This is a genomic window from Pseudomonas sp. HMSC08G10, assembly GCF_001808425.1.
GTDB lineage: Bacteria > Pseudomonadota > Gammaproteobacteria > Pseudomonadales > Pseudomonadaceae > Aquipseudomonas > Aquipseudomonas guariconensis.
Window position 1 is genome coordinate 199,348 of sequence record NZ_KV793331.1, and the last position, 47,089, is coordinate 246,436.

Here is a 47,089-nt window from a genome sequence, read left to right on the forward strand (position 1 = left end):
ACCTGTCCGAATACCACTTCGCCCGCATGTTCCGTACAAGCTTCGGCCTGCCGCCGCACCAGTACCTGCTAGCCCGCCGCCTCAACCGCGCCTGCCAGCTGTTGCGCCTGGGCCAGTTGCCGCTGGGCCAGGTGGCCCTGCTATGTGGATTCGCCAGCGCCAGCCACTTCAGCAACCGCTTCCGCCAGGCCCTGGGCGCGACGCCCGGGGACTACCGGGCGGCCTTCTCCGGCTGAGCAACGAGCGCACGTTCGCCGGGCGCATCAGCACCGGAAGCATGTTTCGGCGGTTTGCCAAGGCCGATTTGCAACAGAAAATTTATTTTCAAAAGGGGCTTGATTTCGTTTCGCCGTTGGCTGACTTTAGGGTCAAGAGGCGAAGAAATTCCAAGGGCCTCAAAGGCCTAGGCGCGTCTCTTGCGAGCAAGCTGAATAAGGATTGAATCATGCAAATCCAGGTCAACAGCAGCAATCACATCGAAGGCAACATCCGGCTCAACGAGTGGGTTCGCAGCACGCTTGAAACCACGCTCGAACGCTACGAGGACGACCTCACCCGCATCGAGGTCCACCTGCGTGACGAGAACGGCGCCAAGCCCGGCCCACAGGACAAACGCTGCCAGATGGAGGCTCGCCCGAAAGGCCATCAACCGATTTCCGTGACCCACACCGCCACGTCCCTGGACCAGGCTGTGGATGGCGCCGCCAGCAAGCTGAACAACGCGCTGGAGCACTTCTACGGCAAGTTGCGCAGCAAACGTGGGGTACTTCAGATGAGCGATCCTGAAGCCTGAACCCCGCGATCGACAAGAACGCCCGGCATTGCCGGGCGTTTTCATGTCCACCGATCAATGGCCCTGAACCAACCGCGCGCTCAGTCGGTCAACCTCTGCAGTCATTCATTGCAGACAGCCCGACCATGCACAATCCATTCGACCAGATCAGCGACGCCTTCGCCCCCGAGTACCGGGTCAACCTGAGCATCGAACGCCTGGACGGCAGCATCATGCTCACCCTCTCCGACGACAGCGGTGTGGTCGCCAAACGCCTGATCACCGCCGCCCAGCGCAATGACCCGCAGCGTCTGCAGCGGGTGATCGACAGCATCCGCCTGGGGCTGGCCATCGAACTGGGCCAGAACCCGCTGGAGGTCCTGGCCGCCCTCACCCAAGCCCCCCACCAGACACCACGCCGCTTCCCCGCCGCCGGCCTGGCCAACTGACCCCTACTTGCCGTCCTCGACCTCTTTGCCATTGGCATCGAGCACCTTGGTGGACGGATAGCGGTACGAGGCGTAGCGCACCACAAGAATCGAAAACGCCAGCAGCAGGATGCCGCCGCACAGGTACAGCAGCCCGACGTCTGGCGCTTTGTGGTGCGAGACATCGCCGATCAGCAGACGGGTCAGCGCGGTGATCGCCACATACAGCAGGAAGCGGATCGGCATGTGGTTGGTCTTGAAGTAAATCCCCACCATCGCCCCCAGCTCCAGGTAGATGAACAGCAGCAGGATGTCATCGACGCTGACCCCACCTTTGCCCAGCATGTCCAGGAACGTCACCACCGCCGCATAGGCAGTGATGGCGCCGATGCCGAACAACGCCAGGTAGTGGAACGCCTCGACGCACAGGTTGCCCAGCGAGTCCGCCGAGCCATGCAGGCCCTTGCGTAGTTTTTCTGCCCATTTGATGTTCACGATGTTCGTTTTCCCCGATACGAGCTGAAGGATGATGCGTCACCTCTGTGACGCTTGTGCATGCAGTAAAAAGGCCAAGCCCTTGCCTTGGAAGGCGACCGATTGCCGCAAGACACCTGTGGGCTAGGCTCTGAAGGGAAAAGGCCATCACTTGAGTTGCATCACGGTGGCTGAAGCGAGTACTGTATATAAATACAGTTAAACCATAACCCCAACAGCAAAAGGCACAGAGGTGATGAATGGCCGTCGAAGTGGTGTACCGCAGCAGCCGCGACCCGGAGCGCTTGTTCATGGATAAGGCCGAAGCAGACCGTCACGACAAGATGCTCGAACTGGCCGAGCGCCTGGCCGAGGTGCTGCAAAAGGCCGTGCCATCGTTGAGCGAACAGCAAGTCGAGGAAGCCGGCATCTACATGGCCAAGAACCGCGACGTGTTCGCCCGGGCCTTCAAGAACCAGCCGGATGCCTTGGCCGAGCTACTTGAGAATCAGGCTGAATGACCCAGGCTCATCCGTAGAGCAACCGCTCCGCCAGCATCTGCGCCACCCGCGCTGGCGAACGCTTCTCCGCCTGGGCATGGGCAAACACTTCGGTCAGCCGCGTGGGAATGCGCGCCAGGTGTGCGGTGATGGTGCCTAGGTCCTCGCCCCGGTGGGTCAGGGCCACATAGATCAGGCCACCGGCATTGATCACGTAGTCCGGCGCATAGAGGATGCCGCGATTTTCCAGCTGATCCGCCACCTGCAGCGTAGTGAGCTGGTTGTTCGCCGCGCCTGCCACGGCTGCGCAGCGCAACTGCATCACGCTCTGGCCATTGAGCACCGGCCCGACACCACAGGGTGCAAAGATGTCGCACGGGGTGCTGATCAGCGCGTCATTGGTCACAGGATGCGCACCCAGTTGCTCCACGGCCAGGCGCACGCGTCCAGGATCCAGGTCGCTGACCAATAATTCCGCGCCCGCCGCGTGCAACTGCTCGGCCAAGGCATAGCCGACATTGCCCAAGCCTTGCACAGCGATGCGCAGCCCCTCCAGGTTATCGCTGCCCAGACGCGCCATGGACGTGGCGCGAATGCCCGCGAACACACCCATTGCGGCATGCGGCGACGGGTCGCCTGAAGCTGTGGTGCTGGTGACATGGGGTGTGGTCTGGGCGATGCAGTCCATATCCAGGGTGGAGGTGCCGCTGTCCACGGCAGTGATGAATCGCCCCTGCAGAGTGTCGACGAACCGGCCGAATGCCTCGAACAGCGCGGCGCGGTTTTCCACATGCGGATTGCGCACGATCACCGCTTTGCCGCCCCCCAAAGGCAGGCCCGCCAATGCCGCCTTGTAGCTCATGCCCTGGGCCAGACGGATGGCGTCGGTCATGGCACTTTCATCATCGGCGTAGGGTAGATAGCGACAGCCGCCCATGGCCGGGCCCAACTGCTCGCTATGAATGACCACGACGGCCTTGAGGCCCGTTGGCGGGTCGATGCACAGGTGCAAGGACTGGGTGCGGGTGCTTTGCATGAGCGCGAACATCAACGGGCTCCCCCGAGAGGTGCTCCTTCCAGTATAGGCAGGCCGCCAGGCTCCGAGCCTCTGGCGGACCACTGGACGAAAGCACGCGCCAAGGCTAAAAGATAAGCGTATGCGGAGAGTGCCCATGAACCCACGTCAAGCCTGCCTGGCCTGCCTGGATCGCGAGCCTGTCGCGCTGCTGGAAGCAACGCTGTGGATAGCGGCCGAGCACGACCGGACGGTAGAGCCGGCGGCGAGCCTCGCCCAAGTGCACGACTTGCAGCGAGAAATCAGCGCCAACCTGCCGATGCTGCCGCTCCACGAGCTGGCCCAGCCCCTGCTGCGTCAACTCAATGCCCTGGGTTTCGCGCAGGATGAGTACCATCCGTTGCGGCCCCAGGTGGCGTTGATGGACAAAGTCCTGCAGCGCCGCCGCGGCCAGCCGTTGACCCTGGCCATCCTCGCCCTGGAACTGGCGCGACGCCTGTCGATCCCGCTGGAGGGCGTGAACTTCCCCGGCCACTTCCTGCTACGTGTGCCCGGGGCCGACCATTTGCTCGATCCCTGTGGCGGGCGACGGTTGTACCCCGCCGACTGCCGCGAACTGCTGGCCCGCCAGTTCGGCCCCCATATGCCGTTGAGCGCCGAGCACATGCACAGCGCAGCCCCCATGCAGATGCTCCAACGCCTGTCGCGCAACCTGCGTCATCTGCACAGCAGCAACGAAAACGACCTGGCCGCCCTGATCGACGCCGAACGGGTGATGCAACTGGGACCGGTGCTGGCCAGCGACTACCTGGCCCGCGCCACGCTCTACCAGCACCTGGATTGCCCACAGGCCGAGCGCTATGACTTGGAGCACGCCTTGCTGCTGACCGACGACCCGATCCAGCGTCTGAAATTGAGCGAACGGCTTGGCCAACTCCCGTCGACCAAGCGTTCGATTCACTGAGCCGGGGTGTCCGGCTGGCAGGAGGGATGCGCCTTGGCGAAGGCCGGGTGTGCCTGTGCCAAAGCAGCCACGCGAGCGATGCGTGGATAGCCGCTGAGGTCGACGTTGAATCGCTCGGCGGCGTAGAGCTGAGGGATCAGGTAGACATCTGCCAACCCCGGCTCGTCACCGAAGCAAAAGCCTCGATCACCGATCAATTGTTCCACCGCCGCCAGGCCCTGTCCGATCCAGTGAGCGATCCACTGGTTGACCTGGGCATCGTCATGGCCCAACTGACGCAGTTGGTTGAGCACGCTGACGTTGTGCAACGGGTGGACGTCGCAGCCGATGATCGCCGCCACGCCCCGCACTTTGGCCCGAGCCTCGGCACTGGCCGGCAACAGCGCAGGCTGTGGATAAACCTCTTCGAGGTACTCGATGATCGCCGGTGACTGCACCAGCAACTCTCCACCATCGGTCCGCAGCGCGGGCACTCGCCCCTGGGGGTTGAGCGCCAGGTAGTTCGCGCCACGCTGCTCGCCCTTGAGCAGGTTGACCGGCAGGGCCTGGTAATCCAGGCCCTTGAGCGCCAGGGCGATGCGTACCCGATACGAGGAAGTGGAACGGTAATAGGTGAACAGCTCCATCGCCCTGACCTCTCAGTTGGCCGAGATGATCTTGCCGCGGCATTCGCCGAAGCCGATGCTCGCCACGCCGTCACGGACGCAGCGGGCACGCAGGATGATCTCGTCGCCGTCCTCCAGGAACTTGCGAACCTCGCCGCTGGCCAGCTCCACCGGGTGCTTGCCACCTTCGGTGATCTCCAGAAGGCTGCCGAACGAGCCGGGCGTGGCGCCGGACAGCGTGCCCGAACCGAACAGGTCACCCGGCTGCAACTGGCAACCGTTGACGCTGTGGTGGGCCACCATCTGCGCCACGGTCCAGTACATGCTGCGTGTGTTGCTCAGGGTCAGGCGATGGGCTGGCAGACCCTGCTCGCGCATCTTCTCGGTAACCAGCAGCACTTCCAGCTCGATATCGAAGGCACCCTCGGCCTGGTCACGCTTGTCCAGCAGGTAGGACAGGGGCTGCGGGTCGCCTTCAGGACGCGGCGCCTGGGCGCAACGGAACGGCTCGAGGGCTTCGGCGGTAACCACCCAGGGCGAGATAGTGGTGATGAAGCTCTTGGACAGGAACGGGCCCAGTGGCTGGTATTCCCAGGCCTGGATATCGCGCGCGGACCAGTCGTTGAGCAGGCAGTAGCCGGCCACATGCTCGGCGGCGTCGCTCACCGGGATGGACTGGCCCATGTCGTTGCCTTGGCCGATCCAGATGCCCAGTTCCAGCTCGTAGTCCAGGCGCGCACACGGGCCGAAGTTCGGTTCGGTCTGCCCGGCCGGCAGGGTCTGGCCCTTGGGACGGCGCACGTCGGTACCGGAGGGACGGATGGTGGAGGCACGGCCGTGGTAACCGATCGGCACGTATTTGTAGTTGGGCAGCAGCGGGTTGTCCGGGCGGAACAGCTTGCCCACGTTCTTGGCATGTTCAATGCCTACGTAGAAGTCGGTGTAGTCGCCGATTTTCGCAGGCAGGTGCAGCTGGCACTCGCTGGCCGGATACAGGGCAGCCTTCAAGGCCGCTTGATGCTCGCTGTGCTCGCCCAGCAGCACCATCAAACGCTCGCGCAGGGCCACACGGGCTTCACGGCCCAGGGCGAAGAACGCGTTCAGCGCGCCGCCTCGGGTGGCTTCGGCAGCGACCTTGGCCTGGCCGTCGAACAGGCCGGCGGCCAGCACGGCTTCCAGATCGAGGATCGCGTCACCGATGGCTACGCCGCAACGCGGTGCCTGGCCTGGACGGCTGAAGATGCCCAGGGGCAGGTTCTGCAACGGGAAGTCGCTGTGCCCGTTGGCGTGCTCGACCCAGCTACGGGCGATGGCGGTCTGGTTCATGGGTTATCTCCGATTCGGGTTGAAGGTGCTCGGCAAGGTGGCCCAGCAACTATCGTAGTCGGCCTGCAGTTGCGGGCACTCGAGGGCATGACGGCTCGGACGCAGCACCTGGCTGGTCTCGAACATGAATGCCATGGTGTTGTCGATCTTGTGCGGCGCCAGGTCCGCGGCGATGGCCTTCTCGCAGGTTTCGGCGTCTGGCCCGTGGGCGCTCATCACACCGTGCAGCGAAGCACCGCCCGGCAGGAAGCCTTCAGCCTTGGCGTCGTAGGCCCCCTGGATCAGGCCCATGAATTCGTTCATCAGGTTGCGGTGGAACCAAGGTGGACGGAAGGTGTTCTCGGCCACCATCCAGCGTGGCGGGAAGATCACGAAGTCCATGTTGGCCATGCCGTGGACGCTGGTCGGCGAGGTCAGCACGGTGAAGATGGAAGGATCGGGATGGTCGAAGCTGACCGTGCCGATGGTATTGAAGCGGCGCAGGTCGTACTTGTACGGCACGTTGCTGCCGTGCCAGGCGACCACGTCCAGCGGCGAGTGCTGCAGTTCGCAGGCCCAGTGCTCGCCGAGGAACTTCTGCACCAGTTGCACTGGCCCGCTGACCTCTTCGTAGTGCGCCACCGGGGTCAGGAAGTCACGGGGGTTGGCCAGGCCATTGCTGCCGATCGGGCCCAAGTCCGGGATGCGCAGCGGGGCACCATGGTTTTCGGCAATGTAGCCACGGGCCTGGCCGTCGAGCAGCTCGACGCGGAACTTCATGCCCCGAGGGATCACGGCGATCTCCAGCGGCTCGACCTCCATCACCCCTAGTTCCGTGGCAATGCGCAGGCGGCCTTGCTCTGGGACCAGCAGCAGTTCGCCGTCGGCATTGAAGAACACACGCTCCATCGAGCGGTTGGCGCGATAGATGTAGATGCTCACGCCGGCCGGCTTCTCCGAGGCCGAGTTGGCCACCATCGGCAGCCAGCCTTCGATGAAATCGGTGGGCTCGGACGGGATCGGCTGGGGGCTCCAGCGCAGGCGATTGGGGGTGATCGCACCCAGCGGGCCGGTTAGCGGTTGACGCTCCAGACGCTCGAAGCGCGGGTGCAGCGCCGAGGGACGAATGCGGTACAGCCAGGTGCGACGCAGCTCGCTGCGGGCCATGGTGAACGCGGTACCCGAGAGCAGTTCGGCGTACAGGCCGTAGGGGGCCTTTTGTGGGGAGTTCTGCCCGACCGGCAGGGCGCCGGGCAGCGCTTCACTGGCGAACTCGTTGCCGAAGCCGCTCAGGTACTGAAGATCAGGGGAAGAATCGAGATTCATCGGTGCCTCCGGGCTCGATGAGAGCCGTTGCTGGCAGCTGGCTGCTGGCCCTGTCCGGCGCGTTCCGGTGAGTACTCCAGGCGTTGCAGCGCGTCTGCATTGTTTTTATCGTAATCAGATTACGAATAACGTAATTTGATTGCCGAAAGGCGTCAAGCTATAAAGACGCCCACCTGTCTCCCCTGGATGCCCAAGCCCATGACCAAAGCCAGCCCCCCTGCCGACAACGGCAAGCAGAAGGTCCGCTCGGCGGAAGTCGGCACCGACATACTCAAGGCACTCGCCGAGCTCTCACCATCCACCTCGCTGTCGCGCCTGGCCGAGCACGTGGGCATGCCAGCGAGCAAGGTCCACCGCTATCTGCAAGCCCTGATCGCCAGCGGCTTCGCCGAGCAGGATCCTGCCACCAACCATTATGGGCTGGGCCGTGAGGCCCTGCGGGTGGGCATGGCTGCACTGGGCAGCATCGATGTACTGAAGGTGGCGGCGTTACCGCTGTCGCAATTGCGCGACGAGCTCAACGAGAGCTGCTTCATCGCCGTGTGGGGCAACCAGGGCGCGACAGTGGTGAGCATCGAGCCTGCGGTGCGCGCGGTGACGGTGGTCACACAGATCGGCTCGGTCCTGCCGCTGCTCAGTTCGTCCACAGGCCTGGTGTTCGCCGCCCACCTGCCCGAACGCGAGACAGTGGAACTGCGCGAGCAGGAGCTGGCCGCCATGGACCAGTCATTCAGCGACTACGAGCCTGTGCTGGCCCAGATCCGTGCACGCGGGCTGCATCACGTACACGGTTTGCTGATGCCCGGCGTGGACGCGCTGTCCGCGCCGGTGTTCAACGCCATGGGCCAGATTGCCGCGGTGATGACGGTGGTCGGCCCGACGTCGATCTTCCATGCCGACGAACAGGGACCGGCGGCGAAGCGCTTGCTGGCGGCGGCAGGCGCCGTCAGCAAGCGTATGGGGTATGAGCCAGAGGCCTAGCTCATGCGTTGAGGTGCCGTCCCTGACCCCGATGGCGGCCTCAGGTGAACTGACGAGGGGCTGATTGCTCTTGGGAAGCGACCAGTTGCGTATACCACGACAACTCTTCCTCGAATCGTTTATTCAACGGTTCGAAAGCACCCGAGCCAAGCTCCTTGAACACCTCATGCCGCTCATAGAACGCTTTGAGTGCCTCGACTTGGTTCTTCACCCACACACTCAGTGCGGATGACTCCCCAGGAAACAACGTCGACCAGAGTTTGCTGCCTCGATCAACCAGCTGGGTACCATAGAACTTCACCACATCCGTAATCCCAGGCAAGCTGGCGACGGCTCCGAGCAGGGATAACAGTGCTGCCGTCTTATCGCCATCACGCAACGCCGCGAGGCTGCGGTAGAACCCAGCACCAGCCTTGATGAAGCCCAGAACGATTCGCGCCGGCGGGAATGCCAAGGCGATGACATCCGCCACCAGACCGACCAGCCAGAACACCTCTTGGGTGATACGCCTCGCCGCGCTGTAGGCATCGCGTTTCGCATCGGCCAGCAAGCGCTGTATACGCTGGCGTAGAGCAACCGAAAGATCCCGGATGTTGTACAGCACCTGCAACGACCGGGCGATTCTCGCATTTCCCTTGCTTTCTGACGCATCGGCGAAGTCATCGTTTCGCACGCTCTCATTGAGTTCGCGGATCAACAGTTCATCGTCAATCGAGACATGCGCGTAGACCCAGTCCTGCAGAGCATCGCTTCGCCACTGCTCGACAAAATCCTCGACCGTATAAAGGTACCGCCCACCAGGCCCATCGCTGAGATAGACCAAAGTGCCCTTGGCCTGGGGCGACTGCAGCAGGTACCCACCGACTACAGCGGCCCCGTTGATCTTCAGCATTGCCAATTTGCAATCGTCGACGAAACTGCCCCGATGAAATGCCATGCAGACCGGTTTCAGCCAGTCGGCATGCGCATCGCTGAGGCGTCCGCTCTGCAGCTCCACCAAACAATCGCGTTGAATTTTCATGCCTGTGATGTGGCGATGCAGCTCCAGCGGCCTGGACTGGGCATCTGCGTCCGGGTCGAGATAACTCTTGCGGATCTCATCGCAGTACCCCTCACCCAGCCTGGCGGCCCGGATGTAGCCATCGATCGCCCGGTTGCTCAAATGAGACAGGTCCTGGCCTACGGTCGACGTCAGCCTGGCGAAGTCTCTGAAATTGAAATCCGCGGGGTATCCGCTGGCCACCACTTGGGTCAAGGACTGACGAACGCCATGCTCCAGCTCGACCAGAACGGTATCGGCATCGATCCATCCTTCCTTCTTGCCCGGGAAACGATTGATGCGCTCGCTCACGCGGTCACGGGCATAGGCCATGAACGTCGGCACTTGGGCAGCTGCCTGGTAATCCGTCATCAGCACGCGCAACTCATGGTCGATGTCGTCCACACGTCGTTGCAGCGTCCCGTCCGGCCTGGCAGGCACCACCGGTCGGATCTCTTCGAGATCGTCGAGAATCTTCATCACCCTCAACTCGGTCCAGTGCTGGATCACCTGCTGCCAGCCGTCAATGTCTTGCGGATGCACGGTGATCGTCTCGCGTGACCATTCCTGAGGCAGGCTGGCTATACGCGTCAGATATCGATTCAACGCAGGACGGTCGGCATGACGGACACGCTCGACGAGGTAGTCGCGCCCCGCAGGCATGGCGGTCAGTGCCCCCAGCGCGAAACTCATCTGCCCAGGTGAGTTGAACGCTTGCAAATCGCCCGCCGGCGACCCGGGCGCATAGAGCACATGGACATCATCGCTGTAGATGTACAGATGATCGGTCAGAAGCATTTCGCCATTGATGGACAACAGGGCCACTGTGATGGTGCTTGCTCCGGAGCGCTGCGCCCATGTGTCCTGTGTGGCCTGCTCGAGCAACCGCACCGCTCTGCGATCCAGGCCCTGGAAGTCCGCCGCCTGCCTGGCGAGTTGCAGCCTGGCATCCAGCGCTCTGCTGAGCAGATAGCGGTTTTCGTCGAGGGCATAGGTCTGCTCGACGTGCTCGACATAACCTCGATGCAGCTGTAATTCATTGGCGAGCGACCATACGCCTTGGTCGCCCAGAGCATTGCGCAAGCCCTCGTGCTGGATCGTCATTGCCAGGCGTTTGCCATGGTAAGCACCGCCACAGACCCATTCGAGCAGTGAAACCATTTGCGGCGGCGCATCCGCTGTGAAGTCATGTCTGACATGCAGTCGTACCTGTTCGGCAGACAATTGCGCAAACCCTTTAGCGGTCAACCAAGCGCCAAGTTGCTGGCTGGCATAGGTGTAGAAGTCACTGTGCTGAGTTTGCTCGGCCAGTTGGCGCTCGGTTTCGTTCACAACCTGATGCAGTTTTGCCAACCGCTCGCGCTCGGCAGGCGACAGGTGTCGCAACCACTGCGGCGCCAGGTCCTTGCGCAAAGCACCGACGGCATCGGCCACGCTTGCTTGGAGTTGTTCGAACAAGGGCACAAGGGCAACGGCGCCCTCACCGTTTTCAGACTCAGCAGCAAGCCCGTCGATGACCAGCCGGCGTTGCAGCAACTGCATATCTTCAAGCAGATACACCTCAGGTCGACTCGGCAGTGGCCTCAACACCAGCTCGACGGACGTGGTGTCCGTCAGGGCCGCACGCGCTCGGGCGGACAGCCCCTGTGTCCAGCAATTATCCGCCCGCAGGTAGCGGACCAGTGTCTCCACCATACGTTGATGGCGATCGAACCAGACACCGGCCCCCAAGCCGTAGAGGACGAAAGACAGCTCATCGTCATAGGGGTTATCGCACAGCGCCACAAAGCCAGGAATGCGCACCAGCTCACCCCCTTTCGTCTTCAGTGAGACGGTTGCAAAGATGGGATCAGCGTCTGGCAGCAGAGCTTCGATGTCCTGCCTGGGAGCGCCACGACGCAAGGCACGGGCTCGCACCTGCAGAGTCAGCAACGCCCGAAGCTGTTCATTCAGCAGCGGGGACTGCTCCATCCACCAGTGATCGCTTTTGACCTGCCAATGTTCGTCCAGCCACCGCTCGGGATCGTCGACAGGCGTAACACGAGGCGGCAAGCCGGGCGCAAGCGCAACTTCGGCCTGCATCATCATGGTCAACACGACCAAAGCGCTCAGGACATCCTGGCCGGCGACAGGCGAGACCGTGGAAGGAAAGGTCAAGGGAAAATTCATGACTTCTGTCTCAATGCAATGTAGGAAATCGCAATGTGCAGAAATCAGAAAGAAGAAAGCTGATGGAAATGCAGGTGTACGAATCTACGTTCAGACCTGAAGAACCTACTGAAAACGCCGCAATGAGCCTCGAGACGAGGGGAAGGATTATCACCGGCAATGTAAAGGTGAATGTCATAAGGAGGTGTTTTTCCCACATCGAGATACACCTATTCTTACGGCATTGGATCGGTACGAAGGCGCCCCCCAGCCTTTCGGGCCACCAAGGTTCACCGACGTTGATTTTGAAGCTCCTTGATCTAACGTCTCGATTGGCCGCTGCGATGCAGCGGCCTTTTTTATGCCTGCCACCCCTTAGGACCAGGCCACCTTGCGTGGCGCCTCGATCATCGGCTGTTCACGAAACGACAGGTAATGGCGCAGCACCTGTTGCGGAGCCTCGGTGTGGGGATAGTGCCCAATGCCCGGCAGCGCCACGGTGTCGGGGTCGGGTACCAACTGCCGGTAGCGCTCGAGCATCCGCGCGCCTGACAGCGGATCGGCCACGCCATTGATGAAACGCAGCGGTACACATCGTCGCAGCAAGGCGCCCACCCACCGCTCACGGTGCAGGCGTCGCTCGGGCAGGTAACCGATCAGCTTGTGCAGGATGCGCGTGCCGCGATTGGCAACGATCAGACTCCAATAATCATCCAGGGCACTTTCGCTCGGGTGCGTGCAAGGGCCATAAATATGGCTGACGTTGCGCACCAAGTCATCGCGCCCAAAGCTGCGGGACACCAGCCAGCCTAGGGGGCTGAGCAGCAGCTTTTGCACCAGCAAGACCTGGTAGCACTCTGGGAACAGCCCACTGTTGAGGAACGCGCAGCTGGCGATCTCGATGCGTTGTTCACAGTGGCGCGCCAGCAACTCCTGGGCAACGGTGCCGCCGTAGTCGTGGGCCAGCAAATGCACAGGCTGATCGATGTTCAGATGGGCGAGCAAGGCCTGTTGCAGGTCGGCTTGCTCCATCAGGCTGTAGTCATGGTCCAGCGGCTTGGCCGAGTCGCCAAAGCCGAGCATGTCGCAAGCGACCACACGAAAGCGCTGGGTCAAGGGTACCCACAGGTAGTGCCAATCCCAGCTGGCCGTGGGGAAACCGTGAAGTAGAAGCAGTGGCTCTCCCTGCCCTGCTGTCCAGTAGCGGATGGTCTGGCCCCGAAAGGCAAAACTCTGAGCTCGGGTACGCCAGACGCACAATGGTATTTCGGCCAGTGGCATCAGTGTTGTCCCGGTAGATAAGTGTTGGCGTCATAAGGCAGGGCTGCGTTCATTGCAAGTTACCTCGGCACTTACATGTGCTCTCTATGTCGAGGCTCAGTCTAGCCAGCACACCGGGCGACGAAACTTGCGTTGGCAGCCAGCTTGCTGGCTTTGCGGGTCAGGGGCACGAACGGTCACAGCAGTCTTGCTAACAGGGGGCCGGCGAACAGGTTGAGCAGGCCGGTGAGCACCATGACCAAGCCGGCCACCGAGCCTTCCTCACGGCCCACCTCCTGCGCCCGGCTGACCCCGGCGCCATGGGCACCGACGCCAAACAGCGCGCCACGGGCCAGGGGCGTACGCAAAGGCAGCACGCGCAGCAACACGCCCCCGAACATGGCGCCAAGTACGCCGGTGAACATGACGAACACCGCCGTCAGCTCCGGCACGCCGCCCAGGTCTTGGGCCAAGGGCATGGCAAAGGGCGTGGTGATCGAGCGCGGCAACAACGACCGGCTCACCGCATTGTCGAGTGCCAGCAGGTGCGCCAGGCCCCAGGAGCTGGCGATCGAAGCCATGCTACCGGCCAGCATGCCCACCAACAGCGCCGGCCAATGGCGCGCCAGCATCATCCGCTGCTGCCAGATCGGCACCGCGAAGGCCACGGTCACCGGCCCCAGCACGCCCATCAACCAGTGGGTGTCGCGCGCGTACTCGGCATAGGCGGTGTGCAGCGGCACGGCCACCGCCAACAGCAATGCCGGCACCAGAATCAGCGGCGACAGGACATAGCGCCCACTGCGCCGGTACAGCCAGCGGCTGCCCAAGTAAGCAACAAGGGTCAGGACAAGCCAGAACAACGGCATTGGCTCAAGGCTCATGGCGCAGCCTCCAGCGGCAGACCAGTTCCACCGTGACGGCGGTCACCACCATCACCATCAGGGTGCTCACTGCGATCACCAGCAGGATGCGCCAACCCTCGCTGCGCAGCAGGCCACCGTAGTCCAGCAGGCTCATCAGCGCCGGAATGAAAAACAGCAGCATTTCAGCCATCAACCAACCCGCGCCGGCCTGCAAGGTGGCAGGTTTGAGCACGCCGCAGGCGAACAACAGCAGGAGCAAGGCCAAGCCCATCACCCCACCCGGAATCGGCCATCCCAGCCAAGTGGAAAGCTGGCCGCCGAGCAGAAACAAGGCAAGCAGGATCGCCAGCTCGACGAGCAGGCGCAGGTATTTTTTCAGTAAGGCGGGTTTCATTGGGAAGGGTCCTCGGCTGGGGTCCATTCTAGATTTGCCCTGCCTAGGCCAGAAGCGAATTGTTAGACTGATCGCCATTCCAAAACGGAATTCGAACCATGGAATTCAAGCAGCTTCGCAGCTTCATCGAAGTCGTGCACCGCGGGGGCTTCACCCAGGCGGCGCAGACCCTGCACATCAGTCAGTCCGCCGTGAGCAAACAAGTCGCGCAACTCGAGCAGGCCCTAGGTCAGCCCTTGCTGGAGCGCCAAGGCTCGCAATTGCACCTGACCGCCGCCGGGCGCATCGTCCTGGCACGCGGCGAGGCATTGCTGCGCCAGCACCAGGAGCTGCACAACGAGCTGGACGATCTCAGCCAGATGGCCCGCGGCGAACTGCGCCTGGGTTTGCCGCTGCTGGGCAGCGATGCGCTGTTCGCCGGTTTGTTCGCCGAATACCGGCGGCGTCACCCGAACATTTCGATCCAGCTGATCGAAGGCGGCAGCCGCACGGTGGAACAGGCCGTCAGCAGTGGCGAACTGGAGCTGGGCGGTTGCATCACGCCCACGGACCCGGCGTTCGAGTACCAGCCATTCTGCGATGAGCCGCTCGATGCGCTGTTGCCCCAGGCGCATGTCTTGGCGAAGGAGCCCCAGATCGAGTTGCTGCAGTTGGCGGACACACCGTTTCTGCTGTATCAGCGCAGTTTCGTGCTCAATGACCGACTGCTCGGTGCCTGCCAGCAACTAGGCTTCACGCCCAAGGAAGGGGGACGCAGCGGGCAAGCGGACTTTCTGGCCGCGCTGGTGGCGGCCGGGCAAGGGGTGGTGCTGCTGCCGCGGGTCGTGGCGCGGGCGCTGGAGCGCCCGGGCGTGGTGCGGGTGCCATTGAACCCACCGGATCTGCGCTGGGACATCGCATTCATCTGGCGCCGTGGGGCCTACCTGTCGAAAGCAGCACAGGCGTGGTTGCAGTTGGTGCGCGAACGGCCTGCGTCGGGCCTGTAGCCGCGGCGACGTCCTGTTCGCGGGGTAAACCCGCGCCCACAAGGATAGCGTTGAGCTTGTAGGGGTCCACCCGCGAACGGGCCGTGCCTGTATCAAGCCTTGAGCGCCGCCGCCAGCTCAGCCAGCCACGGCTCGGCATCAGCCTCGGGGGTCACGGTCTCGCTGGCATCCAAGCGCAGCATCGGCAGTACTTCCCGCACGCCCAGTTCGGCAAACAGCTCGCGCATCTGCTCGCCACCACCGCAGTAGGTATCGCCATAGCTGGAATCGCCCAAGCCGATCACCGCGCCGGGCAATCCTCGCCAGGCAGCCGGCAGGGTGTCGCGGATCGTGCTGTACAGCGGCATCAGGTTGTCCGGCAGCTCGCCCATGCCAGTGGTGGAGGTCACGGCCAACAAGGCATCCGGGGCAAAGCCCTGCAGGTCCTGGAGGTTGGCACGGGCGGCATGCCAGGCGTCGAAACCGGCGGCTTTGAGCAAAGACTCGGCGTGACGGGCGACTTCTTCGGCGGTGCCATACACCGAGCCTGAAATAATGGCGACTTTCATCGGGCAGAGGATTCCGAAACTGAGTGAAAACGTAGGATACTAGCATTCACCCGTGGCAAAAGGCCGCACTCCCACCAAAGTCCCCCGCTTGCCCAAGGCTCGGACATGATCAACGCGCAACTGCTGCAATCGATGATCGATGCGTCGAACGACGGAATCGTGGTCGCCGAACAGGAAGGCGACGACACCATCCTGATCTACGTGAACGCAGCGTTCGAACGCCTGACTGGCTATGCCCGCAACGAGATTCTCTACCAGGACTGCCGCTTCTTGCAGGCCGATGATCGCGACCAACTCGGCCGCGCGCGGATCCGCAAGGCCCTGACCGAAGGCCGGCCGTGCCGGGAGGTGCTGCGCAACTACCGCAAAGATGGCAGCGCCTTCTGGAACGAACTCTCGATCACGCCGGTGCACAACCCGGCTGACCAGCGCACCTATTTCATCGGCATCCAAAAGGACGTCAGCCGTCAGGTGGAACTGGAGCGGGCACTGGCCCAAGCGCAGGCCCGGCTGCACGCGCTGGAATCCGACGAACGTAGCTGAACGAAGCGCTTTGCGCGCGGTCAATCCCCTTGAAGAAATCGCCACCTTCGAGCCCGATCATGCAAGCACATGCCCTCCTGACCCAGGACGAACTGGATTTTATCCAGGACATGCAGCATTCGCCCCAGTTCAATGTGTCCGACTCCATGTCGAGCCTGCTGGTCAATGGCGACCGCCATGTGCAGGAACTGCTCGCCCGCCTGGTGGCTAATGAACAAGTCACGCTTCAGGCCCAGTACAACAACCAGCAGATCAGCTTCCCGCTGCAGCTGGTCGAAGACGAGTTCCATGCCGTGCATCTGCAGGTGGGTTCGCCTGAAATCTTCGAAGAAGGCCCCACCCCGCGCCCTTGGCGTCTTTCGCTGGAGCAGCCGGCCCCGCTGCTGGATGCCCGTGGCAAGCAGAGCGGCCTGTGGATCCGGGACATTTCCTCCAAAGGCACCCTGGTGCAAGTGCAGGATCTACCCGAGGCGCCGGTGCGCTTCGCCCTGAACTTCGCCCCCGAGGGCATCGAACCCATCCGCCTCAAAGGCGTGCTGCGCCGGCGCATCGGCCCGGACCTGGCCGCCTACGACCTGTCCCGCAGCCCGGCCGACGACCTCGAGCGCCTGCGCGAGTACATCCTCCAGGCCCATCAGCAGATGCACGCCTAAGTATCCAACTGCCCGGCCAGGTACTGGCGCAAGCGCCTGCGCATCAGGCTGCCTTGCGCGCCAAGGCAGGCGACCGGGCTACCGCCCAGCTGTTCCTGGGCCAGCTCCGCCACCTCCCCCGCCAGCAACACCGGACACCCAACGCCGAGGGTCAGCCGCGCCAGGCGCTTGCCCAGCGCCTGAGTGGGGGGCTGATGGGAGAACATCACCAAGGCATCGGGCGCGAGGCGCTCGCACACCAGCGCCAGCTCCTCCATGGGCTGCCCGGTCGCCAGCACCGTGACGCCCACCTCGTCGCTGCCCAGCAACAGCCCCGCCACCAGCAACTCCAGCTCATGGCATTGGCCCGACAACGGCGCCAGCACCACGCGCTGGCTCCAGGGCCCGCGCGACAGCTGCAGTCTCAGCAGCACCTTGCCTCGCAAAAACTGGTCGAGGAACAACCACTCACTGACCCGGCCAAAACTGCCCTGCCCCGCTCGCAAGCCGCGCCAGACAGGCATGAAGACCTCATCGAACACCGCGTCCAGGGCGTGGCAGGCAAACACTTGGTCGAACAACCGTTCCAGTGCCAGGCCATCGAAACGCTGGGTCGCCTCCTGCACCTGGCCGCGCCAGCCGGCCAGCTCGTCGGCATTGCCAGCGCCTTGGCCATCCTGCGTCACGTCCTGATTGCGGGCCAGGATACTGCCCACCTTGCTCACCGCCACGCCACGCTCCAGCCAGCCGAGGATGCTGCGGATATCGTCGATATCGGCCTGGGAATAGAGACGATGGCCACTGTCGGTGCGGGTGGGCTGGATCAACCCGTAGCGGCGCTCCCAGGCGCGCAGGGTCACAGGGTTGACACCGGTCAGCCGGGCCACTTCGCGAATGGGGAACAGCTCTTGGTGTTCCAGGCCGGCCGAGGTGGCCACCTGATCATTGATGTGCACGGACAACGCCTCTTGTTTCAGATTCTGCATTCTACGCCGGGACACTCCGCCAGGTCAGTGCAACCATCCGCCGGCTGACACTGACCGGTCACGAATCCTGAGCGATAATCCGTGCCCGATTCTTGCAAGCCTGCTCGCATCGCCCACCACCCCGGGTGATGAAAGCCTAGGGGCCAGCTACCCGCCAGCCCCGTCGCCAGGAGATACACGATGTCTACCCCTCCCGTCACCCTGATGGTGTCGCGCCGCGCCGCCCATGGCCGTTACCAGGACCTGCTGGCCTGGCTCCATGAAGGCGAGCAGTTGGCCACCGACTTCCCCGGCTATTTGGGCTCGGGCATCCTCGCGCCACCGGCCGAGGGTGATGAGTTCCAGATCATCTTCCGCTTCACCAACGAATCCACCCTGCACGCGTGGGAGCATTCGGCCTCGCGCCGGGCCTGGCTGCAACGTGGCGACGGCCTGTTCGAACGCCCCAAAGAGAGGCGCGTCAGCGGCCTGGACGACTGGTTCGGCACCAATACAGTGCAAAAACCGCCACGCTGGAAGCAAGCAACCGCCATCTGGCTGGCATTCTTTCCGGTCTCGCTGCTGTTCAACGTGCTGTTCGGCCACTGGCTGGCGCCGCTGGATCTGCTGCCACGGGTACTGATCAGCACCCTGGCCCTGACGCCGGTGATGGTCTACCTGTTCATCCCGCTGTCCACCCGTCTGCTGGCCGGCTGGCTGAACCCAACAGTACCTGCCACCGGCCAGACGTCGCGCGGGCTGCGCAGCCGCTGAGGCACAGCCGCACAAGAGCGAAACAGTTCGGGTATGCTGGGGCATCAATGCAAGGACAGACAAGTTGACGCCCCGATCATGAACAGCCCAATCCTCGTCACCGGCGCCAGCCAGCGCGTCGGGCTGGCCCTGGCCCTTGAACTGGCACAGGCCGGCCATACGGTGATCAGCGCCAGCCGCAGCATTCACCCACAAACGCCCCACCCGAACATCGTGCAGGTTCGCGCCGACCTGTGCCAGGAGCCCGACCGGCAGGCGCTGATCGAGTACCTGCAAAGCCATTACGACGGCCTGCGAGCGATCATCCACAACGCCTCGCTGTGGCTGGACGATGGCCTGGACAACCTGCAGACCATGTTCCGCCTGCACGTCGAGGCGCCCTATCACCTCAACCTGGCCCTGGGCGATCTGCTGGGCAAGGTCGAGAAGGCCGACATCATCCACATCTGCGACGAAACCTCCTCTCGCGGCAGCAAGAGCCACATCGGCTACGCCGCGACCAAGGCCGCGCTGCAGAACATGGTGCTGTCGTTCGCCGAAAAATACGCGCCGAAGGTGCGCGTCAACGGTATCCTGCCGGGCCTGCTGATCCTCAAGGAAGGTGGCGACGACGCCTACCGCCAGCAGACCCTGAAAAAAGCCCTGCTGGAGTTCGAGCCCGGCGCCCGCCCGCTGATCGAGGCGGTGATGTTCCTGCTCGAAAGCCAGTACAGCACCGGCAGCCAGGTGGTCATCAACGGTGGCCGCCACCTGAAGAACCGCATGACCTGAGGGAAGCCCCATGACCCCGCAACAACAGCTCGAACTCGAGGCCGCCGCGTTCCGGCGCCTGGTCGAACACCTGCAAAAGCGCACCGACGTGCAGAACATCGACCTGATGAACCTCTCCGGCTTCTGCCGCAACTGCCTGTCCAAGTGGTACAAGGCCGCCGCCGACGAGCGCCAGATCGACGTCAGCCTGGACGATGCCCGGGAGAAGGTCTACGGCATGCCTTATGCCGATTGGAAAGCCCAGTACCAGAAAGAAGCCAGCGCCGACCAACAAGCGGCGTTCGAAAAAGGAAAGCCACGTGACTGATCTGTCCACCCTGCGTAACAGCCTCGCCAGCGGCGAGCATGCTTTCGCCGACACCCTGGCGTTCATCGCCGCGAACTACAGCTACCAGCCCCAGGCCTTCAGCAATGGTGGCGTCGAAAACGCCGCCGGCCAGAACGAAGGCTCGTGCAAGACCCTGGGTCTGGCCCTGCTCGAAGGCTTGAGCGACCAGGAAGCCCTGTTGGCATTCGGCGAGCACTACCGCAGCGTGCTGGCCACCCCCGAAGGCAGCGACCATGGCAACATCCGTGCACTGATCAAGCACGGGCTGGCCGGCGTCACCTTCGCCGAGCAGCCGCTCAAGCGTAACGCCTGATATCGCCGGGGCCGCTTTGCGGCCCAGGCCACCTCAGCTGATGATCCGTCCCGGTACCGCTTCAGGCAGCCTGCCCTGCTGCAACCAGGCCAGGGCAATCGGCCAGAGCGTCTCGCGGAAGCGGTCATGGAAGAACGCGAAATGCCCGATCTGCGCGACCGAGATATCTCCAGGCGCCAACCGCAGGTGCCGCCGCTCGGCGTGCTGCAGGTAGCCCAGTAACCGCTCGGTCGCCGCCACGGTCCCGAACGGGTCGTCCGTGAGGCTGATCGCCAAGGTCGCCGCCTGCACTTGGGCGAACGGCAACTGCGCCAGCGTTCGTCCACTGGGGCGGTGCTCGTAGCGCGGCGTGCGAGTGGTCCAGTCGTGCACCACACCCGCCGGCGTGTCCTCCATCCAGCCCAGGCGCTTGCCCGGGAAATACCCGCACAGTCGGGTCAGCAAGGGCATCACCACGTGCCATTTACCTACCAGCCGCCAGCGCTCGTTCGCCGCGTAGTCGCGCCAGTAAGCGAACTGCGCGCCGACCATCCCCCCCCGTCGCACCCGCCCGCCGGACGGCGCGAGCCCCACCGCGCAGCCGCCGAAACTGTGGGCCACCACATCCACCGGCTGGCCCGCGAAGCGCTCGGCGGCCAATTGCAGCATCGCCTCGAAGTCCAGCCGCCCCCAGTCGCTCCACGACGCCTTGAAGCCGCGCAACGAAGCCGGCCGCGACTCGCCGATGCCACGATAGTCGTAGGTCAGCACGTCGAAGCCCTGGGCGAACAGATAGTCGGCAAAGCGCGAGTAGTAGCGGCAGCGCACCGAGGTGGCGGCGTTGATGATCACCAGCGGGCGCTGGGGGTCGGGGGAAGCGTGGCGCCAGAGGAAGCCTCCGAGGCTGTAGCCGTCGGCGGTGGTATGGCGAAAGGCGGTGGCGGGCTGGGTCAGGCTGCTCATGACGCGCTCCCTGCAGTGGTGCGCCAACGCTAGCAAAAAAAGCGTCTTCAGCCATCCCCTAGCAGGAGCCGCTGCGCAGCCCGTCGCAGGCTACACCTGCTCCCACGGAGCCCGCGCAACACCTGGAAGGCGCTGCGCGTGTGGGCGCTGGCGAAGCCTGCGAGAGGGCTTGCAGGCTTCAGCGAGTATCGCCCCAACGATGGGGCGACAGGCTTACAGCTCGATGCAGTCGAACTTCACATCGGTGGCGACGTCTTCGTCGTAGTTGACGTCAGCGCGCTCGAAGCCGAACAGATTGAGGAACTGCTTCTTGTAACCGGCATAGTCGGTCAGCTGGAACAGGTTCTCGGTGGTCACTTGCGGCCACAGGGCCTTGCAGGCGTCCTGTACGTCGTCGCGCAGTTCCCAGTCGTCCAGACGCAGGCGGGCCTTCTCGTCCACCGGCATCGGTGCGCCGTCGGCGCGGTACATGCGGTCGCGGAACATGCGGTCCAGCTGGTCCTGGGTGCCTTCGTGAACGCCCTTCTCCTGCATGATCTTGAAGACCATCGACAGGTACAGCGGCATCACCGGAATAGCCGAGCTGGCCTGGGTGACCACCGACTTGAGCACTGCCACGTTGGCGCCGCCCTTGATTTCGCTGGCCAGCTTCTTGTCCAGACGCAGGGCGGTTTCGTCCAGGTCCTGCTTGGCCTGGCCCAGGGCGCCGTGCCAGTAGATCGGCCAAGTGATTTCAGTGCCGATGTAGCTGAAAGCCACGGTGCGTGCGCCTTCGGCCAGCACGTCGGCTTGGCTCAGGGCGTCGATCCACAATTGCCAGTCCTGGCCACCCATGACGGTGACGGTGTCGGCGATTTCCTGCTCGGTGGCCGGCTCGATGCTGGCCTCGATGATGGTGTCCTTGTTGGTGTCGATGGCGGTCGACTTGTACGGCTGGCCGATCGGCTTGAGCGCCGAGCGCACCAGTTCACCGGTCTGCGGCAGCTTGCGTACGGGCGAGGCCAGAGAGTAGACGACCAGGTCGACCTTGCCGCCCATTTCGTTCTTGATCAGCTCGATGACCTTGGCGCGGGCTTCGTCGGAGAAGGCATCGCCGTTGATCGACTTGCTGTACAGGCCGGCTTGCTTGGCGAACTTGTCGAAGGCAGCGGCGTTGTACCAACCCGCGGTACCGGCCTTGGTCTCGGTGCCCGGCTTTTCGAAGAACACGCCCAGGGTGTCGGCCTTGAAGCCGAAGGCTGCGGTGATGCGCGCCGCCAGGCCGTAGCCGCTGGATGCGCCGATGACCAAGACCTTCTTCGGACCATCCTCGCGCACGCCCAGCTTGCGGGTGGCTTCGATCTGGTCACGGACGTTGAGCTCGCAGCCCTTCGGGTGAGTCGTGGTGCAGATGAAACCGCGAACCTTAGGATGAATGATGGCCAATGTCTGTACCTCTTCAGGTTTGTGCCGAGGAAGCGCGCCGCAGGGGACGGTTCCGTTTGATCAGAGGGTGAGACTACCCCCGCAGGTTATCCGACACATATTACGGGGGTGATTGGCGCGATTCAAAAACAACCTGGCGCTCAGGCGTGCAGTCATCGCGGGTCGTGGGGCTGACGCCGACGCCCGGTGAGCATCGACAGGGGCAGGTTTTCCTTCAAGCGCAAGCTTTCGACCAGTGCCGCGAGCAGATGCACACAGACCAGCGCCAGCAGCGCGTTGGCCAGGAAGCTGTGCACGTCGTTGGGCCAATCGACGCCCCACAGGGCGTCTACCTCCTGGGACAGCCAGCCGGTCACTCCCAGCCCTACGACGCAGGCGAGCATCAGCACCATCACCAGTCCGCCGATTGGCGTATGACCCAGCCGATGGTAATGCTCACCCCGCCGCAAGGCCCGGGCATGCGCCGCAAGGCGCGTCGGGGTCGGCCAGAAGTCCGCCCAGCGCGCACTGCGCGGCCCGACGAAGCCCCACACCAGGCGCACGATCACCACACCGAGTGCGTAGTAGCCCAACCACTGGTGCCAGTCGTCACCTTCCTCGTTGAAGAACGAGTTGGCGAAGAACACGAACACCAGCGACCAGTGGCAGCACCTGAGCAAGGGGTCCCAGAGCCGCACGCTGGCCATCAGTCATGGATCTCGCTCTTGACCGCCTTGCCGCTCACCGGGTCGTGGTAGATCTCGACCTTGCGTCCGTCCTTGTCGAAGCCGTAGATCTCGTAGCAGTTGCCCTTGGTGATCTTGAACTTGTTGATGCGGTAGCCCTGCTCCTTGAGCTGGGCCTGGAACTGGTCGGCGTCCTGCCAGGTGCTGCGCTCGGCGGTGGTGCATTTGGGTTCGGCGAAGGCGCTGGCACTGGCGAGGACCAAGGCAGTGGCGATCAGGATATGGCGCATGACGGGAAGCTCCGTTTGTGATGGGAAGCCGCAGTGTGCGACGCGAAGCTGAAGCCAAGCTTAGTGCCAGCGGCCTACGGACGCCCTGAAACGACACCATTGATTTGAATTTCAGATCAATGCAAAAGAAAAACAAACTTAACAAATGAACCAAACCCGCCGATGCTGCCGGTAATACGCCGAGCCGGCGTCCACCCCTTGCACGGAGAACAACAAGATGAACGACGTGGTCATCGTCGCCGCCACCCGTACCGCCATCGGCAGCTTCCAGGGTGCCCTGGCCCATGTGCCCGCCGTGGACCTGGGCGCCGCCGTCATCAAGCGCCTGCTGGAGCAGACCCAACTGGACCCGGCCCAGGTCGACGAGGTGATCCTCGGCCAGGTGCTGACCGCCGGCGCCGGCCAGAACCCGGCGCGCCAGGCCGCGATCAAGGCCGGCCTGCCCTACAGCGTGCCCGCCCTGACCCTGAACAAGGTCTGCGGCTCGGGCCTCAAGGCCCTGCACCTGGCTGCCCAGGCCATCCGCTGCGGCGATGCCGAAGTGGTGATCGCCGGCGGCCAGGAGAACATGAGCCTTGCGCCCTACGTCCTGCCCTCGGCCCGAACCGGCCAGCGCATGGGCCACGGCCAACTGGTCGACACCATGATCACCGACGGCCTGTGGGATGCCTTCAACGACTACCACATGGGCATCACCGCCGAGAACCTGGTGGAAAAATACAGCCTCACCCGCGAGCAGCAGGACGCCTTTGCCGCCGAGTCCCAGCGCAAGGCGGTGGCCGCCATCGAGGCGGGCCGCTTCAAGGATGAGATCACCCCGATCGTCCTGCCGCAGAAAAAAGGCGAGCCGCTGGTGTTCGACACCGACGAGCAACCGCGCCCCGGCACCACCGCCGAATCCCTGGGCAAACTGCGCCCGGCCTTCAAGAAAGACGGCAGCGTCACCGCCGGCAACGCCTCCAGCCTCAACGACGGCGCCGCCGCCGTGCTGCTGATGAGCGCGAACAAGGCCAAGGCCCTGGGCCTGCCGGTGCTGGCGAAGATCAGCGCCTACGCCAGTGCAGGCGTGGACCCGGCGATCATGGGCATCGGCCCTGTCTCGGCCACCCAGCGCTGCCTGGACAAAGCCGGCTGGCAACTGGGTGAGCTGGACCTGATCGAGGCCAACGAAGCCTTCGCCGCCCAGGCCCTGGCCGTGGGCAAAGCGCTGGAATGGAACGCCGAGCGCGTCAATGTCAACGGCGGCGCCATCGCCCTGGGCCACCCCATCGGTGCTTCGGGCTGCCGCGTGCTGGTGACCCTGCTGCACGAAATGATCAAGCGTGACGCCAAGAAAGGCCTGGCGACGCTGTGCATCGGCGGCGGGCAAGGCGTGGCACTGGCGATCGAGCGCTGATCCATCGCCCTGGGGGCGCAGAGCGCCCCCTATGGCCTGGGCCTCACACCTTGCCCTTGGCCTGCTTCACATCGCCCGCCAGGCCACCCGAGGCCCCCGCGATGGTGGCGCCTGCACCCGGCAGCACCTGGGTCACGGTTTGCGTCACGGAGCTCTGCACGTGGCGGGTGTACTCGGCCACTTGAACGCCCGCGCGCATATGGGCCGAGACCGTCTGGGGCGTCAGTATCGTGCGGGTGAAGGTCGAGCTGACAGTGCGGAACAGATTGCCCAGCGCCGAGACGATGGACACGATAGTCAGCACCACGAACGGAATCGACAGCCACATGATGCTCATCTTGAACAGCGCCAGCTCCGTGCCCAGCCCCTGTAGGCGGCGGCAGTACTGCACGCACACGCACAGATAGATCATCGCCAAGACCGAGATGGCCAGCAGGTCACGCACATCGAACGCCACCCGTGCCGTCAGCAGCCCATAGATCAGCGCACTGACCAGCACGTCCGGCACCAGGACCTTGAGCCCCTCCACCGCCTTGGCGATGTTGTAGAGCACAAAGCCAATGAGCACGATCCAGCCCAACACCGGCACGAAGCTGAAAGCGATCACCAACAGCGACAGCAAGATGCCCTGCAGCATCCCGTGATAGAGCTTGTGGCGGATGAGGTAGAACACGAAGTAGCCAAACGAGAAGGCCGCAATCGCGAGCAATGAAGCCATCATCAGCTCACGATCGAGGAAAAAACTCGGGAAGCCGACGGCGATCATGAACGCCAGGCACAGGTATCCGCTCTTTTGCATCGAACAATCATCCATGGGGGGAGGCCGCGATCGGTGGGGTGCCTCCATCGCGGGCATGGATGCTACTAATGTGCCACTACCCTGTCGAGCGCGACTTCGTTCTCGTGCCAGCACAAAAAAACGCTACATCAATCACGATGTAGCGTCAGCTCAGGGCTCGAATCAGGCCAGTGCCGTACGACGCAACTCCCGCGCCGCGGCCACCATGTTGACCAGCGCCGCCTCGGTCTCCAGCCAGGCACGGGTCTTCAGGCCGCAGTCCGGGTTGACCCACAGGCGCTCAGCGGGGATACGCTGGGCCGCCTTGTTCAGCAGCCCGATGATGTCGTCCTTGCTCGGCACGCGCGGCGAGTGGATGTCGTACACGCCAGGGCCGATCTCGTTCGGGTAGTCGAAGCGCTCGAAGGCCTCCAGCAGCTCCATGTCCGAACGCGAGGTCTCGATGGTGATCACATCGGCGTCCATGGCCGCGATCGACTCGATCACATCGTTGAACTCGCTGTAGCACATGTGGGTGTGGATCTGCGTCTCGTCACGCACGCCCGAGGCGCACAGGCGGAAGGCTTCGGTGGCCCATTCCAGGTAGTGCGGCCAGGCGCCACGGCGCAGCGGCAGGCCTTCACGGAAGGCGGCTTCGTCGATCTGCACGATCTTGATGCCCGCCGCCTCCAAATCCACCACCTCGTCGCGGATCGCCAGCGCCAGCTGGCGGGCCTGGACTTCGCGGCTCACATCCTCCCGTGGGAAGGACCACATCAGCATGGTCACCGGGCCCGTCAGCATGCCCTTCATCACCTTGTCGGTCAGGCCCTGGGCGTACTGGATCCAGCCGACAGTCATGGCCTTCGGCCGGCTCAGGTCGCCGAAGATCACCGCCGGCTTCACGCAGCGCGAGCCATAGCTCTGCACCCAGCCAAAGCGGGTGAAAGCGTAGCCTTCGAGCTGCTCGGCGAAGTACTCGACCATGTCGTTGCGCTCGGCCTCGCCGTGCACCAGCACGTCCAGGCCGAGGTGTTCCTGGATCTGCACGGCATGGCGGATCTCGCTCTGCATGGCTTCGACATAATCGGCCTCAGTCAGCTTGCCCTGCTTGAACGCCTGGCGCGCCAGGCGGATCGCAGAGGTCTGTGGGAACGAGCCAATGGTCGTGGTGGGAAACGCCGGCAGATCGAGCCCCGCCCGCTGCTTGGCGATGCGCTGCGCGAAGGGCGACTGGCGCTGGCTGTCCTTGGGCTGGATCGCCGCCACGCGGGCCTGCACCGCCGGCTTGTGAATGCGCGGCGAGGTGGCGCGGCTGGCCTGCACGGCGCGGCTCTGGGCCAGCGCCGCGATCACCTCATCGGCCTCGGGCGTGTTGATCGCCTTGGCCAGCAGCGCCACTTCCTGGCACTTCTGCACAGCGAAGGCCAGCCAGCTCTTGAGCTCGGCATCGAGCTGATCTTCGCGGGCCAGGTCCACCGGGCTATGCAGCAGCGAGCACGACGGCGCCACCCACAGGCGATCGCCCAGGCGCTCGGCGGCGTAACGCAGCACGTCCAAGGCCTTGTCCAGGTCACAGCGCCACACATTGCGGCCGTTGACCACGCCCAGGGAGAGGATCTTGTAGGCCGGCAGGCGGTCGAGGATGGTCGGGAACTGCTCCGGCGCCCGCACCAGGTCGATGTGCAGGCCATCGACCGGCAGGTTAGCCGCCAGGCCCAGGTTGTCTTCCAGGCCGCCAAAGTAGGTGGCGACCAACTTTTTCAGCGGTGCGCGCTGCAGGATGTTGTAGACGCGCTCGTAGGCGTTCTTCCAATCCTGGGGCAGATCCAGCGCCAGGATCGGCTCGTCGATCTGCACCCACTCCACACCTTGGGCGGCCAGGCGGTTGAAGATCTGGTCGTACAGCGGCAGCAGGCGATCCACCAGCTCGAGCTTGTCGAAATCGGCGCCCTTGGTCTTGCCCAACCACAGGTAGGTCAGTGGGCCGATCACCACCGGCTTGACTGCGTGGCCCAGGGCCTTGGCCTCTTCCACTTCCTCGAACAACTGCTCCCAGCTCAGGGCGAACGCTTGGTCAGCGGTGAACTCCGGGACCAGATAGTGGTAGTTGGTGTCGAACCATTTGGTCATTTCCTGGGCGTGGCCACCGCCACAGCAGCTGTCGCTGACGCCTCGCGCCATGGCGAACAGGGTGTTCAGGGTTGGCTTGGCCCCCTCGTGGCCAGCAAAGCGGGCCGGAATCACGCCGAAAGTCAGCGAGTGGGTCAGCACCTGGTCGTACCAAGCGAAATCGCCGACCGGCAGCAGCTCGATCCCGGCGTCCTTCTGCACCTGCCAGTGGGCGGCCCGCAGCGCCTGGCCCACGGCGCGCAGGCCGGCTTCGTCCAGCTCGCCCTTCCAGAACGCCTCCTGGGCCTTCTTCAGTTCGCGGTCCCCACCGATACGCGGAAAGCCCAGGTTGTGCGCCAGTGCCATGTCTTATCCCTCAGAAATCTTGAAATTGAATGAGGGAATTTTCCCGGCTGAGGCATTGTGAGACAAACTCATTAAATTTGAGATCAACTCAAGATTTGCTCATGATCGTCGAACAGGTTCGAGCGCAACAAAGCACCCGCGAAAGGGCCAGCACAGCCACCCCAAATGTCTCTTTCAGCGCATTTCCCTACGCAACCGGACATGACCCAACCCTCGCCCTGCCCCACAATGCCACCGTGCCCCAACCCGATACCCGAGCGCCCATGAGCCAGCTGAAAACCGCGCTGCACGACAACACCTTCGTCTGCATCCTGGAGTTCGTGCCCAAGTCCTCCAGCGAGCGCTTCGCCAGCATCGAAGCCCTCATGGTGCGCCAGCACCTGTGCGGCTGGCCCATGACCATGGCCATCGCCGACCGGGTCGGCAGCCCCTTCGAAATGTCGCCGCTGGAGGCCTATTCAAGCTTCAGGCAACCCCTGCCGGCCCTGTTGCACTTCTCCGGCAAGGACCGCGAGCGCCACCACTTGCTGGAACAGTTGCAGCAGATGGACGCCGCCGGCCTCGACCAGCTGCTGTTGCTCACCGGCGACCGCCTGCCCGGCCACGTCCCTGGTCAGCGCCCGGTGCGCTACCTCGAATCCATCGCTGCCCTGCAGACCGTGCGCCAAGCCCGCCCCGACTGGCTGCTCGGCGCCGGCATGCACCCGTTCAAGTACCGCGAGGAAGAAGGCGGCGCCCAATACTTCAAGGCCGAAAAGAAGCTCGCCGCCGGCGCGGACTTTCTGGCCCTGCAACTGGGCTATGACGCCAGCAAGCACCTTGAAGCCATCCAGTGGATGCGCCGCCAGCCCCACCCCAAGCCGCTCACGGCCTGCGTGATGGGCCTCACCCTGGGGCGCGCGAAGATCTTCGAGCACGTCGCCGGCATCGTCGTCACCCCGTCCATGCACGATGTGCTCGCCGCCGAAGCCGCCGTCTCCAAGGCCCACGCCCAAGCCCGCAGCCTCGAACGCCTGGCCCTGCAGATCATCGGCCTGCGCCTGATGGGCTATGCAGGCATCCACCTCTCCGGCATCCACGACCTGGAGCAGCTGGACACCCTGGAGCGCAGCCTCGAGCACTGGCAGGCACGCCTGCACTCGCTGGAGCAATGGACCCCCGCCTGGCAAGCGTGCTGGCAGATGCCCGGCCTGCCCGACGTCACCTTCCACCCGCCCGGCGCCAACTGGCGACTGGGCGAGTCCCAGGTCAGCGCCTCGCCCAAGGAGACCGCGCGCTATCACCTGCTGCACGGCCTGCACTCACTGCTGTTCAGCCGCCGCCACCCACTGAGCCAGGCCTTCGGCTGGGCCGTGCAACGCCCGCTGTGGAACACCCCCACCGGCGCCCGCGTGCTCCATCGCCTGGAACGCAGTGCGAAAAGGCCTCTGGTCGGGTGCGACACCTGCGGTACCTGCCGCCTGGAAGACACCCTCTACATCTGCCCGGAAACCTGCCCCAAAGGCCTGGCCAACGGCCCCTGCGGCGGCACCACGCTCAACCGCTGCGAGTTCGGCGATCGCGAGTGCATCCACAGCGTGAAGTACCGCACCGCCAAGGCCGTCGGGCAAACCGCCGTGCTCACCGAACGCCTGATCCCCTGCATCGACGCCGACACCCGCCACCGCAGCTCCTGGCCCACCTGGTTCCAAGCCCCCGCCGCGACCACCACCATCGCCAAGCCCTGTGGCAGTGGCCTTGCGCCGCAGTCGGTCACCGAGCCCGAGCCCAAAGCGCCTGCCCTGCACGCCAGCAAAGTGCCCGAGCTGGACAACTGAGCCCACGGCGATTGGGCCCAAAGGTGGCCCTGCCCGCCCACCCCACTTACACTCACCGGCCATTAGGACAGCCAACGCAGTTCAAGGACCGGCATGAACGAAACGCTCTACGAAGCCAACAAACTCGCCGACCTGATCGCCCAACGCCAACTGATCACCTACGACGTGGTGGAGCAAACGGCCAAACACCCGGTCCACGCCAAACCCTTGTCGGTGTACGAGCAAGACTTTCGCCGCGTGCTGATGAGCGTCATGGCCAAGGACCGCCGCGCCGTGGAAATCGCCGCAAGCCCGGAGCAGTTCACCCATGAGCCTAAGGCGACCTGCAACAGCATGGTCCTGCTCTACGACACCATCCTCTCGCTGCCCGACACCGCCCTATCGGCCGGCCTGCTGCGCAGCATGGCCGCAGACGTGGCCAACCCGCAGTAAGGAGCAGCACGCGCAGTGGGAGAAGTGTGCGCAGCACGCCCCCTGTGGGAGCGGGTTTACCCGCGCAGAGAACACCACCGCTCCCCCCTCCCTCCCACTTATCCACAGCCCAAACAAAAGCCGCGTCCTGACAACAAGACGCGGCTTCAATCAAGCATCACGGGCTAACTGCCTACGCGCTCCTCATCGCCCAGCAACTTGCCACACTGCTCACTGGCCAACCGGCTGATGATCTTGATCGCCTGATGTATTCCCGCCGAGGCGCGAAAGCTCAGTTGGGGTTCGTGCTCGCACTCCAGTTGCTCGTCGCGCTGCACCAGCGATTCGCCGAGCAGTTCGAGGGTCCAGACGTAGCTTTGTAGGGTGGTGAGGCGTTCGTGGTCAGTCATGGGGCACCTGCCTTGTGGCCGGCGTTGGGTTGCCCTGGGTGTGGATGGGGTAGAAGCGGTGGGGAGGCGGGGTTGGGGTGGTTGGGCGGAGAGCGGATGCGAGGATCCTTAAGAGACTTCCAATGGTCATGCATGAGTTCCTTTCGTTGTGGAACTGCCACCGCTCGCGGCCAAGCAAGTTGAGGTGGCAGCAGTGCGCGGGTTGGCCGACCGGGACGAAAGGGGCCCGGCACACCCGAAGGTGTCCCGCGCACCACCGCCATGACGCAACATCGCGGGCACAAAAAAAGCGCCTGCGATGAAGACTGGGCGCTGATGCGCCTTTCGATTCCGACCGGCCAAGGTCGCGTCGCCGATGCGTCGGCGACGTGGGGAATCTATCTCTGTGGCTGCGTCAGCGCAAGGTCAAAGGCTCTGGCAGAAAGGTATTGCTACGATATCGCCCCGCCGCCCGTCCATAACCCGACGGATAGCCATACCGTTGGGTACAGAAACGTCATTGAAACGATGAGTGGTTAGGGCTGAAATCCAGCAAGACGGCATAATGGCATCGCATTTTTTACGCCCCCCCCACCACCCCGCCTTCGCGAGCCCCTTTGTAATGAATACCCAAACACGCTACTCGATCATCCTGGAACACAGCGCCGAGGTACTCCTCGAAAACGCCTCCATGGCCCAGGTGGAAGCGTTTTGGGATGACAACGATGAGCGGTATTTCGGGTTGCGGATTGAAGATGAGCGCAGCGCTCATGCGCGGGTGATCGTCACGGATGAAGTGCCGGATGAGGAAGAGGATGGGGTTGTGGTGCTCTGCGCCTGATAGGTGGCTCCAAAATCCTTCACTAGAATTCTCGAATGTGCCGCACCGGGGGCAGTTTCAGGCTCGATAGCCTTCAAACTCCCAAGCGTAAAATCGTACTAATTTACCTGCAAGCTCAGGCCAACTAGCCCCTTCATATTCGGATCGAAAGACTTTGCACGGCGATGACCAGTTTGAATTTTAAGTTGCCGTTCACGACCGGCCGCTTTCGACCCATTACGGATGTTCAAGCAACCCTCAAAAGCCGTGGCCAATCAAAGATCTCAACATCGGCCTAAGCTGATTTTGAATCGCCCCGAAGCAGAAACTTAGGAGCGACTCACGACTACATCCCTAGCCGGGCAGGCTCAGGTGTAGCAAGGGGAAGGGGCGTCCCTCGCCATCCAGCGGAGAACGACCTGTTTGAATGAACCCGTAATGTAGATAGAACCCTACCGCGTCAGGGTTTTGTTCATTCACATCAACACTCATCTGACTGCGCGATCTGCGGGCATGATCCAGCAGCGTGCGACCGATGCCTTTCCCTCGCAGACCGGGCTCGATGAAGAGCATCTCTACATGGTTTTCATCGAGCCCGACAAAACCTAGCGGGCAGTCCTCAGCATCTACCGCAACCCATAACTCAACAGCGGGTAGGTAGATATCGCGGAGCTGTGGAAGCAATTCCTCAATATCGGATTCTTTCAGGAAGTGATGAGTGGCGCGAACGGAGCGCAGCCAAATGTTGAGCAGATGCGGATGGTCGGCGTTAGTAGCCTGACGAATGATCATAGAATCATCCTTTACACTTGATATAGGAAATGAGGCGCGCTAGTAAATAGCGACCCTATTAAGTGTCGGCAGCTTGTATGACCGCTTCGCGAGTTAACGCCTGGGCGGTTCACGGCAGAGTTGGCCGGAAAGGAGGGAGGACGGACGATACTGAGAGGCTTTCGGGGCGTCAATAAAAAATAAGGATGGAACAGACGGTAGTCAGGCTGGCAGGGTCGAAAGCAGCCAGTGTTGACCAGCTAGCCACTCCCCCTACGGCCTCTTTTATGAAGGGACTCAGATGCAGCCCTGTTAGTGAGCAAAAGCGCCCTCCTATTAGCGACAGCACTCAATTGGGCGGCCCGAAGACTGTGGATAATCCAAAGAGGCAGAAAGTCATGAACCGTTATGGCTTCCCGCTAGTTATCCACAGGCGCATTCCAGATTCCCAAGCACGCGGCGTTGTCGGGAACTGTGCCAATTAGTGTTTAGAGTGCCGCAGCCCGCAGTAGGTAGTGAGAGCGATAGAAAACGATTAGCTCGTCAGCGGCCCGCGTTTATCGGAGTTGATGTATTGGATGGCACGGGCTGCGCCCGTGTTCGCGGGTGATCCCGCTCACACAGTGATCGTGCAGGCTCTGAGATGAGTAGGGCAGTCGCAGGTTGGGTGCGTGAAGTTTCGGCAGGGCCACACCTGTTTTCAGCATTCGCTTCAGCGGGCGACACGAACCCGCTCAGCGCCACACTTTTTCGAAGCACAAAAAAGGCCTGCATTGCTGCAAGCCTTGATGTTTGGTGCGGAGACAGGAATCGAATAACAGAGGATATGGCCTATTAACGCTAGCTTGTACCATCTAAAAAGCTAAAGCGTATCCCTAAACGTATCCCTAAATCGAAATTCACCCAAATGCCTAGTGCCCCTCAGACTTTCTGAGTGACGAGTGCGATCAACGGCATGAGGACGAAAAAGAGACCGGCCGAGATCCTGTACCTCGCCCCAATGCCGTTAAGCCAATTCTGAAAAGGCCCCTGCTGCTTTACTAACCATCCGATGTACCAAGCAAAGAGGTTCATTAGTACACACATAGACAGACCAACAGACAGGACGACGGTCCAAATCGACAACCATCCCCAACCATGATCAACGACCATAGCTGGGATCTGGACGAGAAGCCCTCCTAGAATTACACCGGCCATGCAAGCGCCCAGCGAATGAGTGCCTGACAAGAGTAAGTTTGCAAGATAGGCCGTCCCGGCCAGACCAGGGCGTATCAAAAAGGCGCCGAAGAAGACCAGCCCTACAGAACCAGCCACGTTCCAAAGACTAGGGCCTAACCCTTCGAGCGCCGCCATCGACAGATACTTGCCACTCGAGTGATCAGCCGCGACGTTGGCAAGCAGCGTAAGCAGAAGCCCAAAAGCGCCCCAAGAAACGGACTCCCTCACTGCTGCTTCAAAATCCCCCCTAGACCAGAAGCCGTTACGGCCAAACCAAGCACGGTCTACAGATCTAGCTCTCAACCCCATTGGTCTACTCCCTGTCATGCATTGATAGTTTGGCCATACGCACAAAATCGCCAGCGGACTACTTCAATTTAACTAGCTCAATCAGAAGATGCACGCGAAAAGCTGCTGTGCCTAGCGCAGGGGCCAACAGCAGTCACCGAGCCTGGCCAGTGCCCCGACCGCAATCCTCGCTGGGGACGGGGACCCTGGGAGTTTGGGCAACATACGGGGACGGAAACCCGCGCCATCGCGCTAGCGGGCAGGCCACCAGGTTACTGAAATTTCAGTCATTGAAATCTATCGAACGACTGCATGAAGAGCTGATTCTTGCCGGTGCGGTAAGGATAAGGCTCGGTGTTCAAGAAGCTGCACAATTCACCCCGGTTCACCTGATTCACCAGTTCACTAAGCTGGGCGCCCTGCCGCTAACAAAGAGCCGCGGGTTTCCAGCCCCGTATCTGGCCCCATCTCTCAGGGTCCCCCGGCGACTAGAAACGGGAGTGGCGAGGACCGATTTCACCGCTGAAGGCACAAGCGAATAGGGGAATGGGGGGTCGTAGTTAACCAGTTCTGCAAAGCGGTGTAACAGGTGTAAAATGTGTAACGTCATCAGCAACTAGTTGATTTTAAAGGACAATAATCAGTTACACCTCGACTTTGCCACCGTAATTTGGTGGTGTAACGATAAAACCGGTGTAACCGAGGTGATCGATTCTTGTGACTAACGGGCAGGCCTGAGGCACAGCAGGTGGGCTTTTACTGGCAGCCCTCGTGGACAAGGCGATACCTGCTGGGGGAATCACGGTTCTACGTGAGTGGTGCTGGATGAAACAGCTGACCTTTGCCCGTAGCTCCCCCGCTACCCGCAAGGCGTTATTGCGTGTTGACGGTGTGATCGCCTACCATAAGAGGTGTAAGCCCCATTGTGACGTCCCACACCAAGCTATTAGAGCTGAAATGTCGTGTCACTTGGGGCTTTGTTTTTTCAGCATTCCCACAGTAGCAGCCCCGCCGCTTTCCACTTAGCCTCCGGGTTAGGCCCTTCCTTCGCATACATGCTTGCCACTTCGTTGTAGAACCGTCCGCGTCCAATCTGCTTTCTTGCATGCACTGGCACTATCAGCGGATAGCCTCGATGGGTCTCAAATGTCATCAAAACGATGCTTCCGCCACCTTGCACGGCTTGATTGGCTGAGCGATAGATTGCTCGGGGCGCATTCAGTATCTGCGGGAGCCGTTCGATCACACCGCGCGGGATACCATGGTCAAAGTGCATTTTCCCCACGGTTTTGCCCTTTACGACGAGGTCCAGCCCGCTATAGATTTCTCCTCCAGATGCGATAATGGATTCTGGCGTTCCGCCAAGCTCCAAAAGCAGTTCGTTACGAGGCCGGCCTACTGCCTCCGCTTGCAGAACGACCCCCACCAAGGTCTTAAAATTTCGATCGCTGTCCACTAGCGGCACCCCTTCACTTGTCGTCATATTGGAAGCTTAAGGCGAGCCAGAGGCGCTATAGAAGGGCGTGAGTCGTTTGACTGGGGCGCTCTGATGCACCCCACTGGTGAGCAAGGGAAGCTCCCAGTGGAGCGCGCTGCTGAACACCGAATAACATTCAGCCGAGAAGACTCATCGTCGAACAACACGAGAACATATACTTGATAACGTGGGAGGTGCTGCTGCACCCCAGGGGCAGTCAGGAAACGATTGTTTCCCACCTCTGCCTCTCATAGCCTTAGGCCATCCAGATCCTTTGAGGCGTCTATGACTACACCACCTCCTCCCCCAGCAAACGCAAGCCATTCATCCGCTGTGTCTGAAGCTTCAAATACTCCGGCAGTTGTGGTGCCTACAAAGCGCTCGATTGAAGCCAAATGGGGGGCCCCAATCACGAAGGCAGGATGGACCGGCATTCCCAACATCTTGATCCGACGGCAAAGAACGTTGGGAATAGATGCCCTGGATCTGAACATCCTTTTGCATCTGCTGAGCTACTGGTGGGAGGACGAAAATCACCCGCACCCTTCGAAAGAAACCTTGGCACAAGCCATGGCTGTCTCAGCTTCAACGATCCAACGTCGTATCCGCGCTATGGAAGCGGGAGGGCTGTTGAGGCGCATCGAACGCCGGCGAGAAAAGGATCGCAGTGAAACCAATCTCTACGATCTGACACTCTTGCGGGACCTGCTCGAACCACATGCGGTTCAGGAGCTAGAAGAACGAAATGCTGGCCATGAGCGCCGCCGAAAACGCATGACCTCGGTCACGAAGGTAGAGCCTTAAACTCTAGGAGTGATCGTCTATGCATGCGATTGCGCAGCCGTATTAGCATCGTTGTTAGCGATCGTCCATTTGCAAGTAATCACGGCATGGTCTGCGGAATGTGGAAACGCATGAAATTTGAGTTTCTACACTACGTGAACAGAAGGTCATATCCGGTCGACCTGTCACATTCAGGACTGCGAATATGCTCAATTGCGCTTAAGAACGCTCCACTCACTGCTGGACCATGATTGACGGCAAATACTGCGCTCGCATTAGCCTTAAATTGCCCAGCGAAAAACAGGCGCTGACTAACGCAAACTCATCGAGAAGGCAGCTTCCAAAGGGATAGGCTACGCTTCGCTAAACTACAGCTTCGAGCTGGATGCCAGCACCAGCAAGCCCGCCAAAGTGCGGGCTAAGCCCGTAGTAAAGGCGCGTTTCCTGGCGCCTCAATACGAGGAATGGTGGAATGTCATTTGAAAATGTCGAAGAAGTCGTTGAGGAGCGTGATCCCGTCTCCGTTAATAAGCGCCTAGCCGAAGGCTGGAGTCTTCTAGCTATTGTCCCTGGATTCGATGCAACAAATAGCCAAGCCTTCACCTGCTATGTGTTAGGCAAAGTTATCAGCGATACCGAGAAGACTATGCGCATGATAAAAGAACGTTGTGAGACGCGCGAGGATAACGAGTTCTTATAGGAAACTAAAACCCAGCTGTGCGCTGGGCTAAATTTTCGAGCTTGCAATTTTCGACTCAAGCATGAGTAAGGACAAAACATGGCAAATTATCTGGGTTGGGAAACAGCTACTTCATTGCTACTCAGTTACGAAAGCATGGCACTTGCCCATCGATCGACTTTACGCAGGGCTAGTGCCGATGGTGTTGAGCCGCATGCTTATTACAGTTACATGCATGCTTTCGGCCTTCTCATCCTCAATGCTTCCTTTGTGGAGGGGACTGTCCGAACCATTCTCACAGAGAAGGTGAAGGCTGATTTGGACGAAGCTGTAGAAAGGGGAAAGCGCGCAGGCCGCACTGAACATGATTCGCCCACCCGACTTCTGCAAAAATTTCTAATTGAACTGGAGAGTTCCGGGGGATGGGACAATCTCGTTAAATCAGCTGGTATCTCGTACTTCGGAAGCGCGCTTGACTCCGATGTCGACAAGGACGTAAAGGAAGGAATTAACGTGTTATTTACTTTGAGAAACGTACTTGCTCATGGTACGGCCTTGATCCAGCCGACAGTAAAAATGACCGAAGACATGAAAGACGTTTATCCCTATTCATGGCAGTCCAAGCTACATGGAGTCGGGATGTACCTTGAACGCCATTTCAAGCGAGGTGGAATGTTCGAGAACCTGGCAGACCCTGATCTACCCGAGCACTTTATCAATATCACAAAAAAATATTTCGAGCAGCTGACACCGAAGTTCACCCCTATCCCTGAACGGGCTCAAAAAACCGTAGATATGATTCGCGATTATAGCTTCGGTTTCGTTAATAATACTAGATAGTTTTGCTGCAAATTTTCACATGCACCCTCAGCCCCTTGTTTAAAAACCTGGGCGAAGTCAGCAGATAGCGGGCGCTGTTTCGCGCCAAAATCAGAAACTCGGAGCCCACTGATATGACTGACGCCGAAGTAAGCGCCCACAATACCTATTTAGAATTCTACCTCTGCATCACTCGCTGTTATTCAAGCTTCAGAATGATGGGAGGGTTGCCAAGCAAGCGACAGGATCAACTTAGATGCACGGCTTCACTCTATATAGCCAAAGGCTCAATATCGCATCGGTTACTGACGATCAGATCGCCAATTTGGGACACTTGCTAGGCTATGAATATAGTGCCGGCCTGGGCCGAATCGTAACATCGCTAATCTACTCGACCCGATTCGCCGGACCATCAGTAAAAACCATATGACCATGCATACTTTGCTATTGGCTCGGGAACAACACTCAACTGAAGGCTCATAGGCTTTCGAAGAATTGAATCGCATAAAACCCTTCAATATCTGACGACAACCAAAATGACCAAGACTAGAGATAATCATTACGTAGCACAATGGTATCAAGAAGGTTTTATGGATGCGCGTGACAAACAACTCTGTTATCTCACGAAGCGAAACATACTCTTGAAAAACGGAGAGCAAAACACAATACATTCAAAAAAATGGCACACAACCGCTCAAAAGCTTTATGAAAAAGATTTATATTCGACTTTTTTTGGAACAGAAATTAACGATGACATAGAAAGAAAACTATTCGGCCCAATTGATGACAACGGCTCAAAATCTGTTAAAGCGTTCCTAACTGACGACCACGGAGAGTGGCATAAACACTTCCAGGATTTCTTCATCTATCTCGATGCACAAAAGCTACGAACACCAAAAGGATTGGCCTGGATCAGAAGCAAATATCCAGAGTTGAGCCAGATTCAGCTAATGATGGAAATGCAATCATTACGATCTATACACTGCACACTTTGGGCCGAGGGCGTTAGGGAGCTTGTATCCGCCGAAGACTCAGATACTAAATTTCTAATATCTGACCACCCTGTAACCATCTACAACTATGCGTGCCCTCCTAACTCAGAACTATGCAAATATCCAAACGACCCTGATATTGCACTAAAGGGATCACAAACAATATTCCCGCTAAGCAAAAATCGTTGCTTGATCTTAACAAACCTTGAGTACGCCAAAGACCCCGACAATGTCAACCCGCTTTCGCAGCGAACTAATGCGAAACGGGTACGCTATAGCATGGTAAATACGATTGATTTTATAAACTGCCGCAAGCTTACATCAGAAGAAGTGACTAAAATAAACTACATCATTAAAAGCAGATCACACTCTTGCGTTGCCGCTGGTAGAGAGGAATGGCTTTACCCTGAAAGCCACGCTGCTTTTGACTGGGCAGAGTTAAAGCACGTACTGCTACCACCCCCCAATCAAACTCTTGGATTCGGTGGAGAAATATACGCCCAATTTGACAATGGTTCCGTTCATTATCAGGATGCATTCGGCCGTGCAGATCCGCCGAACAAATTCTTACGTAAGAGCACTGACGAATCTCAAATAGGCCGCAATGATTACTGCGGCTGTGGCAGCGGAAAGAAATATAAAATCTGCTGCCGCAACATCCCTGCCGATATGCGAACAAGCTGGGATTCAGCAAGCATTCGAGAGCGAAACCTTGCTCTCTGCAACTGTATCCGGAGCGTACTCGGCCTAGACAATGGCAAAACCTGGACTGACGTCAGGCGCGAATTAGCAGACAATCAAGTTTCAGAAATTTATGGCTTTTATTCAGCCTTGTGGCCACGTGACACCGACATATACTCACTGCTACCCAAGCCAGACGGAAAGTTAAGAGCATTATACACTGGAATTATAGACCCTCGAACAATTAGCCTACGCGCCCTGCCTATGGCATCCTTATTTGACGACTACCTGATAGAATCACCAATACAGAACCCAAACAATGTCAAGCCAGAGTTCAGCCCTGTAAAGTCACCTTCCAAGTTCAAATACCAAGCTTTGAAAGACTTTTTATTCATGCTAGAAATAGAACCATTTATTGGACTTAACCTTGTAAACCTGATTCCCAGCTTGATGGAATTCGATGCTGACTTAATGGAGGCCGCCATGGGAATTGCTGCCGCGCGATCTCCAACAAGAAATATATGCAAACTAGATAGGAAGCGCTGTTTTGAATTGGCAACCGAGGACCTACTGAATACAATAGCAATGATGCCGCAAACCGTGAAAGTAAAAGCACTGACTCAACAATTTGGGCTAACCGAAGAAGATGCAAAACGAGCGCTTTCTGATTTAGAAAGCCAGACAGAATCCTCGCCACTCATGATGCTACAACGTTTCGAGTCCGGCCAGGAGGGTCAGTTCCTCCAATTCAAAATGGCTCCAAATTACGAACTTTCGTTATTAACAGCACAAGCTACCGGCTCAGTACTAATAACTGACAGTGGTTCGAGATGGCAAGAGTTATTAAAAGCGCAGCACACGAATCAGGGAATCGTTAACTATCCGTGGCATAGTGCCCTTCAGCAAATACATTCGACCCCACTTGACTACCAACTCCTCGAAAACCTTCAAAAGTCACAAGGACCATTCGCCACACTTAGGCAACTAATGAGAACGACCGACAGCATGATTTTGTCGAACGATCGAAATGCAGAAAAAATCAAGTCTATTTCCGACCAAACAACAGCTTTTTTGGATCAAATAAAAGACACAACCAACCATAACAATCATTGCGCACTGAATATATTAAGCCCTGAAGGCGGGCTCTATGACACTAACGTCCAAAGACTCCTAGCGAGATCCAATTGCCCACGGTACGACAATCAAGTGAGGTCTATCTATGGCATTGGCATACCAGACCAAACTTAGCTTCGCATTCAACTTTTTTACCATACATAGTTGATCTTTAGGGGGAAAGCATTAGTCACTCGCAGCAGAGACCTCTCGTCAGTCTTTTGACACCAAGCGCATCACGAAATGAAGTACACATGATGCGCTTTGGTTTAATCACGCAGCTTTGTTCACCTCATCTAAATCCGGAAGTTTAATATCAATAATCTGCTCAGCAGAATATTTATAGCTCATCGTTATCAAATCTCCTTCCCCCCAGTGCGTGAAGCTTTCGAGTTGGCTACTCACGTGGAACCGATGAAATGCCATTCCTTCACGCCCCATGTAACGCTTCGCCGCATACAGCTTGGATCCCAGATTTAGAAGTTCTTTTACCGACTCATCCCACTGTTCTTCCAAACGCTCAAGGGCCACTACAACCGCTGAGCGTTCTGCCTTTAGGCTCTGTCTGAAATTCGGAGAAACCCAACTCCCGTGCCACGAGCGCTGAGATTTTGTAAGGTTTCAGCCATCTATGGAAAGGAATCCTGTGATGGCTAAGCGCTACGAACTTTCGGATGAAGCATGGGATGTGGTTGCGGATCTCTTCACCCCAACCCACACCAGAGGCAGACCGCGAGCAAGTGATCGCCTGATGCTCGATGGCGTGCTGTGGTTGTTGCGCTCAGGCGCTGCCTGGCGTGACATGCCCGAGTGTTTTGGGCATTGGCGGACGGTGTATCACCGATTCCGAGTTTGGCGAAATCGGGGAACATTTGATCAGATGCTCAAGCGGTTACATCTCAAACTCAATGATCAAGGGCTCATTGACCTACAGACCTGGATGATCGATTCGACCGCTGTTCGTGCTACCCGCGCTTCATCAGGTGCAGGTAAAAAAGGGGCCCTGATGAACCCGCCGATCACGCTCTAGGCCGTAGCCGCGGAGGTCTCACCACCAAGATTCATATGCTCTGCGACGCCAACGGCGTACCACTGCGCTTTCTCCTTTCTGGCGGTCAAGCCAGCGATATTAGCTACGCGCAGCCATTGCTGGACGATGTCTGCATCCCGACGAGCAAACGTGGGCGACCTCGCAAGCGCTGCCGCTGGCTTTTGGCCGACAAGGGCTACGACGCTGATGCGCTGCGACGTTTTTGTGACCGGTATCGCATGCAACCGGTTATTCCGTTGCGTTCAATGAAGCGTAAACCCAAGCCTGGACTATCCCGACTGTTTGATCGTCCCAAGTACCGCCAGCGTAATGTGATCGAGCGCATGTTCGGTTGGCTGAAAGAGAACCGCCGAGTCGTGACTCGTTTCGACAAGCTCGCAAAAAGCTATAGTGCGATGGTGTCGCTGGCTTGTGTCATGCGGTGTCTACGACACCTTTTTTCAGACAGAGCCTAAGGTATCCCGCTTTTCTGCCGCTTTCAGCGGGACGAGCAGATCCCGTGTTTTCAGCTCCGCGACCGGAAGATTACCGAGGGTGGGCAACAGGTGTGATTCGATCCGTCGCCATACGGTGGCAGCATGACCAGGTGTCCACTTACGAGCGCAGGCCGCGTGCCATTCCTGTGCAAGCAAACGGAATGTATTCGCCCGGGCGTTAGCCGCTTCCTGTTTGTCCAAGCGCGCCTGCTCGATGGGGTCTTTCCCTGCAGCAAGGAGTTCAAGCGCCTGAGCGCGTCGCTCCCTAGCCGCTTTCAAGCCGAGCGCCGGATAGTTGCCAAACGTTGCTAAACCATCTCGGCCATCAGGTTTGGTGTACTTCATACGCCAGGTCTTGACCCCTGACGGCTTCACCAGCAGGTAGAGGCCTTTGCCATCGAACAGCTTGTAATCCTTCTCCCGAGGCTTGGCCGCATCACATTTGGGGTCGGTGAGAGGCACCACAGTGCGCGCCATAGGGATACGTTTCCTTGTCGAACCGAGATATCCCTAGCCATATCCCTAAATCGCGTAGATGCCCAGAGACAAAACGAGACAGACAGAAACAACAAAGCCCGCACAAGGCGGGCTTTGGGGGTGTTTCGTAGACAGTCATAGACTTCTGGAAACTGATTTTCTGGTGCCGGAGACAGGAATCGAACCTGCGACCTTCGCGTTACGAGTGCGCTGCTCTACCGACTGAGCTACACCGGCGTGAGCGCAACGCTACCACTGCCGTGGCGGTTACGCAAACGCTTGTTTCGCCTCGCTTATTCCCCCTCCCCCGGCGCCTGGGTCAGGAGGCCTTGCACCCGGTCGGGGCGAGGTCTGCTTCGACGTTGGTGGTGCACGTCCAGCCGGTGGCGGAGCGGGTGAGCGTGAGGGTTTTGCCGAGCACGTTGGCGGGGGCGTCGGCGAGGGTGCAGGTGATGCTGGCCGTGCCATCGGCGGCGGTGCCGCGGGCGGTGATGGCGCAGTGGGCGGTGCTGGGCTGGCCACCGAGGGCGGCGACGTCGGTGACGTCCTTGCCTTCGTTCAAGCGCAGTTCCATTGCGGTCTTGAGTGCGGAGATTTCCGCAAGGCCGGCGCCGGCTTTGGCGCGGGCTTGCTGGTTGGTGTACATGGGTATGGCGATGGTCGCCACGATGCCGATGATCGCCACGACAATCATCAGCTCGATCAGGGTGATGCCCCGTTGCCCTTTCATGAACGCTTTTCCTTGTTGATACGGCTATGCCTGGGTTGCAGTCTCGGCCCCCGGGCAGACAGGCGCGCAGTAGAGCCGAACCGACACCTTTTGTCACCCCTGCCCGTCGGGTGACCGGGCTCGCTGGACTACTCTAGTGATCAATAGGGAAACCCGCCCGGTCAGGGACGCGACAAGCTGTTACGGGGCTTGTCGGTCGGCAGTTAAGGACGTTTGCATGAGCCATTCGACACGCATGTACGCCTGGGAAGGCACCACCATCAACGGCAACAAGATCAATGGCCGCACCGAGGGGCGCAGCCAGGCGTTCGTGCGGGCCGAGTTGCTGCGCCAGGGCATCCGCGCTGCCCGCGTGCGGCCGGCGAGCCGGGTGCAGTGGCGCTGGCCCGCTGGGCGCGGCAAGGCGGATGCGGCGGGCTTCAGCCGGCAACTGGCGACCTTGCTCAGGGCCGGGGTGCCGCTGTTGCAGGCATTCGAGGTGATGGGGCGCAGCGGTGGGGATGAACACCTGGGGCGGCTGCTGATGCAATTGCAACAGGATGTGGGCGCAGGGCTGGGCCTGGCCGATGCGCTGCAGCGTCACCCGAGGTGGTTCGACCGGTTGTATTGCAACCTGGTGCGGGTGGGTGAGCAGTCCGGCACGCTGGATCGGCAGCTCGAGCAGCTCGCCAACCTGCTGGAGCGGCGCCGGGCGGTGCAGCGGCGGGTGCGCAAGGCGATGCTGTATCCGCTGCTGCTGTTGCTGACGGGCCTGGGCGTCTCGACGTTGTTGTTGCTGGAGGTCGTGCCGCGGTTCCAGGGGTTGTTCGCCAGTTTCGATTCGGCGCTGCCCCCGTTCACGCAATGGGTGATCGACTTATCCACAGCGCTGGGGCGGCATGCGCCGTGGTTGCTGGGCGCGCTTGTGATGTTGGGTGTGTCGTTGCGCCAGCTGTATCAGCGCCATGCCCCTGCCCGCCTGTGGATATCTCGCCAGGTGTTGCGCTTGCCTGTGCTCGGCACGTTGCTGGCCGAAGCGGCGTTGGCGCGATTTTCCCGCAGCCTGGGCACGGCCTATGGGGCTGGGGTGCCGCTGCTCGATGCGCTGGGCACGGTGGCGGCGGTGAGCGGTGAGCCGGTGCATGAACAGGCGATTGGGCGGCTGCGCCAGGCCATGGGCAACGGCCAGGGGCTGCATCAGGCGATGGAGGCGGATGGGTTGTTTCCGCCGATGCTGGTGCAGTTGGCGGCGATCGGTGAGTCCAGTGGCACGCTGGACCAGATGCTGAACAAGGCCGCGGCCCATTATGAGGAACAGGTCAACCAGGCACTCGACCAGTTGACCGGCCTGTTGGAGCCGACCATCGTGCTGGTCCTTGGGGTGGTGGTGGGTGGCCTGGTGGTCGCCATGTATCTGCCGATCTTCCAGCTGGGTAACTTGGTCTGACATGAATCTTTGGATTGTTTTCGCCAATCAGCCGGTGCTGTTTCTGACCTTCGTCGGGCTGCTGGGGCTGTTGCTCGGCAGCTTCATCAATGTGCTGGCGTATCGCTTGCCGATCATGCTCGAGCGTCAGTGGCAGCGCGAGGCGCAGGAGGTGCTGGGCCTGCCGGTGGTGACGCATGAGCGCTTCGACCTGTGCCTGCCGGCCTCGCGCTGCTCCCATTGCGGCCATCGCATTCGCGCCTGGGAGAACATCCCGGTACTGAGCTATCTGTGGCTGCGCGGGCGCTGCTCGGCGTGCAAGGTTGCCATTGGTGTGCGTTATCCGTTGGTGGAGCTGGGCTGCGCAGTGCTTTCGATAGTGGTGGCCTGGCAGCTTGGGCCGTCGCTGCAAGCGTTGTTCGCGCTGTTGTTGACCTGGTGCCTGCTGGGCCTGAGCTTGATCGATGCAGATCATCAACTGCTGCCCGACGTGCTGGTGATGCCCATGCTCTGGCTGGGCCTGTTGTGCAATGCCTTTGGCCTGTTCACGCCCTTGCCCGATGCGCTCTGGGGCGCGGCCATCGGCTATCTGAGCCTTTGGGGGGTGTATTGGCTATTCAAGCTGCTCACTGGCAAGGAAGGGCTGGGCTATGGCGACTTCAAATTGCTGGCCTTGATCGGCGCCTGGGGCGGTTGGCAGGTATTGCCGTTGACGCTGGTAATGTCATCGGTGGTGGGGGCGGTGATTGGCCTGTGCCTGTTGCGCTTGCGCCGAGCATCGATGGGGTCGGCCATGCCGTTTGGGCCGTATCTGGCCATTGCGGGCTGGATCGCAGTGCTCTGGGGTGATGAAATGTACGTCTCCTACCTGCAACTGTTTGGACACTGATGACCACTGCGGCATTTACCCCCTGGATTCTCGGGCTCACCGGCGGCATCGGCAGCGGCAAAAGCGCTGCGGCCGAGCGATTCGTCGAGCTGGGTGTACATCTGGTCGATGCCGACCAGGCGGCGCGTTGGGTCGTGGAGCCTGGCCGGCCGGCGCTGGCGAGCATCGTCGAGCGCTTCGGTGCGGGCGTATTGCAGGAAGACGGCCAGCTCGACCGCGCAGCCCTGCGCAAGCTGATCTTCGCTGACCCCGCCCAACGCCAATGGCTGGAGGCGCTGCTGCATCCGCTGATCGGCCAGGAAATCTTCAGCTACCTGGCCAAGGCGGAATCGCCTTATGCGATCTACGTGTCGCCGCTGCTGGTGGAGTCCGGCCAGATCGCGAAGACTCAGCGAGTGCTGGTGATCGATGCGCCACAGGAGCTGCAGATCCAACGCACCCTGGCCCGCGACAACACCAGCCCGGAACAGGTGCAGGCGATTCTCAAGGCCCAGGCCGCCCGCGAGGAGCGGTTGCGCCATGCCGATGACGTGGTGGTCAACGACCGGGACCTGGGCTGGTTGCATGAGCAGATCGATCGTCTGCATCACTTTTACCTGACTTTACGAGGAGGCCAGCCATGAGCCAGCCATTGACCGTTGACTGCCCGACTTGCGGGGCCCCTGTGGAATGGAGCGAGAAAAGCCCGTTTCGGCCGTTTTGTTCTGATCGTTGCAAGCTGATCGACTTGGGCGCGTGGGCGGCTGAGGAGCATAAGATTCCGGCTTCGGAAGAGTCGGAGGATGAGTTGTATTCCGGGGATTTGGAGCCGAGACATTGATCGGTGGCGTTTTGGGGCGCATTGCGCCCCTTTGCGGCTCTAACTCTCTTTGACACCAAAGACTCTAAAAATCTGCATAACACCATGCTGCATGGTTCCATGCGGAAACATAACCATGAAGCGCATTGGGCTACGAGTTTTATCAACACAGAATTTAAAGCAGTCTCTACACAGGGTCATCAAATGCGAAAGTTCATAAATTTCTGCCCAGCGCCTAAGCGAGCACAGCCTGTTCACTTCGGCCAGAAGTAACTCGAAGCTAGTATCAGTCCAAGCATAAAGTAAATTGAATAGAGAAGCGCGATTAGCCTTCGCTTTATCGTTATCGGAAAGATCCTGATATCCTCGGCATCAACCAACCCTCTTTTTATATAAGATTTAGAAGAGGCAAGCATCATACAAATGGAGACCAGACGTATCATCTTCCCCGGCATTCCTGCCTCAGTATAAGCCTGCCTAGCGGAAATCACCTCCAAGCTTCTCGGCATCAACGACTCGATGTAGCTCAAGTATCGCCAAGATACATAAACCAACAAAAGAATCGTCGTAACCATATACGACAAAATGAGCAAGCCTATTAATCCTGCAGTTGTCATCAACGATACCCTTCGTATAACGAAGTTCCTGCCAACGCCCCAAACTCCTCACCATAACTACCAAATACCGAGCCGCCTACTGCTCCACCTACAACGGTACAAACCAACCTTCCAACCGGCGATACCCCAAAAGTGACGCACATAAGTTGAGCACGGCTACCGCCGACAGCGCCACCTCCTATGCTCGCGAAAAGTCCACCTACCAACGCTCCGCCTTCCACAAATTTTGCTTCCTTGCATTCTTCCTCACGCCCCAAAGCGCAGGCTTTATGAATGGACAACGCCGTAGAACCCACCTCAATTGTCATTGCAATGTAAGCCCCCTTCTTGAGCAGTTTCGACGCCCGCACCACACCCGCGACCTTTTCGGCATACCCCGGTATTTCACCGGTGTGCAAAAAGCTCTTCGTGGAGATACCCAAGCGGCTTTTTATCGATCCGTCTCCCCGCAGCCCCGAGCCAAAGGAGGCGAAGAA

At 60.4% G+C, this 47,089-nt stretch carries 48 protein-coding genes, 1 tRNA gene and 2 pseudogenes (1 of these 51 cut by a window edge); 26 read left to right on the forward strand and 25 right to left on the reverse strand.

The window, feature by feature from the left end; genetic code table 11:
- The 3 genes from HMPREF3173_RS20875 to HMPREF3173_RS20885 all read left to right on the forward strand — a co-directional run.
- Positions 1 to 236: the end of a helix-turn-helix domain-containing protein gene (locus HMPREF3173_RS20875; RefSeq protein WP_070576300.1), read on the forward strand. The gene continues 640 nt to the left of window position 1, outside the view; only the last 236 of its 876 coding nucleotides appear in the window; its start codon lies off the left edge, out of view; its stop codon occupies positions 234 to 236.
- A gap of 209 nt (positions 237 to 445) precedes the next feature.
- Positions 446 to 793, forward strand: coding sequence for an HPF/RaiA family ribosome-associated protein (locus HMPREF3173_RS20880; RefSeq protein WP_070576303.1), 348 nt, complete (start codon positions 446 to 448; stop codon positions 791 to 793).
- Between the two features lie 125 nt (positions 794 to 918).
- Complete coding sequence (locus tag HMPREF3173_RS20885; protein WP_043207369.1) at positions 919 to 1,221, forward strand: DUF3509 domain-containing protein; 303 nt, start codon at positions 919 to 921, stop codon at positions 1,219 to 1,221.
- Positions 1,222 to 1,224: 3 nt separating this feature from the next.
- Here HMPREF3173_RS20885 and HMPREF3173_RS20890 read toward each other — a convergent pair whose 3' ends face one another.
- Positions 1,225 to 1,695 (reverse strand): phosphate-starvation-inducible protein PsiE, encoded by a 471-nt coding sequence (locus HMPREF3173_RS20890; protein ID WP_043207367.1) that lies wholly within the window; start codon positions 1,693 to 1,695, stop codon positions 1,225 to 1,227.
- A 239-nt stretch (positions 1,696 to 1,934) separates the two neighbouring features.
- Here HMPREF3173_RS20890 and HMPREF3173_RS20895 point away from each other — a divergent pair, with 239 nt between their 5' ends.
- The gene (locus HMPREF3173_RS20895; RefSeq protein WP_043207364.1) at positions 1,935 to 2,195 is read left to right on the forward strand and encodes a YebG family protein; all 261 of its coding nucleotides are present in this window, start codon (positions 1,935 to 1,937) and stop codon (positions 2,193 to 2,195) included.
- 7 nt (positions 2,196 to 2,202) lie between these two features.
- Here HMPREF3173_RS20895 and HMPREF3173_RS20900 read toward each other — a convergent pair whose 3' ends face one another.
- Positions 2,203 to 3,222: a Leu/Phe/Val dehydrogenase gene (locus HMPREF3173_RS20900; protein WP_070576307.1), complete on the reverse strand. Its 1,020-nt coding sequence runs from the start codon at positions 3,220 to 3,222 to the stop codon at positions 2,203 to 2,205.
- Positions 3,223 to 3,346: 124 nt separating this feature from the next.
- Between HMPREF3173_RS20900 and HMPREF3173_RS20905 the strand changes: the two genes are divergently transcribed.
- Complete coding sequence (locus tag HMPREF3173_RS20905) at positions 3,347 to 4,153, forward strand: SirB1 family protein (RefSeq protein WP_070576309.1); 807 nt, start codon at positions 3,347 to 3,349, stop codon at positions 4,151 to 4,153.
- Here the strand turns inward: HMPREF3173_RS20905 and maiA are convergent.
- From maiA to hmgA, 3 genes are read right to left on the reverse strand one after another with little or no spacing between them, the layout of a single operon-like run.
- Positions 4,147 to 4,779: a maleylacetoacetate isomerase gene (maiA, locus tag HMPREF3173_RS20910; RefSeq protein WP_070576311.1), complete on the reverse strand. Its 633-nt coding sequence runs from the start codon at positions 4,777 to 4,779 to the stop codon at positions 4,147 to 4,149. The two genes, HMPREF3173_RS20905 and maiA, sit on opposite strands and share 7 nt — an antisense overlap.
- 12 nt (positions 4,780 to 4,791) lie before the next feature.
- The gene (fahA, locus tag HMPREF3173_RS20915) at positions 4,792 to 6,084 is read right to left on the reverse strand and encodes a fumarylacetoacetase (protein ID WP_070576313.1); all 1,293 of its coding nucleotides are present in this window, start codon (positions 6,082 to 6,084) and stop codon (positions 4,792 to 4,794) included.
- Positions 6,085 to 6,087: 3 nt separating this feature from the next.
- Positions 6,088 to 7,389, reverse strand: a complete 1,302-nt coding sequence (gene hmgA, locus HMPREF3173_RS20920; RefSeq protein WP_070576316.1) for a homogentisate 1,2-dioxygenase — start codon at positions 7,387 to 7,389, stop codon at positions 6,088 to 6,090.
- Positions 7,390 to 7,587: 198 nt separating this feature from the next.
- On the opposite strand from hmgA, the gene HMPREF3173_RS20925 reads away from it, so the two are divergent.
- Positions 7,588 to 8,370, forward strand: a complete 783-nt coding sequence (locus tag HMPREF3173_RS20925) for an IclR family transcriptional regulator (protein WP_070576317.1) — start codon at positions 7,588 to 7,590, stop codon at positions 8,368 to 8,370.
- Between the two features lie 40 nt (positions 8,371 to 8,410).
- On the opposite strand, the gene HMPREF3173_RS20930 is transcribed toward HMPREF3173_RS20925, so the two are convergent.
- The 4 genes from HMPREF3173_RS20930 to HMPREF3173_RS20945 form a co-directional block, all read right to left on the reverse strand.
- Positions 8,411 to 11,578 carry a dermonecrotic toxin domain-containing protein gene (locus HMPREF3173_RS20930; RefSeq protein ID WP_070576320.1) on the reverse strand — a complete coding sequence of 1,056 codons (3,168 nt, stop codon included), beginning with the start codon at positions 11,576 to 11,578 and terminating at the stop codon, positions 8,411 to 8,413.
- A gap of 354 nt (positions 11,579 to 11,932) precedes the next feature.
- The gene (locus HMPREF3173_RS20935) at positions 11,933 to 12,838 is read right to left on the reverse strand and encodes an alpha/beta fold hydrolase (protein WP_043209585.1); all 906 of its coding nucleotides are present in this window, start codon (positions 12,836 to 12,838) and stop codon (positions 11,933 to 11,935) included.
- Between the two features lie 176 nt (positions 12,839 to 13,014).
- Entirely contained in the window at positions 13,015 to 13,701 is a 687-nt protein-coding gene (locus HMPREF3173_RS20940; RefSeq protein WP_070576323.1) for an LrgB family protein, read from the reverse strand.
- Positions 13,691 to 14,077, reverse strand: a complete 387-nt coding sequence (locus HMPREF3173_RS20945; RefSeq protein ID WP_070576328.1) for a CidA/LrgA family protein — start codon at positions 14,075 to 14,077, stop codon at positions 13,691 to 13,693. Before HMPREF3173_RS20945 ends, HMPREF3173_RS20940 begins: the two co-directional genes overlap by 11 nt.
- 98 nt (positions 14,078 to 14,175) lie before the next feature.
- Here HMPREF3173_RS20945 and HMPREF3173_RS20950 point away from each other — a divergent pair, with 98 nt between their 5' ends.
- The gene (locus HMPREF3173_RS20950) at positions 14,176 to 15,063 is read left to right on the forward strand and encodes a LysR family transcriptional regulator (RefSeq protein WP_070576331.1); all 888 of its coding nucleotides are present in this window, start codon (positions 14,176 to 14,178) and stop codon (positions 15,061 to 15,063) included.
- Between the two features lie 92 nt (positions 15,064 to 15,155).
- Here the strand turns inward: HMPREF3173_RS20950 and HMPREF3173_RS20955 are convergent, their stop codons facing one another.
- The gene (locus tag HMPREF3173_RS20955) at positions 15,156 to 15,611 is read right to left on the reverse strand and encodes a flavodoxin (protein WP_070576334.1); all 456 of its coding nucleotides are present in this window, start codon (positions 15,609 to 15,611) and stop codon (positions 15,156 to 15,158) included.
- Positions 15,612 to 15,716: 105 nt separating this feature from the next.
- Here HMPREF3173_RS20955 and HMPREF3173_RS20960 point away from each other — a divergent pair, with 105 nt between their 5' ends.
- A complete protein-coding gene (locus HMPREF3173_RS20960) occupies positions 15,717 to 16,154 on the forward strand; it encodes a PAS domain S-box protein (RefSeq protein WP_070576337.1) in 438 nt (145 codons plus the stop codon).
- A 59-nt stretch (positions 16,155 to 16,213) separates the two neighbouring features.
- A complete protein-coding gene (locus HMPREF3173_RS20965) occupies positions 16,214 to 16,807 on the forward strand; it encodes a hypothetical protein (protein WP_070576341.1) in 594 nt (197 codons plus the stop codon).
- On the opposite strand, the gene HMPREF3173_RS20970 is transcribed toward HMPREF3173_RS20965, so the two are convergent.
- The gene (locus tag HMPREF3173_RS20970; protein ID WP_083300111.1) at positions 16,804 to 17,772 is read right to left on the reverse strand and encodes a MerR family transcriptional regulator; all 969 of its coding nucleotides are present in this window, start codon (positions 17,770 to 17,772) and stop codon (positions 16,804 to 16,806) included. The two genes, HMPREF3173_RS20965 and HMPREF3173_RS20970, sit on opposite strands and share 4 nt — an antisense overlap.
- Before the next feature lie 180 nt (positions 17,773 to 17,952).
- On the opposite strand from HMPREF3173_RS20970, the gene HMPREF3173_RS20975 reads away from it, so the two are divergent.
- The 4 genes from HMPREF3173_RS20975 (at position 17,953) to HMPREF3173_RS20990 (ending at position 19,937) form a co-directional block, all read left to right on the forward strand.
- Positions 17,953 to 18,525 (forward strand): putative antibiotic biosynthesis monooxygenase, encoded by a 573-nt coding sequence (locus HMPREF3173_RS20975; RefSeq protein ID WP_070576344.1) that lies wholly within the window; start codon positions 17,953 to 17,955, stop codon positions 18,523 to 18,525.
- A gap of 78 nt (positions 18,526 to 18,603) precedes the next feature.
- Positions 18,604 to 19,296, forward strand: coding sequence for a dihydromonapterin reductase (gene folM / locus HMPREF3173_RS20980; RefSeq protein WP_070576347.1), 693 nt, complete (start codon positions 18,604 to 18,606; stop codon positions 19,294 to 19,296).
- Between the two features lie 10 nt (positions 19,297 to 19,306).
- Positions 19,307 to 19,603 carry a DUF1244 domain-containing protein gene (locus HMPREF3173_RS20985; protein ID WP_043209604.1) on the forward strand — a complete coding sequence of 99 codons (297 nt, stop codon included), beginning with the start codon at positions 19,307 to 19,309 and terminating at the stop codon, positions 19,601 to 19,603.
- Positions 19,596 to 19,937: a HopJ type III effector protein gene (locus HMPREF3173_RS20990; protein ID WP_070576350.1), complete on the forward strand. Its 342-nt coding sequence runs from the start codon at positions 19,596 to 19,598 to the stop codon at positions 19,935 to 19,937. Before HMPREF3173_RS20985 ends, HMPREF3173_RS20990 begins: the two co-directional genes overlap by 8 nt.
- A 33-nt stretch (positions 19,938 to 19,970) precedes the next feature.
- Here HMPREF3173_RS20990 and HMPREF3173_RS20995 read toward each other — a convergent pair whose 3' ends face one another.
- From HMPREF3173_RS20995 to HMPREF3173_RS21010, 4 genes are all read right to left on the reverse strand, one after another.
- Positions 19,971 to 20,879 (reverse strand): alpha/beta hydrolase family protein, encoded by a 909-nt coding sequence (locus HMPREF3173_RS20995; protein WP_070576353.1) that lies wholly within the window; start codon positions 20,877 to 20,879, stop codon positions 19,971 to 19,973.
- Between the two features lie 213 nt (positions 20,880 to 21,092).
- Positions 21,093 to 22,304 carry an enoyl-ACP reductase FabV gene (gene fabV, locus HMPREF3173_RS21000; protein ID WP_070576356.1) on the reverse strand — a complete coding sequence of 404 codons (1,212 nt, stop codon included), beginning with the start codon at positions 22,302 to 22,304 and terminating at the stop codon, positions 21,093 to 21,095.
- Positions 22,305 to 22,456: 152 nt separating this feature from the next.
- On the reverse strand, positions 22,457 to 22,990 hold the full coding sequence (locus HMPREF3173_RS21005; RefSeq protein ID WP_070576359.1) for a cytochrome b/b6 domain-containing protein: 534 nt from the start codon (positions 22,988 to 22,990) through the stop codon (positions 22,457 to 22,459).
- Positions 22,990 to 23,259, reverse strand: a complete 270-nt coding sequence (locus HMPREF3173_RS21010; RefSeq protein WP_070576361.1) for a PepSY domain-containing protein — start codon at positions 23,257 to 23,259, stop codon at positions 22,990 to 22,992. Before HMPREF3173_RS21010 ends, HMPREF3173_RS21005 begins: the two co-directional genes overlap by 1 nt.
- A 217-nt stretch (positions 23,260 to 23,476) precedes the next feature.
- Between HMPREF3173_RS21010 and HMPREF3173_RS21015 the strand changes: the two genes are divergently transcribed.
- The gene (locus HMPREF3173_RS21015; RefSeq protein ID WP_070576364.1) at positions 23,477 to 24,655 is read left to right on the forward strand and encodes an acetyl-CoA C-acetyltransferase; all 1,179 of its coding nucleotides are present in this window, start codon (positions 23,477 to 23,479) and stop codon (positions 24,653 to 24,655) included.
- Positions 24,656 to 24,698: 43 nt separating this feature from the next.
- Here the strand turns inward: HMPREF3173_RS21015 and HMPREF3173_RS21020 are convergent, their stop codons facing one another.
- Together HMPREF3173_RS21020 and metE are read right to left on the reverse strand one after the other, a co-directional pair.
- The gene (locus HMPREF3173_RS21020) at positions 24,699 to 25,454 is read right to left on the reverse strand and encodes a hypothetical protein (RefSeq protein ID WP_070576367.1); all 756 of its coding nucleotides are present in this window, start codon (positions 25,452 to 25,454) and stop codon (positions 24,699 to 24,701) included.
- Between the two features lie 162 nt (positions 25,455 to 25,616).
- A complete protein-coding gene (gene metE, locus HMPREF3173_RS21025; protein WP_070576368.1) occupies positions 25,617 to 27,911 on the reverse strand; it encodes a 5-methyltetrahydropteroyltriglutamate--homocysteine S-methyltransferase in 2,295 nt (764 codons plus the stop codon).
- 263 nt (positions 27,912 to 28,174) lie between these two features.
- Here metE and HMPREF3173_RS21030 point away from each other — a divergent pair, with 263 nt between their 5' ends.
- Together HMPREF3173_RS21030 and HMPREF3173_RS21035 are read left to right on the forward strand one after the other, a co-directional pair.
- Complete coding sequence (locus tag HMPREF3173_RS21030; RefSeq protein WP_070576371.1) at positions 28,175 to 29,728, forward strand: methylenetetrahydrofolate reductase C-terminal domain-containing protein; 1,554 nt, start codon at positions 28,175 to 28,177, stop codon at positions 29,726 to 29,728.
- 93 nt (positions 29,729 to 29,821) lie between these two features.
- Positions 29,822 to 30,160 (forward strand): hypothetical protein, encoded by a 339-nt coding sequence (locus HMPREF3173_RS21035; RefSeq protein ID WP_070576374.1) that lies wholly within the window; start codon positions 29,822 to 29,824, stop codon positions 30,158 to 30,160.
- A 164-nt stretch (positions 30,161 to 30,324) separates the two neighbouring features.
- Here the strand turns inward: HMPREF3173_RS21035 and HMPREF3173_RS21040 are convergent, their stop codons facing one another.
- On the reverse strand, positions 30,325 to 30,549 hold the full coding sequence (locus tag HMPREF3173_RS21040; RefSeq protein WP_070576377.1) for a hypothetical protein: 225 nt from the start codon (positions 30,547 to 30,549) through the stop codon (positions 30,325 to 30,327).
- A 601-nt stretch (positions 30,550 to 31,150) separates the two neighbouring features.
- Between HMPREF3173_RS21040 and HMPREF3173_RS21045 the strand changes: the two genes are divergently transcribed.
- A complete protein-coding gene (locus HMPREF3173_RS21045) occupies positions 31,151 to 31,369 on the forward strand; it encodes a hypothetical protein (protein WP_043209622.1) in 219 nt (72 codons plus the stop codon).
- 333 nt (positions 31,370 to 31,702) lie between these two features.
- Here HMPREF3173_RS21045 and HMPREF3173_RS21050 read toward each other — a convergent pair whose 3' ends face one another.
- Entirely contained in the window at positions 31,703 to 32,140 is a 438-nt protein-coding gene (locus tag HMPREF3173_RS21050) for an acetyltransferase (protein WP_070576380.1), read from the reverse strand.
- 2,470 nt (positions 32,141 to 34,610) lie between these two features.
- Positions 34,611 to 35,081: a MuF-C-terminal domain-containing protein gene (locus tag HMPREF3173_RS21060; RefSeq protein WP_070576388.1), complete on the reverse strand. Its 471-nt coding sequence runs from the start codon at positions 35,079 to 35,081 to the stop codon at positions 34,611 to 34,613.
- Positions 35,082 to 35,387: 306 nt separating this feature from the next.
- Here HMPREF3173_RS21060 and HMPREF3173_RS24465 point away from each other — a divergent pair, with 306 nt between their 5' ends.
- The 4 genes from HMPREF3173_RS24465 to HMPREF3173_RS24160 all read left to right on the forward strand — a co-directional run bounded on the left by HMPREF3173_RS24465 (position 35,388) and on the right by HMPREF3173_RS24160 (position 40,304).
- Positions 35,388 to 35,906, forward strand: coding sequence for a helix-turn-helix domain-containing protein (locus HMPREF3173_RS24465; protein WP_139146879.1), 519 nt, complete (start codon positions 35,388 to 35,390; stop codon positions 35,904 to 35,906).
- A gap of 451 nt (positions 35,907 to 36,357) precedes the next feature.
- Positions 36,358 to 36,585: a hypothetical protein gene (locus HMPREF3173_RS21065; protein ID WP_070576391.1), complete on the forward strand. Its 228-nt coding sequence runs from the start codon at positions 36,358 to 36,360 to the stop codon at positions 36,583 to 36,585.
- A 78-nt stretch (positions 36,586 to 36,663) separates the two neighbouring features.
- Entirely contained in the window at positions 36,664 to 37,404 is a 741-nt protein-coding gene (locus tag HMPREF3173_RS21070; RefSeq protein WP_139146880.1) for a hypothetical protein, read from the forward strand.
- Between the two features lie 515 nt (positions 37,405 to 37,919).
- Complete coding sequence (locus tag HMPREF3173_RS24160; RefSeq protein ID WP_083300113.1) at positions 37,920 to 40,304, forward strand: DUF4238 domain-containing protein; 2,385 nt, start codon at positions 37,920 to 37,922, stop codon at positions 40,302 to 40,304.
- 138 nt (positions 40,305 to 40,442) lie between these two features.
- Here HMPREF3173_RS24160 and HMPREF3173_RS21075 read toward each other — a convergent pair whose 3' ends face one another.
- Positions 40,443 to 40,700, reverse strand: a complete 258-nt coding sequence (locus HMPREF3173_RS21075; RefSeq protein ID WP_070576396.1) for a hypothetical protein — start codon at positions 40,698 to 40,700, stop codon at positions 40,443 to 40,445.
- A 118-nt stretch (positions 40,701 to 40,818) separates the two neighbouring features.
- On the opposite strand from HMPREF3173_RS21075, the gene HMPREF3173_RS24165 reads away from it, so the two are divergent.
- A protein-coding gene (locus HMPREF3173_RS24165; protein ID WP_371906702.1) for an IS5 family transposase occupies positions 40,819 to 41,675 on the forward strand; the annotation gives its coding sequence in 2 pieces (ribosomal slippage) (positions 40,819 to 41,167 and positions 41,167 to 41,675; 858 coding nt in all).
- Here the strand turns inward: HMPREF3173_RS24165 and HMPREF3173_RS21090 are convergent.
- From HMPREF3173_RS21090 to HMPREF3173_RS21100, 3 genes and pseudogenes are all read right to left on the reverse strand, one after another.
- Positions 41,673 to 42,173: pseudogene (locus HMPREF3173_RS21090) on the reverse strand (tyrosine-type recombinase/integrase); the annotation flags it as partial. The gene HMPREF3173_RS24165 and the pseudogene HMPREF3173_RS21090 sit on opposite strands and share 3 nt — an antisense overlap.
- 161 nt (positions 42,174 to 42,334) lie before the next feature.
- Positions 42,335 to 42,410: transfer RNA gene (locus HMPREF3173_RS21095), tRNA-Thr, on the reverse strand.
- Positions 42,411 to 42,492: 82 nt separating this feature from the next.
- Positions 42,493 to 42,903 (reverse strand): pilin, encoded by a 411-nt coding sequence (locus HMPREF3173_RS21100; protein WP_070576406.1) that lies wholly within the window; start codon positions 42,901 to 42,903, stop codon positions 42,493 to 42,495.
- Positions 42,904 to 43,120: 217 nt separating this feature from the next.
- Here HMPREF3173_RS21100 and HMPREF3173_RS21105 point away from each other — a divergent pair, with 217 nt between their 5' ends.
- From HMPREF3173_RS21105 to yacG, 4 genes are read left to right on the forward strand one after another with little or no spacing between them, the layout of a single operon-like run.
- Positions 43,121 to 44,329 (forward strand): type II secretion system F family protein, encoded by a 1,209-nt coding sequence (locus HMPREF3173_RS21105; RefSeq protein ID WP_070576407.1) that lies wholly within the window; start codon positions 43,121 to 43,123, stop codon positions 44,327 to 44,329.
- Between the two features lies 1 nt (position 44,330).
- The gene (locus HMPREF3173_RS21110; RefSeq protein ID WP_070576408.1) at positions 44,331 to 45,197 is read left to right on the forward strand and encodes a prepilin peptidase; all 867 of its coding nucleotides are present in this window, start codon (positions 44,331 to 44,333) and stop codon (positions 45,195 to 45,197) included.
- Positions 45,197 to 45,820, forward strand: coding sequence for a dephospho-CoA kinase (coaE, locus tag HMPREF3173_RS21115; RefSeq protein ID WP_043209638.1), 624 nt, complete (start codon positions 45,197 to 45,199; stop codon positions 45,818 to 45,820). The genes HMPREF3173_RS21110 and coaE overlap by 1 nt, the downstream gene beginning before the upstream one ends.
- A complete protein-coding gene (gene yacG, locus HMPREF3173_RS21120; RefSeq protein WP_043209639.1) occupies positions 45,817 to 46,017 on the forward strand; it encodes a DNA gyrase inhibitor YacG in 201 nt (66 codons plus the stop codon). Before coaE ends, yacG begins: the two co-directional genes overlap by 4 nt.
- A 595-nt stretch (positions 46,018 to 46,612) precedes the next feature.
- On the opposite strand, the pseudogene HMPREF3173_RS24170 reads toward yacG, so the two are convergent.
- Positions 46,613 to 47,089, reverse strand: a pseudogene (locus HMPREF3173_RS24170) (hypothetical protein); the annotation flags it as partial.

What these genes read in the sequence shown, in the direction of transcription:
- HMPREF3173_RS20880 (WP_070576303.1), top strand. Translation starts at nt 446, where the DNA reads ATGCAAATCCAGGTCAACAGCAGCAATCACATCGAAGGCAACATCCGG.
- HMPREF3173_RS20885 (WP_043207369.1), top strand. Translation starts at nt 919, where the DNA reads ATGCACAATCCATTCGACCAGATCAGCGACGCCTTCGCCCCCGAGTAC.
- HMPREF3173_RS20895 (WP_043207364.1), top strand. Translation starts at nt 1,935, where the DNA reads ATGGCCGTCGAAGTGGTGTACCGCAGCAGCCGCGACCCGGAGCGCTTG.
- HMPREF3173_RS20900 (WP_070576307.1), bottom strand. Translation starts at nt 3,222, where the DNA reads ATGTTCGCGCTCATGCAAAGCACCCGCACCCAGTCCTTGCACCTGTGC.
- HMPREF3173_RS20905 (WP_070576309.1), top strand. Translation starts at nt 3,347, where the DNA reads ATGAACCCACGTCAAGCCTGCCTGGCCTGCCTGGATCGCGAGCCTGTC.
- maiA (WP_070576311.1), bottom strand. Translation starts at nt 4,779, where the DNA reads ATGGAGCTGTTCACCTATTACCGTTCCACTTCCTCGTATCGGGTACGC.
- fahA (WP_070576313.1), bottom strand. Translation starts at nt 6,084, where the DNA reads ATGAACCAGACCGCCATCGCCCGTAGCTGGGTCGAGCACGCCAACGGG.
- hmgA (WP_070576316.1), bottom strand. Translation starts at nt 7,389, where the DNA reads ATGAATCTCGATTCTTCCCCTGATCTTCAGTACCTGAGCGGCTTCGGC.
- HMPREF3173_RS20925 (WP_070576317.1), top strand. Translation starts at nt 7,588, where the DNA reads ATGACCAAAGCCAGCCCCCCTGCCGACAACGGCAAGCAGAAGGTCCGC.
- HMPREF3173_RS20930 (WP_070576320.1), bottom strand. Translation starts at nt 11,578, where the DNA reads ATGAATTTTCCCTTGACCTTTCCTTCCACGGTCTCGCCTGTCGCCGGC.
- HMPREF3173_RS20935 (WP_043209585.1), bottom strand. Translation starts at nt 12,838, where the DNA reads ATGCCACTGGCCGAAATACCATTGTGCGTCTGGCGTACCCGAGCTCAG.
- HMPREF3173_RS20940 (WP_070576323.1), bottom strand. Translation starts at nt 13,701, where the DNA reads ATGAGCCTTGAGCCAATGCCGTTGTTCTGGCTTGTCCTGACCCTTGTT.
- HMPREF3173_RS20945 (WP_070576328.1), bottom strand. Translation starts at nt 14,077, where the DNA reads ATGAAACCCGCCTTACTGAAAAAATACCTGCGCCTGCTCGTCGAGCTG.
- HMPREF3173_RS20950 (WP_070576331.1), top strand. Translation starts at nt 14,176, where the DNA reads ATGGAATTCAAGCAGCTTCGCAGCTTCATCGAAGTCGTGCACCGCGGG.
- HMPREF3173_RS20955 (WP_070576334.1), bottom strand. Translation starts at nt 15,611, where the DNA reads ATGAAAGTCGCCATTATTTCAGGCTCGGTGTATGGCACCGCCGAAGAA.
- HMPREF3173_RS20960 (WP_070576337.1), top strand. Translation starts at nt 15,717, where the DNA reads ATGATCAACGCGCAACTGCTGCAATCGATGATCGATGCGTCGAACGAC.
- HMPREF3173_RS20965 (WP_070576341.1), top strand. Translation starts at nt 16,214, where the DNA reads ATGCAAGCACATGCCCTCCTGACCCAGGACGAACTGGATTTTATCCAG.
- HMPREF3173_RS20970 (WP_083300111.1), bottom strand. Translation starts at nt 17,772, where the DNA reads ATGCAGAATCTGAAACAAGAGGCGTTGTCCGTGCACATCAATGATCAG.
- HMPREF3173_RS20975 (WP_070576344.1), top strand. Translation starts at nt 17,953, where the DNA reads ATGTCTACCCCTCCCGTCACCCTGATGGTGTCGCGCCGCGCCGCCCAT.
- folM (WP_070576347.1), top strand. Translation starts at nt 18,604, where the DNA reads ATGAACAGCCCAATCCTCGTCACCGGCGCCAGCCAGCGCGTCGGGCTG.
- HMPREF3173_RS20985 (WP_043209604.1), top strand. Translation starts at nt 19,307, where the DNA reads ATGACCCCGCAACAACAGCTCGAACTCGAGGCCGCCGCGTTCCGGCGC.
- HMPREF3173_RS20995 (WP_070576353.1), bottom strand. Translation starts at nt 20,879, where the DNA reads ATGAGCAGCCTGACCCAGCCCGCCACCGCCTTTCGCCATACCACCGCC.
- HMPREF3173_RS21005 (WP_070576359.1), bottom strand. Translation starts at nt 22,990, where the DNA reads ATGGCCAGCGTGCGGCTCTGGGACCCCTTGCTCAGGTGCTGCCACTGG.
- HMPREF3173_RS21010 (WP_070576361.1), bottom strand. Translation starts at nt 23,259, where the DNA reads ATGCGCCATATCCTGATCGCCACTGCCTTGGTCCTCGCCAGTGCCAGC.
- HMPREF3173_RS21015 (WP_070576364.1), top strand. Translation starts at nt 23,477, where the DNA reads ATGAACGACGTGGTCATCGTCGCCGCCACCCGTACCGCCATCGGCAGC.
- HMPREF3173_RS21020 (WP_070576367.1), bottom strand. Translation starts at nt 25,454, where the DNA reads ATGCAAAAGAGCGGATACCTGTGCCTGGCGTTCATGATCGCCGTCGGC.
- metE (WP_070576368.1), bottom strand. Translation starts at nt 27,911, where the DNA reads ATGGCACTGGCGCACAACCTGGGCTTTCCGCGTATCGGTGGGGACCGC.
- HMPREF3173_RS21030 (WP_070576371.1), top strand. Translation starts at nt 28,175, where the DNA reads ATGAGCCAGCTGAAAACCGCGCTGCACGACAACACCTTCGTCTGCATC.
- HMPREF3173_RS21035 (WP_070576374.1), top strand. Translation starts at nt 29,822, where the DNA reads ATGAACGAAACGCTCTACGAAGCCAACAAACTCGCCGACCTGATCGCC.
- HMPREF3173_RS21040 (WP_070576377.1), bottom strand. Translation starts at nt 30,549, where the DNA reads ATGACTGACCACGAACGCCTCACCACCCTACAAAGCTACGTCTGGACC.
- HMPREF3173_RS21045 (WP_043209622.1), top strand. Translation starts at nt 31,151, where the DNA reads ATGAATACCCAAACACGCTACTCGATCATCCTGGAACACAGCGCCGAG.
- HMPREF3173_RS21050 (WP_070576380.1), bottom strand. Translation starts at nt 32,140, where the DNA reads ATGATCATTCGTCAGGCTACTAACGCCGACCATCCGCATCTGCTCAAC.
- HMPREF3173_RS24465 (WP_139146879.1), top strand. Translation starts at nt 35,388, where the DNA reads ATGACTACACCACCTCCTCCCCCAGCAAACGCAAGCCATTCATCCGCT.
- HMPREF3173_RS21065 (WP_070576391.1), top strand. Translation starts at nt 36,358, where the DNA reads ATGTCATTTGAAAATGTCGAAGAAGTCGTTGAGGAGCGTGATCCCGTC.
- HMPREF3173_RS21070 (WP_139146880.1), top strand. Translation starts at nt 36,664, where the DNA reads ATGGCAAATTATCTGGGTTGGGAAACAGCTACTTCATTGCTACTCAGT.
- HMPREF3173_RS24160 (WP_083300113.1), top strand. Translation starts at nt 37,920, where the DNA reads ATGACCAAGACTAGAGATAATCATTACGTAGCACAATGGTATCAAGAA.
- HMPREF3173_RS21100 (WP_070576406.1), bottom strand. Translation starts at nt 42,903, where the DNA reads ATGAAAGGGCAACGGGGCATCACCCTGATCGAGCTGATGATTGTCGTG.
- HMPREF3173_RS21105 (WP_070576407.1), top strand. Translation starts at nt 43,121, where the DNA reads ATGAGCCATTCGACACGCATGTACGCCTGGGAAGGCACCACCATCAAC.
- HMPREF3173_RS21110 (WP_070576408.1), top strand. Translation starts at nt 44,331, where the DNA reads ATGAATCTTTGGATTGTTTTCGCCAATCAGCCGGTGCTGTTTCTGACC.
- coaE (WP_043209638.1), top strand. Translation starts at nt 45,197, where the DNA reads ATGACCACTGCGGCATTTACCCCCTGGATTCTCGGGCTCACCGGCGGC.
- yacG (WP_043209639.1), top strand. Translation starts at nt 45,817, where the DNA reads ATGAGCCAGCCATTGACCGTTGACTGCCCGACTTGCGGGGCCCCTGTG.